The sequence below is a fragment of the Chitinibacter tainanensis DSM 15459 genome, assembly GCF_000429785.1.
Taxonomy (GTDB): domain Bacteria; phylum Pseudomonadota; class Gammaproteobacteria; order Burkholderiales; family Chitinibacteraceae; genus Chitinibacter; species Chitinibacter tainanensis.
Window position 1 is genome coordinate 173,015 of sequence record NZ_KE386953.1, and the last position, 56,790, is coordinate 229,804.

The following is a 56,790-nucleotide window of genomic DNA, read 5'->3' on the forward strand; positions in this document are numbered from 1 at the left end:
CGCGCAGCATGGTCCAATCCAGCCGCGAGCTGCGATCCACTTCCAGATAGCCGCCGCGCTCTTCTTCCAACAGGCGCAGTGAGTCTTGCGGCAAGATGCCACGATCCCACAGGCTGCCTTTGTAGCTGCCGTAAGTGCCGCGCTCTTGCGCCAGCTCGGTTGAGGCCCAGTAAGCGTGGTAGGCCACGGTTTCCATCGACAGGTCGGCAAATTCCACCGCCGCCTCTGAGGCATACGGTACGCGCAGGGCGTGCAGGCAATCCTGGAAGCCCATAATGCCCAGACCCACCGGACGGTGTTTCAGATTGGCATTGCGCGCTTTGCGCACCGGGTAGAAGTTAATGTCGATCACGTTGTCGAGCATGCGCATCGCGGTTTTCACCGTGCGCGACAGTTTCTCGGCATCGAGCTGACCATTTTTCAGGTGGTTGTACAGATTGATCGAGCCCAGATTACATACGGCGATTTCTTCATCGTTGGTGTTCAGGGTGATCTCGGTACATAGGTTCGACGAATGTACGACGCCAACGTGTTGCTGCGGGCTGCGGATATTGCATGGGTCTTTGAACGTGATCCATGGGTGGCCGGTTTCGAACAGCATGGTCAGCATTTTGCGCCACAGCGTCAGCGCCGGGATTTTCTTCGCCACGCGCATTTCCCCACGGGCCGCTTTGGCTTCGTAGTTCAGGTAGGCGGTTTCAAAGGCTTTGCCGACTTTATCGTGCAGATCGCTGGCTTCGGATGGGCTGAACAAGGTCCACTCGCCGCCTTCCATCACGCGCTTCATAAACAGATCAGGAATCCAGTTGGCTGAATTCATGTCGTGGGTACGGCGACGATCATCACCGGTGTTTTTACGCAGCTCGAGGAATTCTTCGATGTCGGCGTGCCAGGTTTCCAGGTAGGCACACACGGCGCCCTTGCGTTTACCACCCTGGTTTACGGCCACGGCCGTGTCGTTCACCACTTTCAGGAATGGCACCACGCCTTGTGATTTGCCATTGGTGCCCTTGATGTGGCTGCCCATCGCACGAACGTTGGTCCAGTCATTGCCCAAGCCACCGGCGAATTTCGACAGCAAGGCGTTTTCTTTCAGTGCTTCGAAAATGCCATCCAGATCATCCGGTACGGTGGTCAGGTAGCAGCTCGACATCTGGCTGTGACGGGTACCCGAGTTGAACAGCGTCGGGGTTGAGCTCATAAAGTCGAAGCTCGACAACACGTTGTAGAACTCGATGGCGCGCTCTTCACGATTGATTTCGTTCAGCGCCAGGCCCATGGCCACGCGCATAAAGAAGATTTGCGGCAATTCGATGCGGCGATCTTCAATATGCAGGAAATAGCGGTCGTACAGGGTTTGCAGGCCGAGGTAACCGAACTGGTAATCGCGGTTGTGATCCAGCGCAGCAGCGAGTTTTTCCAGATTGAACTGGGCCAGTTTTTCATCCAGCAACTCGGCATCGATGCCTTTTTTCACATAGCGCGGGAAATACTCGGCGTAGCGCGTGGCCATCTCTTCGTGGCTTACCTCTTCGCCCAGCACTTCACGGCGCAGGCTGTGCAGCACCAGACGGGCGGTAACTTGGGTGTAGGCTGGGTCGACTTCCAGGAAGGTACGCGCCGCCAATACGGTGGATTTGCGCAGCTCTTCGGCCGGTACACCGTCGTAGAGGTTTTTCAGGGTTTCGGCCAAGATTTGTTCTTGGTCGGTGTAGGCTTCCAGGCCCGTACACGCAGAGGCGATCAGCGCTTTGAGCTTGCTGATATCCAGCGGACGGCTAGAGCCATCTTCGTATTGCACATTGATCGCGTGTTGCTGCTCGGCCGGCTGATCCTGGCGGGCGGCCGCGCGCTCGCGCTGACGCTCATTGCGATACAGTACATAGGCACGCGCTACGTCGTGTTCGCCCGAGCGCATCAGCGCCAGCTCAACCTGATCTTGGATGTCTTCGATATGGATCGCGCCACCATCGGGCTTGCGACGCATCAGCGCGCTGACCGCAGCATCCGTCAGACGCGCCACCAGCTCACGCACCGCCGCGCTGGAAGCAGCATGGCTACCCTGTACGGCGATAAAGGCCTTGGTTAGCGCCACGGTGATCTTGGTGGGCTCAAAAGGCACCACCGCGCCATTGCGACGGATAATCTTGTAGTTGGCGTACTGCGCAGCATCGTGCGACAGCGCCGGTACTTCGGCATTCTCGTTGCGGCTGGCTGGGGTACTTTCAAGCGTAGCGTACATGCACGGATCCTTGTGTATAAGTCTGTGTATAGTTTGTGGGGAAACACAACATCTTGTGTTGAGCTCACCTTGTTGGCACAAATACTAGGGGAAAGTGGGGGACTAGTGCAACAGGCGCGCGATGTGCTAGCGGACCAGCGGTGGTGGCTAGGCCGGCAAACCAAGCAAAGCGGGACTTGGCTCAGCTGTGCTCACATTAAACTTACATGACAGGCGGTTGCAAGTTTGCAACAACTGCGAAAACGCCAGCTTGGCAAGGGATGAAAAACGGCGACCTAAGGAGATCGCCGTGAATATTACCGCGCGGAGATGACAGCCATGCTGCCATCGCTAGCACAGATTAATGGTGGTGGCCGTGTTCACCATGCACGTGGCCGTGCGCGATTTCTTCGGCACTGGCTTCACGCACATCAGTCACCTGAGCTTTGAACACGATGTTCATGCCGGCAAATGGGTGGTTACCATCCACAGTCACGCGGTTGCCTTCGATTTCAGTCACGCGGAACAGAATGATTTCGCCGGTTTCTGGATCATCTGCTTCAAACATCATGCCCACTGATACTTCAGGTGGGAACTGATCTTTCTCTTCGTCGCGTACGAGTTCTGGGTCGAATTCACCGAAAGCGTCGTCAGCCGACATGCTCACTTCCACCAGATCACCGGTGGTTTTGCCGTGCAGTGCTTCTTCAACCAGCGGCAGAATATTGTCATAACCGCCATGCAGATATGCAATCGGCTCTTCGGTTTTGTCCAGTTGGTTGCCCTCTGCGTCGAACATCTGATAGTGCAGTGTAACAACGGAATTTTTAGCGATTTGCATAGTTGGATTATCCTAGCTGTTTGACAAGATTTAGTATTTCGGCCGCATGGCCTTTGGGCGATACGTGATACAGAGCGTGGCGGATCACGCCAGCCTGATCGATCACAAAGGTAGAGCGCTCAATGCCGTATCTTACCATGCCCTGTGCTTCCCATTCGTGCACGGCATGATACAGACGGCTGACTTCCAGCTCGGTGTCGGCCAGCAGATCAAACGCCAAACCTTGCTCATCGATAAAGCTGTCGTGCGACAGACAGTCATCCGAGCTAACCCCGAGAATAATCGTCTGGTATTGCGCAAATGCGTCAACCCGATCGGAAAACTCCACCGCCTCGACAATGCCGCCCGGGGTGTGATCTTTGTTAAAAAAGTACAACACGACATTGCGCTGGCCACGAAACTGGCTCAATTGCACCATGTCCATGGCGGCATCCGGCAAGGCAAAGTCCGGTGCCAGGTCTCCGGCATTCAGCATGAATTCTCCAGTCGGTGCGATAATAGTCTTTGTTATGGTTTTCTTTATAGTCACTCGCGATGCGTAAAACAGCTTTCCATGCCCCGCTGCTCGGCGGAATCAGCCCTGAAACCTTTCTGGCCGAATATTGGCAGAAAAAACCGCTGCTGATTCGCCAGGCCTGGGATCGCTTTCCCGAGCTGATCGATTTTGCCCGCTTAAGCGAATTTGCCCAGCGCGACGACATCGAATCGCGGCTGATTACCCAGCAAAACGGCCGCTGGACGCTCGAGCGCGGCCCGTTTAGCCCCAGCCGCCTCAAGCGTTTGCCCGAAACCGACTGGACTATCTTGGTACAAGATGTGAACCATCAGGTGCCGCACATCGCCGAGTTTTTATACCAGTTTAATTTCCTGCCCTATGCCCGGCTGGATGACGTGATGATCTCCTACGCCCCACCCGGCGGCACAGTCGGCCCGCATTATGATTCTTATGATGTGTTTTTGTTGCAGGTGGGCGGCAAAAAACGTTGGCAAATTTCCAGCGACGACGCGATGGGCTTTATCGAAGACGCCCCAATCCGGGTCCTGAAAGAATTCAACCCTGAGCAGGAATGGATTTTGGAACATGGCGATATGCTGTATCTGCCGCCCAAATATGCGCACTATGGCGTTGCCCTTGAGCCGGGCATGACTTATTCGGTGGGGTTTCGCGCCCCGAAAACCCAGGAAATCGCCAGCAAGTTTCTGGAATACCTGCAGGATGAATTGTGCCTCGATGGCATGTACAGCGACCCTGACGCGCAAGTCACCACTACCCCGGCTCAGATTGATGCGCAATTTACCGCCCGCATTCAGCAGATGCTCACGCAAATCCGCTGGGATGAACAGATGGTGCAGGACTTTATTGGCCGCTATTTCTCCGAGCCCAAGCCGCATGTGTTTTTTGACCAGCACAGCGACCCGCTCGAGTACGACGATTTTGTCGCCGCCGTAGCCAGCCACGGGGTAGCGCTGAATCTGAAATCGCAAATGCTCTACAACGAACAAGGCATTTATCTGAATGGCGAAGCGCTGGAAGCCGATGAGTTAGCCAGCCTCACCGCCTCCGAGCTCGCGCAGCTGCGCGCGCTGGCCGATCAGCGCAGCTTACCTGCTGGTGAATATGACGAGGCTTTGCTCGAAGTCTTATATACCTATCACGAATACGGCTATCTGGCCCCCGCCAACCATGACTGATACGGCAGCGCAGCGCGAACGTTTTGATACCCGCGCAGGGTATCAAGCCGGGATCGATCAATTATTTGATCTGGCCAGCCATACCCTGCAAATCAGCGAAAACGATGCCAGCGAGATGGGGCTAGGCAGCGCGGCCAACCAGCAGCGCTTATGGCGCTTTTTTACCCAGCCCTCGCCGGGGCGGCTGCAACTGCTGCTGGCCCGCGAGGATTACCTGCGCACCGGCTGCCCGCGCTTTACACAACTGGCCGAACGATTTGCGCATTTAATTGAAGTGCGCTTAATTCCCGCTGAGTTACGCCATCAGCCAAAAGGCTGGCTGATTGCCGATCATTTACATTATCTGGAACGCCATCATTACGACTGGTTTCGGGGTGAATGGGGTAGTCAGCGCCAATATGCCACTCAATTGAGCCAACTTTTTGCCACACTCTGGGCGCAATCCTTACCGATTAACGCCTCGCAACGTCTTGATTTATAAGGATGTACACGGCGTTACACGGAGTAGCAGTTTACATTGCATTTTTAAGGCCAAAAGCCGCTTGCAGCACTAGCAATTTACCGACGAGCTGATTAGAATTCGCAGCGTTGGTTGTGAAACACCTCACGCCGAAGTGAATTTAGGCGATTGGCCAATTGGCCGGTTACCGAAACTTTTTAGTTAATCTTTTCGAAAAGGATTTCAAAATGAAACAATCTCTGCTCGTTGCTGCTCTGTTGGCTGTTGCTCTGTCTGCTTGTGGCAAAAAAGAAGAAGCTACTGAAGCTGCTTCTGCTGTAGTTGAAGCTTCTGCTCCTGCTGCTGAAGCTTCTGCTCCAGCTGCTGAAGCTTCTGCTGCTTCTGAAGCTGCTGCTGCTCCTGAAGCTTCTGCTGCTTCTGAAGCTGCTAAATAATTCGGAATTTTCCGAATTAGCGAAAAGCCGACCGATTGGTCGGCTTTTTGCATTTCAGGCCCTCTACTAGCCTGATAAAATAAGCCATCTGCTTTTTCGAGCTCATCATGGCGACCGATATCCTCTTTCCGCGCTGGCTAATTCCGGTAGTTCCCCGCCACACCGTACTGACCGAGCATGCGCTGGTCATCACCGATGACCGAATCAGCGCCATTTTGCCGCGCGAACAAGCAATAGCCGCCTATCCCGCGGCGCGCCACCACGAATTACCCCAACACGCACTGCTACCCGGGCTGATTAATCTGCACGCCCACTCGGCCATGACGCTATTGCGCGGTTATGCCGATGATTTGCCGCTAATGCGCTGGCTGCAAGAACACATCTGGCCGGCCGAAGGCGCGCATGTTAGCGATGATTTTGTGTTTGATGGCACGCAGCTGGCGATTGCCGAGATGATTGCCGGCGGCACCACCAGCTGTAATGACATGTATTTCCATCACAGCGCCGTGGCTCGCGCAGCGCTGGCCAGCGGTTTTCGCATGACCATTGGCTGCTCGATTCTCGAGTTCCCCACCCCCTATGCCAGCAATGCCGATGATTACATTGGCAAAGCATTAAAAAGCCAGGCCGAATTTGCCGGCGAGAAACTACTGCAATTCACCTTGGCGCCACATGCGCCCTACACGGTGAGCGATGCCACCTTCCAGCGAGTAATAACCCTCGCGGATGAACTTAATCTCGGCATTCACTGCCATATCCACGAAACACTGGATGAAATTAACACCAGCCAGAAAGAACACGGCGTGCGCCCGCTAGAGCGGCTAGCTGGGCTGGGCCTCTTGGATAGCCCGCTGGTGGCGGCACACATGGTGCACACCACCGATAGCGAGATCGCGCTCTTGGCCAAAAAAGGCGTGCATATTGCGCACAACCCGGCCAGCAATCTAAAGCTCGCCTCGGGGCTAGCGCGAATTCAGGCGCAGCTGGCGGCCGGCGTGAATGTGGGCATTGGCACCGATGGCGCAGCCAGCAACAATAAACTCGATATGCTGGCCGAGCTGCGGCTGGCGGCCTTGCTGGCCAAGGGCCAGAGCGGCGATCCGGAAGCGATTCCGGCTTGGCAAGCGCTGGAAATGGCTACGCTTAATGGCGCCCGCGCCTTGCAGCAGGAAGATCAGCTGGGCTCGCTGGAAGTTGGTAAACAAGCCGATTTGATCGCCGTGGATCTCTCCGCGGTGGGCACCCAGCCATGTTACGATCCGGTCTCGCATCTGGTGTACGCCGCCGATCGCCAGCAGGTGAGCGATGTCTGGATTGCTGGCCGCGCCGTATATCGCCACGGCCAGCACCAAAGTTTGAATCTGGCGCAAGTTCAGGCCAAAGCACGACAATGGCAAAGCAAGATTAGCGCGGGTATACGCGCGTAGACCTTATAAGGATTAGCATTGTGAGCAATACCCCAGAGCAAACCACCGAACACATCAATGTTGATGAAGCAGAAATCGCCAAGTTTTCTGCACTGGCCCACAAATGGTGGGACAAAACCAGCGAATTCAAACCGCTGCACGACATCAACCCGCTGCGGCTGGGCTTTATTGCTCAACACGCAGGGCAAAATGCCGAGCTGGCTGGGCTGAAGATTCTGGATGTGGGTTGCGGCGGCGGCATTTTGTCGGAAGGCATGGCCGAGCGTGGCGCCGACGTCACCGGCATTGATCTGGCCGATAAATCGCTGAAAGTCGCCAAGCTGCACCTGCTGGAGCGCGGCACAGACAGCGGCCTTGCCCTCAATTACCGCAAAGTGCCGGTGGAAGCGCTGGCCGAAGAATGCCCGGAAAGCTTTGATGTGGTCACCTGCATGGAAATGCTGGAGCACGTGCCCTCGCCAGCCAGCGTGGTTGCCGCCTGCGCCCGCCTGGTCAAGCCTGGCGGCTGGGTGTTTTTCTCTACCATCAATCGCAACCCGAAAGCGTATTTGCTGGCCGTCGTGGGCGCTGAATATGTACTGAATATGCTGCCGCGCGGTACGCATGAATACAGCAAATTCCTCAAACCATCAGAGCTGGCGCGCATGACGCGCACGGCCGGCCTGGATACCGTGGCCCTCACCGGCATGAGCTACAACCCGCTCACCGATGTGTACAAACTGGGCGACGATACCGATGTGAACTATCTGGTGGCCACAAGGAAAGCCCATGTCTAAACCGATTCGCGGCGTGTTGTTCGATCTGGATGGCACGCTGGCCGACACCGCACCCGATCTGGGCGCCGCACTAAACCGCCTACTGGCCGAAGAAGGCATTAGCGCCCAGCCCTACAGCGCCATTCGCCCACTGGCTAGCCACGGCGCCCGCGGCCTTTTGGAGCTGGGTTTTGGCGTAACGCCCGCCGATGCGCGCTTTGCCGAATTACGCGCGCGCTTTCTCGATCACTACGAGCAAGACCTTTGCGGGCAAACCACCCTCTTTGATGGCGTGCGCGAGCTGATCGAGGGTATCCATGCCCGCGGGCTGGCTTGGGGCATTATCACCAACAAGCCAATGCGCTTTACCGATCCGCTGGTGGAATTACTCCCCCTCCCTATCCCGCCGCAGACCTGTGTATCCGGGGATACCGTGGGTATACCCAAGCCTGATGCCAAACCCATGCTGCATGCTGCGGCGGAGTTAGGGCTAGATCCGGCCGAATGCCTGTATGTGGGCGATGCCGAGCGCGATATCGAGGCGGGCCGCAAAGTGGGCATGACCACTGTACTGGCGCGCTATGGCTATATCAGCGCTACCGACCAGCCCGAAGCCTGGGGCGCCGATCTGGCCATCGCGCATCCACTGGAATTGCTGGCTCATTTAGACTGATTCGGGTTACAATCCGTATTCTTCATGCCGCATGAAGGCCTCGAACCGGGGGTGCCATGGTTTCGACAGGGGTTGCAAAGCGGATGGGGGCATGCCGGGTTCTCAGACTACCCGTAAAACACTGAACCAAAATAGTCGCAAACGACGAAACTTACGCTCTAGCTGCTTAAGCTAGACTCTACACCGCAGGGCCCATCGGGCGGGCTGGGTCAAACCAGCAGTAGAGTCATTTAGATGGGATCGCCTCAGGTCGGGTTACTTGGCCGGGGGTTAAACTTAAGGTAACTCGCACTGTTCAAGCCTGTCGGTCGGCGTGACTCAGTGTTAAATCCAAATGGCTAGACTAAGCATGTAGAACTCACTGTAGAGTGCTTCTGGACGGGGGTTCAACTCCCCCCACCTCCACCAACACTTCGATTCACGATGTATCGTGATGACTCAGAAACCCGCATAAAGCCTAGCTTTAGCGGGTTTTTTCTTGCCCAGCGTGTAGCAAGACGCACCAGCAAAGCGCAAATAATTTCTACCCCCTTTCCTACCCCCGATATATGATTTCAGGGGGTAGATCGTAAATGGGGGTAGAACATGCCACGCGCCAAGACTGAACCAGCCAGCAAAAGCATCAATCGACTCACGCCGTTAGAGGTAAAAAACGCCACGCCCGACGAAGGCAAAAGCGAGAAAAACCTCAACGATGGCGGCCGCCTGTATTTGGTGGTCACCGCCACCCGTAAACGCTGGCAATTCCAGTTTGGCCTTCACGGCAAAATGTACAAGCAATGGCTGGGCGAGTACCCCAAAGTCACCTTGGCACAAGCGCGCAAGCTGCGCGATGAAGCCGCCAAGCTGGTAGATGAAGGCAAAGACCCGCGCATCGAAAAACAAATCGCCAAAGCGCACGCCAAGCTATCTAGCGAAAACACCTTTGAAGCCATAGCGCTGGAATGGTTTGAAAAAGCGATGGCCGATAAATCGCACAGCCACCGCGAGCGCACGCTCAATCGTCTGCAAACCGATATTTTCCCTTGGCTGGGCAAGCGGGATATTGCCACGATAGAAGCCCCTGAATTATTGGCTTGCCTGCGCCGTATCGAGGAAAGGGGCGCAATCGAAACCGCGCATCGTGTGCGCTGGTCATGCGGCAAAGTGTTTGCCTATGCAATGGCCACAGGCCGCGCCAAGGGCAACACTGCCGATGTATTGGCGCAAAGCGATGTACTGCAAAAGCCAATTAGCAAGCCCTTCCCCACCATTAGCGACCCTGCCGAAGTAGGCCACCTGCTGCGCGCCATTGATAGCCTGAATGCCACCTTGGTTGTTAAATGTGCCTGCCAGCTAGCCCCGCTGGTGTTTACCCGCATTGGCGAGCTACGCAAAGCCGAATGGCAAGAAATCGATTTCCCGCGCAAGCAATGGCGCATTCCAGCCGAAAAAATGAAAACCCGCGCCCCGCATATTGTGCCGCTATCGGCGCAAGCGCTGGCCATCTTGCAAACCATACAGCCACTCACTGGCCATAAACGCTATGTGTTTGAAGGTGGGCGCAGTAATGACCGCCCAATGAGCGAAGCCGCGATCAATAACGCCTTGCGCCGCCTAGGCTATGGCAAGGAAGAATTTACAGGGCATAGCTTTCGCAAAATTGCCTCAACACTGCTGAATGAATCACACCTCTGGCATCGTGACGCGATTGAGCGCCAACTTGCCCACGGCGAAAAAGACACGGTGCTGGCCACCTACAATCACGCGCAGCACTTGCCCGAACGTACCGAGATGATGCAATGGTGGGCTGATTATCTGGATAAATTGAAGGTTGGTGCGGATGTGATCCAGTTTCCCAGCAGACGTTTCGCTTAAAAATATATACGCCCCAAAATCTCATCAAATATATGCGGGAATGCCATGAACACAAAAATTCCAGAACGTCTGTACTACAACTTAACTCAAGCTGCGGCCAAACTTCAATGCTCAGAAGATGATTTATTGCATTTCTGTGCAATTGGCCATCTCGAGCTATCGGTGGCTCTTGACCTCCCTTATCTGTACATTCAAAGCTTTGAGAATTTTAATCCCAAAGCTTTAAAATCCCTTTGCTACTTCCCTGATTCGACTATTTTCTTTGCTCCAATTCATCCGCTCGATGCTCTAAATCTAGAATGTACGGGAGAGTCAAAAGCAGGGATCGATTTTGAATGTATCATCGAACCCATACATCTAAGTAAATCGCTAAAAACCACATATTCTTGGGAAGTGTTTGGCAAAAAAACGCCAACTGAAAAGATTCTTTTTCTCAAACAAGTATGTCCATTCGACTGGTGCTCAGATACGGCCGAAGGTGCAGTTGATGTAACAAATGGAGTAGAAGGCGATACTCGTTTCATTCAAGATGAAGCCGAGTGTAATATGCACCGCGAATATATAGAGGCCAATGAGATTCGCCTACACAAGGGAAATCTCTTTGTGATGGCAGATTCTTTGAACGAATTCATGAATAGCAGCCCGCCAAAAAAAAGACGGATTGAACATGGAAACACAAAGCGTTTTTCATCCGTTCGAGAGCAAATACTTGCAGTAGCGTTGGCATGCAAACATCACTTTCCTGATGAATGCAAAACCATAGCTGCGTGGCAAAGAACAATAGATCAAAAGTGGCCGCTTTATTGCGCGGATCAACTCGAGCCCCCACTTAAACCATCAGGCATCGAGAATTTACTATCTGAAGCATTAAAAATCACAGACTAAAATTACTATGCCGATAGTAAATATTTAGTCTCGAGACTACCTAAATCACTTAATTAAATAATGCCTCCCATGCATCGCCCTGATGCATGACGTTCAACCCTGACGTAACCGGAGGCACTATGCCCAATACACCTTTAATTTTTCGCATCAATGCGGCCGCCGCCTCGCTAGGCCTAAGCCGCGCCACGATCTACCGCCTTGCCCAACGGGGCGAGCTAGAGCTGGTAAAACTATCCCCCAACACCAGCGGCATTCCAGCCGAGAGCCTGCACGCCTACCTCGCCCGATGCACCCAAGCGACCAAGGAGGCCTAAGCGATGAGCAAAAAAAATCGCCGCCACCACGCGGGCAACGACGACAAACAGCATCGCCAGCTTAAGCGCACCGATAGAGTCGCGCAACAAGATCGGCTTGAACTTGCACTCAGCACAGGCACGAAGAACACCTTTGAGCTACGCGACTTGCATAACATCTTGCACCCCGCTGGGCGTATTAAGGAACTGAACGAGCAAGGCGCAGAAATCCACGTTGAACGCCGCCGCGCAGTCGACCGAGATGGGCGCGAGCATTACGGCATTGCGCATTACACCCTCATCAAACGTCGCCCAAAGAAGGAGCAATGATCATGGCTTACCTGATTCCAGTACCTGAACACGATTTTGATCTGATCGGCAGCACCAGCGAACCATTGCTTGATTCACGACTGCTGGCATGCAAATTGGGCGTAAAACATCGCCACCTGTTACGCCGAATTGAGCAACATTACTCGGATTATGCAGCGCTAGGGGTAATGCGCTTTGAAAGCGCAAAACCTCAAGTGCTGGGCGGCAGGCCTGAACGCTTTGCCTTTCTCAACGAAGATCAAGCCATGCTGGTGCTGACCTACACGCGCAATACGCCCGAAATTCGTGCCATGAAAGCCTGCTTGATTCAGGCCTTTGGCGAAGCACGCCGCGCATTAGCAGCCCGCAATCAGCAATACCTACCCTCGTATCGCCATGCACACCAAGCAGCAAGCCAGCTTGCAGAATATGCCCAGCAACACGGCAGCACCACGCCAGCCCAAATGCACCACATCAACCTTGAAAAGCTGGTGAATAAAACCATCGGTATCGACAAGGGGCAGCGGGCAAGCCTGAACACAGCGCAACTCACTACGCTGGGCTGCTGCTATGTATTGGCGGCCGAGAGTGTGCAACATGCGCTAGCCGCTGGTGCTGACCACAAGCAGGCCTATCAAGCTGTCAAAGCCAAGCTGGCCATGTTTAAGAGCTTGTTCATGCCTGCTAGTTTATTGGAGGGTTAGCGATGGCGGGCAGCAAAGCCAAAGCGGCCGCGCTGCGCGATCTGAAAGAGGGGCGTGAAAAAGGCCTATTCATGCCCCTGCCAATGGTCGTGATTACGTCCGAGGAATTTGCTGCACTTAGCCCTTATGCCGTGAAGTTGCTATTTGATTTAGCCAGCCAGTGGCACCCGAATCGCAATGGTTATTTATCGGCAGCATGGACACTGATGCAGCCTAGAGGATGGCGCAGCAAGGCGACCTTGGCCAAGGCGCTGAAAGAGCTAGAGGAAAAAGGCTGGCTCATTCGCACCCGCCATGGCGGCCGTAATCAATGCAGTTTGTTCGCGTTTAGCTTTTACAAGATCGACGATCACCAGAAAGGCAAGCCGCTGGATGTTCGCCCAACCAGAGTGCCGCTATCGTATTGGCGCAATGAAACGGGACTGATTAAAAACGCGAACGCTACCCCGCGAGCTGGGGCAATAGCGTGAAAACTACCCCGCCAGATGGGGCACGATTTAAGCCATTAGCCAAAGATTGCCCCACCACATGGGGCAGTCAGCCACTTTTAGCCGACTTTCGTGCCCCGCCTGCTGTACACCCTCTTAGATATTGCCATCTTATGGGAATGACAAACCTTAGTAGTGAGTACAGCGACCAAAGTAAACAATGTCATTAGTCAGGAACACAAACGGCTTGGTAGGCGATTCAGCATGCTCATTGATCTGCAAGGTGTATATCGCTGAACTGCGACCAATTCCCTGCTCTGCACGCATCGTGGTTACCGCTTTAAACCCATTTTCCTTTGAGCCTTGGTCAATAACAACTGGGCGGGTCTGATACGCATTTTTAAGTGCCCCTGCCATGATGCCGGTATTGCGATCCACAGTGAATTCCTTGCCAAGCGTGATTTTCCTAGCGAACGAAAGCACCGGATCGGCATCAGGGTCTGCACCATGAACACGCTCAATTACGCATCGATAGTCTGATAGAGCAAATGCGTGGGAATTGACGCCGACAAATATGGCCAGCAGAACAGACATAGAAGCCCGCATATTGGTTTTAAAACCCTTCGCAGAATGAATGAAGAATAACTGTACACTAATGCAAATTGCGCAGCCCATTAGGCATTGGAAATCTGCGTAGATTTTGCCAAATGATTTCGTGAAAAAGGTGAACCATGGGCGGCATTGGTAGTGGTCGGCATTTTTACTTTGGTGGCAAAGCTAAAACCAGCGATTACCGGCTTGTTGATATTCGCCGCTGGCAACGTGATGGTCTGTTAAATGGATCAGCATTCACTTGGTCTTGGTTTCGTGACGGTCAAAGTGTTGCCAGCATCTATGTCAAAGCCACCGAGCGTGCGATCAAACTACAGTACCGCATCAAACGTGATGGCGATTGGCAAGATGTAAATTCTGAGATTGGAATCAGCAAGACTGCCTGCCATTTAGGCGGGGCGCGCTCTTGGTTTATTTGCCCCTGCTGCGGCCGCCAAGCAGCTATTCTGTACATCGGCAAAGTGCCAGCCTGCCGCAAGTGTTACCAACTCTGTTATGACAGCCAAAGCGAAAGCACCCTAGATCGGCAAATTAGGCAACTCGATAAACTGAGGGCGCAACTGGGCTGGCCAGCGGGCTTTTTAAACGGCGAAGGTGGTAAACCCAAGGGCATGCACTGGAGCACCTACAATCGACTCTACAACCAACACACGCAACTAGCAGCACAAGCTGAACGACACTTTGATGAGGCGTTTAACATAGTTACCCAGCGCGCAGACAAAGCAATGGCCGCGTACAAAAAGCGCCGTGCGATGTGAGCATAGCGAGGTACATACCTACCCCCATATCTACCCCCTTTATTTTGTACTTAGCCAACAAAACCAGCAAAAATAAGCATTACAAAGGTGAATTTAACTCCCCCCACCCCAATACTCAATGAAAAAGCCCTGATTTATCAGGGCTTTTTCATTTTAACTGTAGCTCAGTGTACCATTCAATGTACCAGCACGAATTGGCTTTCATTGGACAGTTTCAGAGATATCTGGACGCTCTGCAATCGACCGGCAAATTAAAATAGCTAAAGTGAACAGAGAGGGTGTCCTAAATTTTGTGTAAACGGTCATTTGGCAGGAAACTGCCGTATTGTCCGGAGACACCATGACGCCCCCAAAGCACCCCATTCCTGATGAATTGATCACAGACCTGCTTGCTAACTACCAAAAACCCGAAGACCTCATCGGTGAGCAGGGTCTGCTCAAGTACCTGACCAAACTGATCGTCGAAAAAGCCCTCGATGTCGAAATGGCTGAGCATCTCGGTCATGGCAAAAACCAGCCAGTCAGCAACACCAGCGGCAATACCCGCAACGGTCGTAGTCGTAAAACGCTCAAAGGTGAATTCGGTGAGCTGCCAATTGAAGTGCCACGTGATCGGCATGGCACTTTCGAGCCACAGCTCGTTGCCAAGCACCAGACCCGCTGGACTGGCTTTGATGACAAAATCCTCTCGCTCTACGCACGTGGCATGACGGTGCGCGAGATTCAGGCTCATCTGGAAGAAATGTATGGCACCGAGGTGTCGCCCAGCCTGATTTCATCGGTTACCGATGCGGTCATCGACGAAGTCAAAGCTTGGCAATCGCGGCCGCTAGACGCGGTTTATCCGATTGCATATCTGGACTGCATTCACGTCAAAGTCCGCGAAGGTAGTGTGCGTGTCAAAGCGGTCTATTTGGCACTGGGCGTCACTATGGCGGGTGAGAAGGAGGTGCTAGGAATGTGGATTGCCCAGACTGAAGGCGCCAAATTCTGGCTGCAGGTCGTCACCGAGCTGCGCAATCGCGGCGTGCAGGATATCCTCATTGCCTGCGTCGATGGACTCAAAGGCTTCCCCGAAGCGATTGAAGCGGTCTTCCCCAAAACAGCGGTGCAGCTGTGCATCGTGCATATGGTGCGTCACAGCCTGAATTATGTTTCGTGGAAACGGCGCAAAGCGGTGGCGGAAGATCTGAAGCGGATTTACCAGTCGGCGACGGTCGAGGAAGCCGAACAGCGGCTAGCTGAATTTGAAGCGCGCTGGGATGAAGAGTATTTGCCGATCAGCCAGTCCTGGCAGCGCAATTGGCCACGGCTAATTCCCTTCTTTGACTTCCCACCGGAAATCCGCAAAGTGATTTACACGACCAATGCGATTGAGTCGATGAACATGAGCCTGCGCAAGCTGACCAAAAACCGGGGCTCATTCCCGAGCGATGAAGCGTTACTGAAATTGTTCTATTTGGCGTTGCGCAACATCAGCCAGAAATGGACGATGCCACTGCGGGATTGGAAAGCGGCGCTCACCCGGTTTACTATCCAGTTTGAGGAACGACTTCCTCAGTAATCAACGAAGCCGATTTACACAAAATTCTGCACACCCTCCTTCATCGCTTAAATCGTGAGCACTGATTTTCAGCGCCACCTTCCGCTCTGCCAGCCATTTATCATGCGCTAACCATACCGCCCCAAAACTACTATCATTACCAATTTGAGTGATTAATTCAAATCGTTTACCAACCTGAGGCAATACCTCCTCAATATCTTCCAACAACAAATCACTGGCTAAATTATTCATCTGATTTCCCCTAGACAAAATGGCCCCACGCAACACGGCAGTCGGCTCAGCTATTGGCTTTATAAAAATATAGGTTATTTAGCAAAATAAACACACCAACACACAAAATTAACTTTAGATGATTTTCATCAAATACCTTTCTAAAGCCCCAAACAATTTTATAGATATAAATAATCTATCGATCTTGCCTGCAAAGCACAATCCGCGAGCCATACGAACTCATTGGACTAACTAATCCCTCTTGACCTCCTCCCTACAAACCGAGCGGTCTGACTTAGAGATCTCGGGCTTCATTGATATACTTTATCTTCCACCTGGGAATTTCAAATTAACCACCTAGAATCAGCACAAGTTATGCCTAAAAAAACCACTCACTATTCTAGCCATCTGATCATACAAATCAACTCTCACTAAATAAATCTCATTAAAACACGAGAAGTTGCTAATACCGATATTGATGCCTAGCCACAATATCAACACTCACCGCACCAATGCGCAACAAATCAGCCAATGACACTGGTGGCATGCAATTAAATGAATTAGACCCTATCAACGCATCCAGCAATTTACCCCTTGCCATTGGCTCTACATTCGGGGATTCACTTCCGTCCTTGTCGACCCCATACATCTTGACTTGCATGCCACACCCATTTTTTAAATCGCGGGTTTTCATTATTGATTTATAACGACACAGTGTGTCATCCCTAGCTTCAACCCCTTGATAAGCACGGTCTTTTTCATTCAAATAAAAATCAATTTCCAACTCAACTTCGTAGTCATACATCGCGTCGCCTTGGTCTGCAGCCTTTCTTTGCAACGTCTGTCCGACTTCAGTTGCAATGCTTTCTACATCGGAAGTGATTTTCCGAAACTTCGCGTCTAATTCATGCAGCGCATGCTGTTGCAATACAGATAAATCACATGAACTAATCGCCATTTCTCGATCAATTCTTTTCTGTTTTCGGATTAAATAAATGGAGCGCTCCAGTGACTCCAATTCCTCGATGAGAGATTCGCTCAAACCTGCGTTTTTTCGTTGTTCCGGTGAATAAGCCTTCAACTCAGCAATTATTCTTGGCAAAGTTGCCTCACCCATCCAGTACAAAGCCTGACTTAAGCTTTCGCAAGTCGCTGCAATTTCAATATTATTATTTAACTGTTCGCCACTTAACATGAGCAACCTCGCCACACAAACACAACCAATTTACTACAAGACTTTAATTAATGCCCCTACCGCATCGTGGAATGTATCAGTGCAAAAACGCGGGCGATTACCAAGATCAATCGTTAAAAAATCGGAGTTCATTTACCCAAATCAATATTCTAATGCGCAACATGACCTTTAGTAGGTTTGTATCAAATAGTTTTTAAAAGCCCCACCAATACGATAAATTCACAATCTATCGATCTTGCCTGCAAAGCACAATCCGCGCGCCATCCGAACTCATCGGACTAACTAGTCCCTCTTGCTCCATCCTTTCCACCAACCTCAAAATACGCTTATAGCTAAAATTCTCGCCTAGTTGATGGCACATAAGCCTTTGCAGTCCTGATGCTGATGCCCGATTTGTCTCAAGAACCAAAGCAACTGCATACTGGTATAAAAAATCCGCAGGCATTGGACCGCCCCCTATCAATTCCTTGCAATTCATAATACAACGACGCTCCATTAATCACATTAAAGCGATAATTAATTATCAACCCTAGTTCAGAGGCACTTTCACCTAGGCAACGATTTTTGACCTATTGCAGAGATTTAAAGCCACCGACAAGATATCCGAACTCATCACAATCATATCTTGCCAATACGCTGGTATAGCATTAATCCCATAAAAGGCTCCTGCAATTTGTCCGCAGATAGCTGCTGTTGTATCAGCATCGCCACCCAAATTTGCGGCACGCAATACTGCACTGGCGAAATTGTTTGTAGACCAAAAACACCATAAAGCAGCCTCTAATGACTCCACAACATAGCCAGACCCATAAATCAAATTTTCGGGTTTATCACGCCAGGCACCTGATGCAATGTCCGCAATCTTGGGTGCCGTTGAGTGATAATTTGAGGAAAACAAAATGGTATCTTTATCAACTCCACTCAGCGCTAAGTACAACTGACGGGCAAATAGTTTCGCCGCTTCGATGGATTCTTCCGCCGCGTGCGTCGTACGGGAACTCTCTCCAGCATAATGAATTAACTGATCTGGATCGTTGAAGTAGTACATGGGAATCGGGATCAGTCGCATGATTGAGCCATTCCCAGCGGCTTTTGGACTTGTGTCCCCACTAAAAGGGTTACCAGAGCTCCGAAACTTTCTCAGGGCTCGCTTAACCGTGCCACCAATATCAAAACATTACCCATTGCTGCTCATATAGCCAGATGACTCCCACCGGCAATATCGATTCATCTGATCTAGAGGGTCAAAGCCTTGGCACTCGAGCAAACTATGCGCTAGACATAGAGCCATTGAGCAATCGTCAGTCCATTCACCTGGCCGAAGGTTGAAAGGACCACCACCCACCATGTCTGTTATTGGTTCAAATGAACCTCGATGTTTAAATTCAAGGGTTGTGCCCAAAGCATCACCACAAGCAAGCCCCAATAGGCCGCCCTGGAAGCGCTCTAACTGTGAAATCATTTGTATACCCTTATCTTCGATTCAGCCCGTATCCTTAAGCAACTTTTAAAGGTTTGGCAAACCTACTGATTCATCGAGCCACTTTCAAAGACCACCCGCACGTCATCAACAATACGACCACGAGTAAGATGCAAATTTCTCGTCACCTTAGAGGCACAGGGTGGCCAGAACACAATTGAGTCTGTGTAGAAGGTTAATTGCTGCGAGTGTCCAAGTATGAAATGCCGAAGCGCAACTTGATTGCCAGTCAATTGAAGCAATTGATGACGGACGGTTTCCCAAGCATGGGTCTTATATATCCTGAATATCCCTTTAGGATCGATAGTCCCCGTCAACTGATTGCAATTCCCAAGCCATTCTTTAGACAAAAAAAGCACATGGCCAGCAATGGCATATTCGCGATACTTTCCGCTGGAGAACATGAGAGAAACGAACTGTAATTCAGTAGCTTCATCCTCTTGTATTGCGACTTTACTTCGCCCGCCCTCTTTCAAAGTACCTTCGAGACGATCCGTTATTGAATTGATTGTGGCACGGTGTTTTTCTCGATCTGAAGTGACCCACCGCGTCATTACGGCCTCATTTTCTACCCCTAAGGCAGACCTGAGTTCCGCAAGAACTGGCTCGATATACGCATCACCTATAGTTGCTTTATGAAGATTTACGAGTTTGCCCGCTTTCTTCGCGCAAAGCCGAATATCCTCTAGTGTTATTGGAGTAAGGGCACTAGAAATCAATTGCTCCAAAGCATCGATTCTTGAAATAAACTGCAAGGCAGCTACTTGCACGGAAGCCTTCTCAGCCACAGCAACAGGGATCACTGCCATAAATGAGTCAAGTTGCAAAGGCTGATGCCCCTCCATCCCAAGGATAATTGCAAGGTGCATCGCATCGGCTTGAGTCATGCCCACTGCGATATGCTGAGCATGTTGTCTTGCTCCCTCTTGTCGCAAATCAACCAAAATTATATTCAGCGAAGAATCTGGCTCTCGGGCTGCCAAGAGGACATCTATGCTTGGTTGCCAAACCGTAAGTTTTTTCAATACAGCCCAAGCTTGGATTGATTGCACTAGATCGTCACCAAGAAGTACTTCGTTCATCACGAGTCGAATTTTCATGACCTGTCACCTCAAAAGCCTATTTTGTGCTTGTTAGGCCCTTTGTTTGCATGTATTCGCTCGAGACGCTCAAGCCAAACCAGAGGGTCAGTTGAAGTGCCAAGCAACCAGTCTTGTTGTTTGGCTGCATGAAAGTCACCAGCAGTTAAACTATCAAGTCGTCCTAGCCGCTGCATCAAAATCTCGTCAAGATATAGGTCATCGGACTTCAACGTGGTCTTCAGTAAATCGATTCGCTGCTCCGTACTCAGGGGCAAGAACTCAACCATCAAGGAGAAACGTCGTATAACCGCAGGGTCGAGGGCATTGACGAAATTGGTTGTGCAAATGAAAACTCCGTCGAATTGCTCCATTTGCTGCAGTAACTCGTTTACCTGAGTGACTTCCCAGCTATTATGCGCAAACTCGCGCTTCTGAAAAAAGCTATCGGCTTCATCAAGCAGCAGAACCGCTTTGGCTTCAGCGGCTGCGACAAACATTTTTTTTAGCGCTTTTTCTGACTCGCCAACATATTTCCCGAGGAGGTCTGCGGCGGTGTAACGCAGCAAAGGTCGATTAATTTCTTGGGCGATATACTCGGCTAAGCAAGTTTTACCAGTGCCAGGAGCACCAAAAAAGCACAGTTTGCCATGACCATTACGCTGAACCGCAGAGATGACCTGTGCTATCGGCACGGGTAGTTTTAGATTTAAAAACCGTAGTTGACATTCACTGGACTTGCCTTTGGCAAGGGTAACTTCTTCCCCATCGCGGGCTAAGCGTCCTTCTTTAAGTTGCCGCAGGATTGCCTCATCTAAATCATGTTGAGGATTGCCTTGGTGTGCTAACTTTGCAAACTCAGCGACAGCCGCTATTTCGCTATCAGAGATGACATCTTTATTGGCAAGGGCTTGCTTCAGCGAGTCACTCACGGGCAAATTAGCTAGTAATGTATTAACTAATCCGTTCCGTTGCGTGGGTTTGACTTGCGAAAGGAGTAGCTGAACTTGGAAAAAATCCATCACTTCCCATTCCAAAGGAAGTTCGTGATTAATCAACCAGATCGTTGGAATCGCATTATTAGCCAGTAAATCAAAAAGCTTATGGTTTTTGATTTTTCCCTCTGTAATTTGAAGGCCAAACTCACTCGGCTGACTTTTAGGAAAAAAATCATCAGCGCACTCTACAACCAATACTCCACGCCCCTTCTCTAGAAGATTTTGCAAAAGCGTGACATCTGCAAGTCGGTAGAAGGCAGAGCCTTTACGGCCGGTTGGCTTTTGTTGGCAATAGCCAGGAACACTAAGCTGCTGGAGCAAGGTCTTCGCAATGGCCATCTTGCCACTACCTGGCACTCCACGAATTAGTAAATTGATGCCACTTTGACGTGTTTTCAATGCACCATTTAAACAAGCCAGAAGATCTTCGAACTTACCATCAAGAAGCTCAACGGGTGCCCGCTCCTCCGTGATATCTATGGGGACTGGAAATAGACGCTCGCGCAACTGATTAATGTCGATCTTAAAATTTATACACGCATCGAAGTTGTCGCCTATTTTGACAAATTCACTGGAAGTTTCACCCCAATCTTCATCTTCAAAGTGAATAATGCCAGCCCCAAATAGACGAGAATCTTTCGAGATGACGCTTTTTAACTCAGTCAAAAGACACCCTAGCATTTGCGCTAGGAATTTGATCTTATCGTTATTGTTTGAACCTATTTTTCCTGTTTCACCTGGTAAATCTAAGCTATCCGATTTGCAAAGTATGAAGTCGATTAAGACGCGCTCCGTAGGCGTCAAGGAGATCAGAGCATCTAAGGCGGAGTAAGGTCTAACACCCTCAAATTCATTTAGCTGACGATCTAAGTACTGAATTGAGCGAGAAATTAAAGCTTGATAACCGTCTGGCTGGCGTTGGGCATAACGACTCAAAAGTTGAGGCACATTTAAGGCCGATTTGGCGCCTTTAGCTAGATATTGAACATGGAACACTTGATCTGAGACGTTCGTAATCAACGAGCGCTGCCGCAGAATCACGCATTCCCTGAGGCAGAAGAAGTCCGCTGCATCAAATTGCAGATAAGGCAGCAGCGTGCCCAGCATCCCTCCCACTTGAAACACGCGGCCATTTGCCTCTTGGATGTACAACTCATCCGCCAATAAGTATCTCGCACTTAAGAGCGCCAGATATTGATTCCACACGATTTCATCGGGGCTAATCTGACGAGCCCCAACACGACGTCGATGTCCTGACATGGTAGATCGCTCCAATTAAAGATTGATTGGAGCATAGCCGACAACCACGACAAAAAACGTCGTGGCCAAGAGTAACAATCCTACTTGTCCTCTGACTGTTTCAGCATTCCACTCACAAGCAAACTCTCATAAGCATTCACCGAATTAATGACACCACTGACTAAAGCCAACAAGATATCTGAATCTTTAATGTTATCTTTTTCTTGTAAATTTTCTAACGTTTTATTCAAGACCTGTTGAGCTCGTGCAGGAATACCATCTTTCGCCTCCAACAAATCTTGAAGTGTCGTCATTAAACTTTCATTATTTTTTCCGCCGCTTGCATATTTATTCGTTTGATAATCATCTAACTGTTTACGCAGACCTTCCACATCGCCAACAAGCTTGCCAATCTTAAAACGATCAACACCATCAGCAACACTTAGACGATGCTCCCTTGCCGCGTATTTTAAATGTTCCAATAGGCCTTTTGGTACATCATCAGATTTGATGTTTCTAACTAATGTATACGTCCATCCTCAAAGGGCATCACACGATAAAGAGTCACTCGAACATTTTGGTCTGCGAATAGATCTCGCTCTATACCGCACAACGTTTTTTCTTCAAGATCAGCTGGAAAGTTAGTTGGCCAATTCACCTCGCCATCCGCACTCGCAACCGAGGCAACAAGCCCAGTTCGTTCAAAAAATTTTAGCGTAAAATGCTGCTCATTAATTATTGATCCTTTAAAAACAATAACCACTTTCGAATTTTTATTCAGGCATTCATTCTCGATACATATCTATTGATTTAGCCAAGATAGATTCTATTTTTGCAGCCAAATCCACAGGGGCAATAACTCTTACTAAATCCCCAAACCCCAATATCCACCAAATTAAGCGCTGACTCTCTCTTACCGCTGCTTTTACTAGGACTTTTCCATCGCCAAGCGTAACCAACATTTGGTTCTCTGATAATGGCGTGGCGCTAAGGTGATATGCAGCAGCTACATCCATGATCAACTCCAGTTCGATCACCTGGCCAGTTGGATAGTTGAAGAATCCCTCATCAAGATAGTCCTGCAATTGGAAATCATCAGGCGGTATAAACTGCTCATCAAGCATCTGAGCACAATGAATCCTGTCGATTCGAAATTGTCGATTTTCAACACTATCCCCGTAACGGGCTATCAGGTAATAGATGCCATCTTTGCTAGCAATTGCTAGTGGCATCAACTTCCGTTCGCGTCGAAGATCTTGCTTGTTAGTGTAGTCAACCAATAACCACTTATTCTCGAGTAATGCTTCCGCCACAACTCCAAACACAGAAATTGGTATATTGGCTGGCTGCAAAAGTGGCGGCACTTCACCAATTTTCCCCATCCAATTACGTTCATTAGGATAATGAATGCGTAACGTATCGGAAGCCAATTGAAATTCTTCCTTTAGCGCATTCAATATTTGCTCGGGCACGAGATGCTGTAATTTATGTTGAATAAGCTGGAGAGCAAACGCGCGCTCGCGAGAAAAACCGATCAATTTGGTTCCTCGATGCACACGTATCCAGCGGTCCTCTTTGCCATGCCTTTCTCGGCTCACCCACCCTACCTGCTCAAGATCACACAGGTAGCGCTGAAGTTGTCTCAAACTCATCTCAAGTGCGCAAGAGGAAAGCCACGCACATAAACGCGCATTGTTAAATCCGGGCTGCTTTTCTGGCAAAGCCTCAAGCAACCGTGCAACCAATTCAACCTGAGCGACCACACTTGACATCAAGCTCTCGCATATTATCAGCATACAAATCTGACTAAAATACTACCTCACAATTACAGTGCCATCAATTTCAAACTTGAAAAATCAATTGGTTATTTATTTCCTACCCAACATCCGCTTTAATTCGACGCACCGACTGGCTATCCCGAAGATGGCACTCTACGACTAGCTTTGAGACAAGCGCATTAGCCTCCGCTAGCGATCTTATCCACTTTACCTTCTTGATTACGTGAGTACATTGAATTAAGGCCTGCGATGCAGGGTCATGCTTAACCATCCGCCGCTCCGACGCACAAGTGCAGCCTGACTAAGTCACTAAATCCTTCGGGATGTGGATTCAACTCCTGCAGCAAGGAGTTGAATTCATTAGCAGAGTCGTTGGGCGGTGACGCCAATACCGGGCATGCTGACCAATATTGCAAGAGAAGGTCTAGTTATCTACGATAAATTAACTATCTCGGCAAATTGGCTCGGCTTGAATGTAATTGCAGCGGATTACTCGGCATAACTGCCAATAGCAGGAGTGGCTTTAAAATTCGACCCTCTGATCCGCCACCAATACTCAATAAAAAAGCCCTTATTTTTCAGGGCTTTTTTATTTGCCATTACCATGAGCGCATGAATCAACCACTCATGCAGTCCATGTAAAGCTCTAGTACTCCGAAATCGCTGTCAGATTCAGATGATTCGCTCGACTAAACTTTAGCCTTGGTTGTGCAGTGAATAATGGGTGGGCGCCCCCGGTCGGCTACCCGCTTGGATTTCAGCCAAAAACTCGCCATACCGTACCGTGACCAAATCTGTCCAAATCTGAGCGCGAATACTGCGTGGGTGTACGCCGAGGTGTAATCGATTGCGACAATTGTAGACGCACTCGCTACTGTTTTAGCTGTGGTGGCCATTGTTGAGCTATCTTGGGCGATAGCGGCAGGCCCGCGGGGTTTGTTGCACAGCTTCGAAATTAAAACTAAGGGATCGATGATGAGTCAGCAGGCTTTGCTGTGGCTGGAAGAACACGGCGATATGCTGTATGCCTATGCACTACGCCGCTTGGGTGATGCGCATCAGGCCGAGGAAGCGGTACAAAACACGCTATTGGCCGCGCTGGAAAATGCCAGCGGCTACGCAGGGCGCGCCAGTGTCAGCACTTGGCTGGTTGGGATATTGAAATACAAGATTATTGACCAGATCCGAGAGCAACAGCGCTGGCATGCGCCGATCAGTCAGGATGAAATCGAGCAAAGTGTGGGGGAAGATGACCTGTTTAGCGCCGATGGCCACTGGGCGCATGAGCCCGTGGAATGGAGCGACCCCGCGCAGCTACTGGATCGCAAGCAATTGCAACAGCGACTAGAGCGCTGCTTGGCGCGCCTGCCGCGCCGAATGGCGCAGCTGATCTGGCTACGCCAATTGCAGGATGAGCCCGCCGAGCTGGTGTGCCAAAGCTTAGGCATTAGTCAGGCGAATTTGTATCAACTCTTGTTACGCGCCCGCCAAACTTTGCGGGTATGCCTGAGTGAAGGAGGTCAGCATGCTCACCTGTCGTGAAGTTAGCCGCAGCCTCACCCTGCAAACTGAAGCACCTCCTACTTTGTATCGGCAGCTACAAATCCGGCTGCATTTGCTGATTTGCCACAACTGCCGACGCAACCGCCGCCAGCTGCAAGCGCTTAACGCCTTACTCGCGAGCGAAACGCAAACTACAGATCACGCGCCTAGCTTACCCGAGCCAGCCAAAGCACGCCTGCGGGCCAAACTCGAAGCGGTAAATAAAGACTAAACCACGCTGGCTGCAGGGACTGCGCTATGGACAGTTAGCGGATTGGCTAAGCAACTCTGCTTATCTAGTCCGTTAGCAGCCGGCTCGAAACTGCCCGCTAATATGGTTTTCCCCCCAGCCTGTCCCCGCTAGGAATGAGTCATCCATCATCCCCATGCTGCTTCAAATCGCAAAAATGCAATCGACACTTCATCTTTGGTTAAGCTTCACACACTAAGCTCTCGTTTCTATCGCGATACGCCACCACCATGCATGATCAAACCGAATTAAGCCCAGTTTCTCCCGCAAAAAAAACCGCCGCCAAACGCAGCCTCTGGGTCAGCGTGGCAGTCAATCTGGTGCTAACCACCATACAAGGCATAGTTGGGCTGTGGGCAGGCTCGCAAGCCCTGGTGGCCGATGCACTGCATTCTTTATCCGATTTGCTCGCAGATTTTGTGGCCATGCTGGCCGGCCACCATAGCCAAAAGGCCGCGGACGATGATCACCACTACGGACATCATCGTTACGAAACCGCCGCAGCCCTTGTCTTGGGCCTACTGCTGATCGCCGCCGGAGTGGGCATGCTGTGGGGTGCGGCCACCAAGATTAGCGGCGCAAGCCCCTTGCAAACGGTGCATCCTGCCGCCCTCGTGGTGGCGCTCATTGCCTTGCTAAGCAAAGAGCTGCTGTTTCGCTATATGCTGGCCATTGCCGAGCGCGTGCGCTCAAGCATGTTGGTGGCCAATGCCTGGCATGCCCGGGCCGATGCCGCCTCTTCCTTGGTCGTGGCGCTGGGGATTGCCGGTAATCTGCTGGGCTATCCGTGGCTAGACCCCATTGCAGCGATATTGGTCGGCTTTATGATCGGTAAATCGGGGCTCGAATTTGCCTGGAATGCACTGAGTGATCTGATGGATCGCGCGGCCGATGAAGCCACCGTGCAGCAAATCGAACAGGCGCTACGCAACACGCCGGGGGTGCAAGGCTTGCATGATCTGCGCACCCGCAAAATGGGGGACATGGTGTTGGTGGATGTGCATCTGGAAATCGATGGGCAGCTCACCGTGCAGCAAGGCCACGCCATCGCCGTGGCGGCGCGAACCAATGCCATGGCCAAATTACCCGTGCTGGATGTAATGACGCATGTGGATCCGGTTTAGTGCACATCTACTTGGCAAAAAGCGTTAACGCAAGTCGCAAGTAAAGGTCACACCCGAAAATGACCAATCAAGCGCTGCAGCTGGCCGGCAGTTTGATGAATGCTTTTCGCCCCGCGGTGTGCTTCGTCCGAACTATGCACGTTGGCATTGCTTGCTTGGGCAATCTGCTCGGTCATTTGCACCAAATGATCCCCATGCTGGCGCTGATCTTGGACAATTCCCACCAGCTCCACCAAGGCCGCCAGTGCGGAATGCGAGCATTGGTTGAGTTCAGATAGCGGCTCTTTCAGCGCGCAAATATGCTCGACGCCGGTGCTCACTTGAGTGCTGGCCGACTGCATTTGCTGGCCGGCCTCACCACTTTGCAGCTGAATTTGCTCCAGCATTTTTTTGATTTCACTGGTGGCAGTCGATGTGTTTTCCGCCAGTTTGCGCACTTCATCCGCCACCACGGCAAAGCCCCGCCCAGCTTCACCGGCGCGGGCCGCCTCAATGGCGGCATTCAGCGCCAGTAGATTAGTTTGCGCGGCGATCTCGGCAATTACATTAGCAAAATTGCTAATCGCGTCCGAGCTAGCCTGTAAATGCTGCATGCCTGCACTACTAGACTGCACCAATGCGGCAATTTTCTGGATTTCATCTGCCGCCGCATTGACCAATTGCTGGCCGGTATCGGCAATCTCGGCCGTACGCTGCGCCACCTGCTGCGCAGCATCTGCATGCTCACCCGCCTGATGTAAATTACCGGCCATTTCCTCCAGATCAACCGCAGCGGTGCCAATAGATTCATTTTGCTGCCGCACCGCCTGAGTAATCGTGCCCGAGGCATGATCCAGTTCACTGGCTGATTTTTCTAGGTGTTCGGTATGCGTATGAATCTGGACCACCATTTCGCGCAGCTGCTGCTGCATCTGGGCCAAGGCCTTGAGTAGTTGCCCCAGCTCATCCTCGCCCTGCGGCTTGATCTCTTGGCGCAAATCCCCTTGCGCTACGGCATTGGCAATGCGGCTGGCGGAATAAATCTGGCTCGAAATCCGCCGCAGCACCGCAATACTGAGCAGCGCCGCCAACGCGGCGGCCACAAGCGTACCGATCATCATCAGCCACTGTATGCGCCGCAACTGCTGATCCACTTCATCTCGCGCGGTATGGCTTAACGTGGTTTCCAGCGCTTTCAATTCATGCACTTGAGCGCTCAGATCGGCAAATAGTTTGTCCGTCGACTGCATCATGGTGACACCCATATTGATGTCATCCGAGGCCATATCCAGCACTTCACTGACCGATTTCTGATATTGCGTTGCGGTTTTCAAGATAGCCGCAGCCTGCTCTTTTTCGGCGGTAGAGAGCTGAGCTTGTTCTTGCCATTGTTTGAATTTGGCTAGGGCATCGCCTAAGCCGGCTACCAGCCCCTTGGATTCACGCGCGAAATACTCCGCGCCCAAGGTACCTGTCCAGGTTAAGGTGCGATAGGTTTGCACCTGCGCCTGCTGCAAACCCAAGCCGAGTGAGTTAACCGCCGCCAGATTAGCAAAGCGGGTATTACTGATTTCATCCATGCCGGTGCGGACATACTTGCCGGCCAGCAGCATGAGGCCAGCAAAAGCCAGCAGCATCACCAAGGTCACCAAGGGAGGCAAGAGCAAACGATAGAGCAGACGCATGATCATGATCCACTAAGCTGCACGAAGAATCGCGGCGGGTCGTAACCCCGCCGCAGTGCGACCCAAAACGCGCAACTTAGCGCTTATAAATACCGGCGCACACCACCATCGCATCCAGTTTTTCGCAATACATTTGCTTGGGCAGAATTTTCTTGGTAACCGGATCGGTGAATTTATAGTCTTGCCAGAACTTACCTTTGCTATTGGCCAGCTCAACCCGCTCTTTCACAAAAAGCTTGCCATCGGGGTCTTTCAGTTCCAGGAGGTCTTTCCCCACCTGCTTGGCATTTTGGCCATGTGCCAACACTTTGCCCTGCAAGTCATACACCACCGGATACAAATCGCCCACGACCCATTTGCTGTCTTTATTGGTGATTTCTTCCAATGTTTTGGCCTTATTGGCTTTGATGGCGGCGACTGCTTTAATCACCATCGCCTCAGCCTCTTTGGCGGTCGCGAAATCTTCAGCCACCGCAGTCACAGCCACTGACCAAACCAAGGCTCCCAACAGCACCAGCACACGCTTCAATGTCATGATCCTTCCCCAATGCAAACAAGAGTTTCAATTATTGCTTACTAAAATCGAAATACAAGTTCAAACAATGGGACAGCCATCGACACACGAAGTGTTTCATCTACCCACCGCACCGCGGCCTGTCATCATTTCGACATTTGTTTCCCCCTAGTCTGTCGGCAGGAGGAACCCGGCCATGCTCTTAGTTCAGCGCCCAACAAAAATCTGCCCACCGCAGCCCCCTCGCCGCCCAAGCTCCAACATCTGGCACAGCTTAAGCTTTGTGGTGCTGAGCCTGATGCTCACGGGCTATAGCTGGGGCACGGAGCTGGGCAGTGTCAAAGTGGAAGTCAGCCGGCAAGAGCAAACCCTGCAAATCCGTGGCCGCTACCAAGTGGCCGCCAACCCAGACCAGGTGTTTGCGGTGCTGACGGATTACGAGCGGATGCAGCAGTTTGTTCCCGGGCTACTCAGCAGCAAGGTGCTGGCGCGAGAAGGCAAAGTGCTGCGCTTGCAACAACAATCGCGCCATCAACTGGGGCCGTTTAGTGTGGTGGCCGATTCGATTTCCCGCATTGAGTTACGCGCCCCCGAGGAAATCCTCTGCCAGTCGCTGCAAAATTCGCAGGGTGAATTCAATAGCAGTACCCGCATTCAGGGGCTGGGCGAGCGCAGCGAAGTGATTTTTGAAGCCAGCTGGCGCCCGACGAATAGCGTGTTGCTAAATCTGGGCAGTAGCGCCGTGCGCGCGCGGGTGCAGGAGCAATTGGCCAGCATGCAGCAGGAAATCCAGCGCCGCTACCCACCGCTGAGCCAACTACAGGCTAAAGCACCCTAATGGGTATCTGGCTAGAATCAAATCAATACTTAGCCTACGGGGTGTTACCCTAACCAGGTATCTGCAAACGACTCATTAGCCCACTCGCCCAAGCACACCAGCCCAAAACGAGCCCGCTACAAACAACAAAGCAGCGCTCTGCGCTGCTTTGTTGGCCCTACCCGTACTTCAACACGGGCATTTGTTGACGTTACCGGCGCCGGGAAAGCGCGCATCCAGGCAATATCGATAAAACGCCTCACGGCTTAAGGGCGTGGCCTCGGGGTGCTGGCTGCGCATATGGTCGAGGTAGTATTCATAATCATGAATCCCGACCATCAGCCGGCAGGTTTGCACCACTTTTTGCGCCGTGTCTTTTAGCCCGGTGAGCCAGCCCGAGCCCAGGCTGTAGCGCTCGAAATCGGCCGCGCTCATCGCCTGCCCTTGCGGGCTGGCGGCTTTTTGCTCGGCCAAATAGCGGGCGTAGGCGGCGCTGAGCCCTTCTTCACGCGCCGCGGCGCTGGTGGGCGGCGCGGCGGGTGGCTTGGGTAGCAAAAAGCTCAGATCAAGCATGGCTGGCCTCATTCAGCGCGGGCGTGGCTTCATGCACGCTCGGCTGCGGGTTGGCCAGGGCTTTGCGCACATGCACGATGGTGGCAATCAGCATGGTCAGCGCCACCAGCATAAAGAAGCCGCACAACACGGCATTGATCTGGTTATTGAACACAATGCGCTCCATATCTGCCAATGATTTGGCCGGCGCCAGCACCGTGCCCTCGGCCAGCGCGTTTTGAATGCGCTGCGCTTGAGCGAGGAAACCGATCTTCGGATTTTCATGGAAGATTTTCTGCCAGCCAGCGGTCATCGAGGTGACAAACAACCAAGCGGTAGGCACCAGCGTTACCCAGGCATAGCGCTCTTTTTTCATCTTGAACAGAATCACCGTGCCCAGTAGCAAGGCCATCGAGGCCAGCATCTGGTTACCGATCCCGAACAGCGGCCACAGCGTATTAATGCCGCCCAATGGGTCGGTCACGCCCTGGTACACAAAAAAGCCCCAGCCCGATACCGCCACCGCGGTGCCCAGCATATTGCCGGCCCATGATTGGCTTTTGGCCATTCCAGGGATAAACACCCCGGCGGTATCCTGCACCATAAAGCGGCAAGCCCGCGTACCAGCATCCACCGCAGTCAGGATAAACAGCGCTTCGAACAGAATGGCAAAGTGATACCAGAACGCCATCATGGCCGTGCTATTGAAAATCTCGCTGATGATATGCGCCATGCCCACTGCAAACGTCGGCGCCCCACCGGCCCGCGACAGAATCGAGTGCTCGCCCACATCTTTGGCGATCTGGGTGAGGATTTCCGGGCTAATCACAAAGCCCCAGCCATTGATCACCGTGGAAGCGCTCTCTACGGTTTTGCCAATCACCGCCGCGGGCGAATTCATGGCGAAATACACGCCCGGATCGAGCACCGAAGCACAAATCAGCGCCATGATGGCCACAAAAGACTCGCACAGCATCGAGCCATAGCCAATCATGCGCATATGGCTTTCTTTTTCCACCAGTTTGGGCGTCGTACCCGATGACACCAGCGCGTGGAAACCAGAAATCGCGCCGCAGGCAATAGTGATAAACAGGAACGGGAACAGCGAGCCCGAGAACACTGGGCCAGAGCCATCAATAAAGCGCGTTACCGCTGGCATTTTCAGCTCCGGCGCGGCAAACACAATCCCCACCGCCAAGCCAGCAATCACACCGATTTTCAGGAAAGTAGACAGATAATCGCGCGGCGCCAGCAGCAGCCACACCGGCAGTGCAGAGGCCACAAAGCCGTAAATCACCAGCGCTACCGTCAGCTGCGGGCCGGTCAGGGTAAACAGCGGGCCCCAGTATGGGTCGGCCGCAATATCACCCCCAAAGATAATCGCCGCCATCATCAGCACAAAGCCAATGATGGAGATTTCCATAATCCGGCCCGGGCGCAGATAGCGCATATACACGCCCATAAACAGCGCAATCGGGATCGTCATCGCGATCGAGAATACGCCCCATGGGCTTTCGGCCAAGGCTTTGATTACCACCAGCGCCAAGGCTGACAAGATGATAATCATCACGCCCAAGGCGCCCACCATGACAATAAAGCCGGGGATGGCGCCTAATTCCTGCTTGGCCATTTCACCCAGGCTGCGGCCATCGCGGCGGGTAGAAATAAACAGCACCAAGAAGTCTTGCACCGCGCCCGCCAGCATTACGCCGACCAAAATCCAGATCGTGCCCGGCAAGAAGCCCATTTGCGCCGCCAGAATCGGCCCTACCAGCGGGCCCGCACCGGCAATCGCGGCAAAATGGTGGCCAAACAGCACCCATTTATTGGTCGGTACATAATCCAGACCATCATTGCGCCGCACCGCCGGGGTAAGACGGCGATCGTCCAGCTCGAACACCTTTTCGGCGATAAATTTGGAATAAAAACGATAGGCGATGCTGTAGCAGCTCACCGCAGCCAGCACCAGCCAGACCGCATTCACATGCTCGCCGCGCGACAGGGCCAGCATGGCGAACGAAAACGCGCCCACCAGCGCCACCACCAGCCAGCTTAACCACTGCTTGGGATTGGGCATGACACACCTCAAACGGATTTTTGACGGGCTAAGACTAAATCGCCGGGCGGGCGTTGCGGCGGCTCACTTCAGTGAGCGGTGATCGGCAGGATTAAGCGGTTGATGTAGCGACTGAGCGGCGACTACATGACGAGACAATAGGTGAGGAAATGACCGCCGAAGTTTGGCTGTGCACTGCGCCCTCATTCTCAGGCACAGCAACGCTAGTCCGTAGCTGGCACGCGGCACAGAGTCACTACAACATACCCAGCCATGTATAGCCACCAGAATCAAACAGCAATTTGATTACCGAGCTATACCCCTAGCATGTCTTTCAGGCTTTTCAGATAGCGCCGGCTCACCGGCACCTGCTGGCCACCCCGGGTGGTGATTTCGCCCGCGCCGTTATCCAGTAGGATAATCTCGGCAATGCGCTCGGGGTGAATCAGATGCTGGCGATGGCAGCGTAGCAGCGGGGTGCGGGCTTCCAGTGTTTTGAGGGTCAGCTCGGTAAAATGGGCCTGCCCTGCCTGATCCAGCAAATACACCCCCGACAGCTTGGCCGTCACCGCTTCCACCTCCGCCAGCGGCAGCAAGACAATCCGGTCGTGGCGATGGCAGGGTAACTGTTTGAGCTGCTGGCAGGCGGTAAGGAGCTGGTAATCGGGTGGCTGCAATTGCTTATGCAAACGGCGCAGCGTCTTGGCCAGCCGCTCGGGCTCGACGGGCTTGAGCAGATAATCAAAGGCATGCTCTTCAAATGCTTGCACCGCGTGTTCATCAAAGGCAGTCACAAACACAATCAGCGGCATGCGCTCGACATCCAGCATGGCCACCAGCTCCAGCCCCGACAGCCGCGGCATCTGGATATCCAGAAACACCACCTCAGGGCGCAGTGCATTGATTTGCTGCATGGCTTCGATGGCATTGCCCGCTTCGCCAATGATCTCGTGCTCGCCGGCCTCGGCCAGCAAGCTGCGTAATTCGGCCCGCGCCAGCGGCTCGTCATCCACCAACAGTATGCGCATTACATCCCCTCCAGCGCCGGCTGATGCGGTACGGCCAGGGTAACGCGGGTAAAGCGATCAGGAATGCGGCTCACCCGCAGCCCGTATTCCGGCCCAAAGCTGACTTTCAAGCGGCGATCCACCAAGCCCATGCCCATGCCATCGCTGCTTTTGCGCGCCGGCTCATACAGGCCAGCATTGTCTTCCACATGCACCAATAGCTGGCCATTATCTACCTCAGCAAACAGCCGGACCCGCCCAATGCCCAAAAGCTGGGCGGTGCCATGCTTGATCGCGTTTTCTACCAAGGGCTGCAGCGAAAACGCCGGCAATCGTTGGCGGGTATCAATGCCGTCCAGTTGCACATCTACCTGCAAGCGCTCGCCAAAGCGCGCCAGCTCGATTTGCAGATAGGCATTCACATGCTCGATTTCATCGGCCAGCGTGGCCATTTCATCCGGGCGTTTCAGATTTTTGCGGAAAAAAGTCGATAAATGCTGCACCAGTGCGCGAGCGCGTTCCGGGTCGAGCCGGATCACCGCATTAAGGGTATTGAGCGCATTAAACAGAAAATGCGGATTGACCTGCGCATGCAAGAGCTTGATTTCCGCTTGCGCGAGCAAAGCTCGCTGCGCCTCAATGCGGCCGGTAAGAATCTGCCGCGACAACAGCTTGGCAATGCCCTCGCCCAACGTGCGATTCAGCTTGGCAAACAGCCGCCCTTTGGGCTCATACAGCTTGATGGTGCCGATCACCTGATCGTCGGCATCTTGCAACGGGATCACCAAGGTCGAGCCCAATTTGCAATCGGCGTGAATCGAGCAGGTATAAGCGACTTCATTCCCATCGGCATACACCACGCGATTATCGCGCAGCGCTTCCTGCGTATGCTGAGAGGTAATCGGCGTGCCGGGCAGATGGTGATCGGCGCCCGTGCCGATAAAGGCCAGCAGCTTTTCGCGGTCGGTAATGGCCACCGCGCCCACGCCGGTTTCTTCAAAAATAATCTGCGCCACTTTCATCGAATTGGCTTCGTTAAACCCTGCGCGCAAGACCCCTTCGGTGCGAGCCGCAATCCGCAGCGCATGCGCTGAAAACGCGGTGGAATATTGCTCGGCCAGCGCGCGCCGATCGAGCAGCAGGCGCATAAACATCGCCGCGCCGATGCTATTAGCAATCAGCATCGGCAGCGCCACATGATCCACCACGCTAAACGCCACATGATACGGCCGGGTAAGCAGCAAAATAATCAGCATTTGCAGCATTTCGGCTACCAGCGCCACCCCGGCGGCCAGCATGGGCTGAAATAACAAATCCACTCGCCCACGCGCCAGCAGCGCCCGATGAATCAGACCGCCCAGCAAGCCTTCGCACACGGTGGAAATCATGCAGGCCACATCGGTGGGCCCACCCAAGGAATAGCGATGCAGCCCGCCGGTAAACCCTACGGCCAGCCCCACCGACGGCCCGCCGAGCAAACCACCGAGCACCGCCCCGATGGCGCGGATATTGGCAATCGAATCATCGACCTTGAGGCCCAGATAGGTGCCCAGAATACAAAAGCCGGAAAACACCAGATAGCAGGTGAGCTTATGCGGTAGGCGAATGGTGACCTGCATCAGCGGGCGAAACAGCGGCGTGCGCGCCAGTAGCCAGGCGATAACCAGAAAAATGCAGGTTTGCTGCAAAAGCTGCAGGACTAGCTGCAGCTGCTGTCCGAACATCATTGCGTCTCTCCTGAAGATGCGCAGGTTTTACCGCACCCACCGAGCGACGGCTATTGATACTTTCCCGCGGCTGACCGCGAAGTTGGCGTATTCTATCCTGCAAAGCCTCATCCACAGGAGATTTACGCCAATGCCACTGTATGTTTATCGCTGCAGCGCTTGCCAGCACCAGGGCGAACATCTGCAAAAACTGGCCGATGCCCCGCTCACCACTTGCCCGGTGTGCCAAGCCGCGCAATACCAGAAGCAGCTCAGCGCCGCCGTGCTCAAGCCCAGCCAGAAAACCAGCAGCACGGGGCCGGCTACGCCACATCAATGCGGACCGGGCTGCCAGCATTAAATCGGCCTGCACGGTATTTGCCTGAGCGGCGCGAGAAACAGCATCGGGTGAGATGTCAGTCTGCCGTTCGGCAACATCGGCGTCGCGAACAGCCACCAGCAACGCCCACGCTGTCGCAAGCAATATGGTCGCCTGCACACTAGATGCGGTCAGGCTGACGCAATAGGGCATCAAGACGTAACAGCTGCTAGTATTGGCGCACCACACGCGGCAGCTGTCTACCTGCAGCACTGACTCAGCTGCTAGCCGCTCATTCAAACCGCTACTCAGTCAGAAACGCCATCGCATGCATCGCCTGCTCACTCACCTTACCCTCGCCGCCCTGTGTCTATTGCACGCGCCGGCGCACGCCGCCGAAGTACTGGTGGCCGTCGCCAGCAATATGGCCGAACCTGCCAAAGAACTCGCCCGCCAGTTTAGTGCCCAAAGTGGCCATCGCATTACGTTCAGCAGCGCGGCCACAGGTAAGCTCTATGCCCAGATTAGCCAAGGTGCACCGTTTGCGGTCTTGCTGGCGGCTGATACGGCCACGCCGACTCGTTTGGGGCAAGAAGGTTTGGCGCTTGCAGATACCCAGTTTACGTATGCGACTGGCCGCCTTGTATTGTGGAGCGTAGCAGGCAATACCCCCAATGAGAAAACTCTAAGTGCCGGCCAATTTGCGCATCTGGCCATTGCCAACCCCGCTGTTGCGCCCTACGGGCAAGCGGCCATGGCCGTCTTGCAACGGCTGGGCCTCGCCGCACAAGTGCGGCCCAAACTGGTGTATGGCGAGAACATTAGCCAGACCCAGCAATTTGTGGCCACGGGCCACGCTGAATATGGGCTGTTGGCCGCCTCGCTGGTCTGGCGTGATGGGCGCTGGCTCAGTGGCCACGGCTGGTGGGTGCCCAGCGACTGGCATGCGCCACTCCAACAAGATGCGGTGCTGCTGCGCGCAGGGGCCAACCAAGCCGCCGCGCGCGAATGGCTGGCCTTTTTACGCAGCCCAGCGGCCCGCGCCACGCTGCAACGCTACGGTTATCAATAATGCACTGGGGTAGCGAAGACTGGAGCGCACTGATGCTGAGCCTGCAATTAGCCAGCATCACCACGGCCCTTTTGCTCCTGCTGGGCACGCCGCTGGCGTGGTGGCTGGCGCGCAGCCAAAGCCGCTGGGCAAGCCTGCTGGGGGCCATCGTGACGCTGCCCTTGGTGTTGCCGCCGACGGTGATTGGCTTTTATCTCTTGCTGGCGCTGGGGCCCAATAGCCCACTCGGGCAATTCACACAATGGCTGGGCTGGGGGCTGCTGTCGTTCAGCTTTAGTGGCCTGGTGGTGGCATCGCTGATTTATTCGCTGCCCTTTGCTGTCCAGCCCTTGCAGCAGGCCTTTATCAGCATAGGCCCACGCCCACTGGAAGTGGCTGCCACCCTCGGTGCCGGCCCGCTGGAGACTTTTTGGCGGGTGGTCTTACCGCTGGCCAAGCCGGGCCTATACACCGCAGGGATCATGAGTTTTGCCCATACGCTGGGCGAATTTGGGGTGGTGTTGATGATCGGCGGCAATATCCCGGGGCAAACGCGAGTGGTGGCGATCCAGCTTTACGATCATGTGGAAGCACTCAATTACCCGCAAGCCCATGCGCTGGCGCTCACGTTGCTAGTGCTGAGTTTTAGCCTGCTGCTGGTGCTGCGCCTCTGGCAGCGGGCCTGGATACGCTAAGCAACGATGCCCGCCATTAGCTGATGCGATAGTGTGCGATGGTTTGCTGCACCGCATCGGCCAGCTGGCGTAATTCCGCCGCCGATTCTGCCGCTTTGCGGGCCGCGGAGCTGGTTTCCTCGGCCATTTGCGCAATATGCTCAACCTGCTGGGCAATTGCCGTACTGGCCATGCTTTGCTCGGCAATCGATTCGGAAATATCGCTCACATACTGCACCACGTTTTCGGAAGCATGGCGGATCAGGCCAATTTCTTCCCCGGCATCGCGGGCATAGCCTACCCCTTGCTCAACCGATTCCACCACCTGATTCATCCGCGTCACCGCCCGATTGGCCCCATCCTGAATTTGCTGCACGGTATGGGTGATTTCAAAAGTGGAATTACTGGTGCGCTCGGCCAGTTTGCGCACTTCGTCGGCCACCACCGCAAAGCCGCGCCCTTGCTCGCCCGCGCGCGCGGCTTCGATCGCGGCATTGAGCGCCAGTAGGTTGGTTTGATCGGCGATGTCTTTAATTACCCCCAGCACCGTATGAATCTGCTGGCTTTGCTCACGCAGCGCATTGATTTCATCGGCCGCCTGATTCACCGAGCCGGAAATACTATTAATCTCGCTCACCGAGGCCTGAATCACCTGCTCCCCTTCCGCCGCCTGATGGCCAGAAGATTGCGCGTGTTGCTCGGCATCGCGCGCCCGCTCGGCCACATGACTGATACTGACGGTCACCTCCTCCACGGTGGCGGCCATATGCGCTGAAGCTTCACTGGCATTATTTGCCACCCCCGAGAGCCCATGCGAGGTTTCGGCCATGGTGTGCGCGGCATGGGTCATCTGCACGATGTGTTCGTTAATGGTGCGAAAGCTTTTTTGCACGGTATCGAGCAGCCGATTAAACGCACCCACCAGCTCGCCAATTTCATCTTTCCCTGCCGCCGGAATCCGACGGGTGAAATCCAGCTCGCTCTCGATATGCGACAAGGCCTGCAAAGAGCGCTGCAGCGGCCCGCGGATGGCACGCAAAATCCACACCCCTAAAGCCGCCACCACCACCATGGCGGCCAAAGCCACACCAATAAACAGCATGACCGCCCGATTGGCGCTGGCAACCGACTCTTCGACCGAGGCATTGGAATGCTGGCGGTTAAAGTCAATCTCTTTGCCCAGTGCCACGCCCAGCTTGCGATACAAGGAAGAAGACATGCCATCAGCCAACGCATAGGCACCGGTCTGGTCGCGATTAGTTGAGCGTTGAATCACCTGCTGCGCCACTGCTTGATAGGCGGCGTGGCTTTCTTTCAGGCCCGCAAATAGGGTGCGTTCTTCTTCGCTGAGCACCAATTGCTCATATTGGGCAAACAGTTGCTCAATGCTCTTGTTCCGCTCGGCGATTTGCTGGGTGATTTCGCTTTTTTGTTGATCATTGGGCGCCAAAATATGCGCGTACAGCGCAATCCGGTTTTCATTGATGGCGTGATCAAGCGAATTGATCACCACCAGACTGGGAATAATATTGGCATCCAGCTCGGTGAAGCTACGGGCATCCACCCGCAACTTATAAGTACCAAACCCGGCCAGCACCAGCAAGGCCGCCAGGGCAATGGCCAGCATGGCCAGCAAACGCTGCGAGATATTCATGATGAACCCTTGTTATGCTCAGACGCGCAGATGGTTCATCATAGCCAATCAACCGCGCGCTACCAGTCCGGTTATCGCGCGGTGGCGCAGCTTACCACCAACGGTGGAAATGATGCACAGGGCCGATGCCCTGCCCCACTTGCAGGCGTTCGGCTTGAGCAATGGCTTCCAGCAACCAGGCTTTGGCATCCTGCACGGTGCTGGCCCAATCTGGCCGCTGCGGGCGCAAGGCCGTCAGCGCGGCCGACAAAGTGCAGCCGGTGCCATGGGTGTGGCGAGTGGCGATCCGCTTGGCCGGAAAATTCACCTCGCCTGCGGAGGTAATCAGCCAATCTGGACATTCTGCGCTTTGCGCCTGCCCCAAATGCCCGCCTTTCATCAGCACCGCCTGCGCGCCCGCCGCCAGCAGCGCCCGCCCCTGCGCCAGCATGTCTGCCTCTGTGCGCGCTTCTTCGCACCCGAGTAGCGCCGCAGCTTCGGGCAGATTGGGCGTAATCAGGCTGGCCAAGGGCAATAGCTCATCGCGCAAGGCACTCACCCCCGCCGGATCGAGCAAGGCATGGCCGCCCTTGGCGATCATCACCGTATCCAGCACCACAAACTGGGGCTGATATTCGCGCAGCGCGGCGGCCACGGCATGGATAATCCCGGCATTGGCCAGCATGCCCATTTTCACCGCATCAACGCGAATATCGCGAAACACCGCATCACACTGCGCACGTACAAATTCGGGCGACACCAGCTCCACCGCGCTGACACCGCAGGTGTTTTGCGCAGTGAGCGCAGTGACCACACTCATGCCGTAAACGCCCAGCGCGCTAAAGGTTTTCAAATCGGCCTGAATCCCCGCGCCGCCGCCCGAATCCGAGCCGGCAATGGTTAAGGCATGAGGGCATCGCATTGCAGTCATAGTGCTTCCTTCGATTTTGTTCGATTAATTGCCTGAGCGCTCAGCGCGGGCTGCGTTCATTTCGGCCAGCAAAGTGTGGGTAGCCTGTGTAACATCAGGCTGGCCACAAATCGCCGAAATCACCGCCACACCATCCGCCCCGGCAGCCAGCAACGGCGCCACGCGGCCGGCTTTAATCCCACCGATGGCCACGGCCGGCATCGGGCAGGCAGCAAACATCGCCTGCATTTCGGCCGGCGCAATCACCGGCGAGGCATCCAGCTTGGTGGTAGTTGGGTACACCGGCCCCACGCCAATGTAATCAATACACGCGGCAACTTCTGGGGTGAGCAGCGCGGCAACGTTGTCCAGATTATTGGTCGATAAACCGACGATTTTATGCGGCCCCAGCAGCGCACGCACCGCCGCCACCGGCAAATCACTTTGCCCCACATGCACACCGGCGGCATCCACGGCCAGCGCCACATCAGCATGATCATTAATGATCAGCGGTACGCCCAGCGGCTGTAACACCGCCTGCAAAGCCTGCGCACAACGCAGCCACTGGCCTTTTTTCCACTGCGGCGCGCGCAATTGCACCACGGTGGCGCCAGCCGCAGCGGCGGCTTGGGCGGTGGCGACCATACCAGCTTCCCCGCCACACAGCTCAGGGTCGAGCACCAGATATAGGCTCACATCAATCGGATTGCGCGCGCGCAGCATGGTGGTTTCTGCGCCTGTCATGCCGCCACCTGCCGTAGTTGATTGGGGTGAATGATGTGCAAAGCATCGAGAAATGGCGCCACAAACGTGCCCGGGCCATCCGAGCACTCCACTGCCCGCTCACCCGCCAGCGCCATCAGGGCGCACGCCGCCGCCACCGCTTGCAAGCGATCCGGCGCATCAGCCAGAAAGGCCGCCACCACGGCCGACAGCGCACAACCGGTGCCCACAACCTTGGTCATCAGTGGGTGGCCCAGCTCGACCGAGTACACCGTTTCACCGTCAGTAATGTAATCAATCGCGCCGGTCACCGCCACAATCGCCCCAGTGCTGCGCGCCAAGGCCAGTGCAGCGTCCACCGCCGAAGCGGAGCTCGCCGTACTGTCGACGCCTTTGCCGCCGCCCAGCCCACCGGCCAGCGCGATAATTTCCGAGCCATTGCCACGAATCGCAGCCGGCCGGCTGGCCAGCATGGCTTTGGCCGCTTCGGTGCGATAGCGCAAAGCGCCCACCGCCACCGGATCCAGCACCCACGGCGTGCCTGCCGCATTGGCACTGGCGATCGCCGCTTGCATTGCCGCCAGCCGCTCCGGGTAGAGCGTGCCGATATTGATCAGCACGGCATCAGCTAGCGCGGCGAACTCAGCGACTTCTTCCTGCGCCACCACCATAGCGGGCGAAGCACCAACGGCCAATAGGGTATTGGCGGTAAAGCACTGCACTACTTCATTGGTCAGCACATGCACCAGGGGGGTATTGGTGCGAACACGTTCTAGTTCGGTGGCAAGCTGGGTAAAAGAAAACTCGATGGCAGTGCTGGTCATGGGCATCTCGCACGAAGGGTTGAGGGCTTAGTCTGTGGCAGGGGCCGACACGCCGCCCCTACTTTTGGGAATATTCACACTATGGACTGATCCAGCGCAAAGTCTGGCCAGCCCAAGACAGTATCATGCCGACTATTCTACCGTTGATCGGGTCTGACTTCTTGATCTAAGACCATTTCCTGTTCACCCAGCGGCGGCGCTCGCGGCTGTGCCACCGGGTATGCAGTACCCGTACCGGGCGCGTTTTGGGCCGGCGCGCATCTGCGTAATGTTTGACGCTGCTCACATTACCGCCTGGCGGCAATCCCTACAATGGTTGTCAATGATGAATACAGGAGGGCCCGCCATGGCCAAGCTGAGCACGCATTTTCTTGATCTGCCCGTTGCCAACCCCTTGATGAATGCCTCCGGTGTTTGGTGCAGTGTGGCCTCGCAGCTTGAGGCGCTGGCCGAATCGACTTCGGGTGCAATGGTGACCAAAAGCTGCACGCTTCAACCGCGCGATGGCAACCCGGAGCCCCGCTATCGGGTGCTAGCCGATGCTGGCCAGCTGTTTGGCAGTATCAATTCAATGGGCCTGCCCAATGAGGGCTTTGCCTATTATCTGCATTATGCCCAGCGCCACGATCATGAAGCCAAGCCGCTGTTTATGTCGCTCTCGGGTCTGACGCTGGACGATAATCTCACCATGATCGACAGCCTGAAAGATGCGGTCACCCCCACCATTCTGGAAGTGAATCTATCCTGCCCGAATGTGCCCGGCAAATCGCAAATCGGCTACGACTTTGAAGCGATGGATACGCTGCTGGCCGAGGTGTCGTCAGGCTATCAACGCCCATTTGGCGTCAAACTGCCGCCGTATTTCGATATGGCGCATTTTGATGAAGCGGCCGAGATTCTTAATCGCTATCCGCTGGTGGCGTTTATTACCTGCATCAATTCGGTTGGCAATGCGCTGATGATCGATCTGGAGAGTGAAACCACGCTGATCAAGCCCAAAGACGGCTTTGGCGGGCTGGGCGGCGATTATGTCTTGCCAACGGCGCTGGCGAATGTGAACGCGTTTTACCGCCGCTGCCCGGACAAAGCCATTATCGGCTGTGGCGGGGTGAAATCAGGCCGCGAAGCCTTCCTGCATATCCTCTCCGGCGCCACGCTGGTGCAGCTGGGTACTGCGCTGTATGAAGAAGGCCCCGGTATTTTCCCGCGTGTGCTGGCCGAGCTGGCAGAGCTCATGGATGAAAAAGGCTACACCAGCCCCGATGATTTCCGTGGCAAACTGAAAACGCTGTAAAGAAAAAACAAGGGTATTACCCGGCAGGCTATATATTGATTAGCCTAGCAGGCAATACCCTTTATTTTTCATGGATATTTGAGCTGTAACTTTGCGCGGCAAAGCCGAACCAGCGCAAGGCTGACCTTAGTATTCCACCGGCACCGGATCCAGACTGCGCCACAGATACCACGTCGCCACCGAACGCCAAGGCTGCCAGCGCTCGGCCAAGGTAATCAGCTCGGCGCGCGGGCGGCGCTCATCGCCGTGATAAAACTGGGCAATCGCCCGAATCAGGCCTATATCATCCAGCGGCAAGACATTCGGCCGGGCCAGATAAAAAATCAGGAACATCTCGGCCGTCCAGCGGCCAATGCCACGGATCGAGACCAACTCTTTGATCACCGCTTCGTCGTCCCAGCTATGCCAGTCGCTCGGCTCCAACCGACCAGCTTGCTGATGGTGGGCCAGATCGAGCAGGTATTCGGTTTTGCGCTGGGTCAGGCCGCAGGCGCGTAAAGCCTCTACGCTGCTGGCCAGCACCGCTGGCGCGGTCACATCGCCTAGCGCCTGCAGCAGCCGGGCCCAGATCGAATCCGCCGCCTTGACCGAAATTTGCTGGCCAACGATCGAGCGCGCCAATGTGTGAAAAGCATCGCCACGGGTCAGCAGACTAACGGCCGGATAGCGCTCAACCAGCTCGGCCATCACCGGATCGGCGGCGGCCAGCTCGGCCACGGCCTGATCCCAATACGGCGGGCGATGAATGGCCGGGGCCGGCATTAGTCCCCCGCGACCGTCATGCGCTCCAGCAGTATCGAGCCAACCTTGCGGCTGCTGGATGCCAGCGCATCATCACCAATGGCCACAATCTGGCGATACATCTCGCGCAGATTGCCGGCGATGGTGATTTCCTCGACCGGATACTGAATCACGCCGTTTTCCACCCAGAAACCGGCCGCGCCGCGCGAATAATCGCCGGTTACCAGATTAATGCCATGACCCAACAGCTCGGTCACCAGCAAGCCAGTGCCCAGTTCAGCCAGCATCTGGCTGGCGGGCAGCGTTGGCGCCACAAATAGATTGTGTGGGCCGCCCGCATTACCCGTGGTTTGCATCCCCAGCTTGCGCGCCGAATAGCTGGAAAGGAAATACCCCTGCTGCACGCCAGCATCGACCAGCGTGCGCGCCTTGGTGGCCACCCCTTCGCCATCAAAAGCGCCGCTGGCAAAGCCCCGCAAGGTGAAAGGATCTTCGGTAATGGTCACGCAGGGCGCAAACACGCTTTGCCCCAGGCTATCAAGCAAGAAGCTGGATTTGCGATACAGGCTACTGCCCGACACCGCGCTCACCCAGTGGCCAATCAGCGAGCTTGCCACCGCCGGCTCGAATAGCACCGGATATTCGCCAGTTTTCAGGCGACGAGCGCCCAGACGGCGCACAGTGCGCTCGCCGGCTTTACGGCCTACAGCGGCGGGGGCTTCCAGATCAGCGGGCGCGCGCGCGGCGGTGTACCAATAATCGCGCTGCATGCCGACGTCGTCTTCGGCGATCAGCGCAGCGGAGACGCTATAGCGGGTGCTGGTACCAGCGCCCAGAAAGCCTTGGGAATTGCCATAGACCCAGCGCGCGCTGCTGGTGGACACCGTGGCGCCATCCGAATTATTAATCCGCGCATCCACTTGCCGGCCGGCTTGCTCGCATTCCTGCGCCAGCGCAATGGCTTGCTCTACAGGCAAATCCCAGGGGTGATAGAGATCTAAATCGGGAAACTCGGTGCACAACAGCGCCGGATCGGCCGGGCCGGCAAATTCATCGGCCGCAGTGTAGCGGGCAATCGCCAGCGCGGCTTGCACGGTATCGGCCAGCGCCGTGGGCGAAAAATCACTGGTGCTGGCATGGCCTTTGCGCTGGCCCAGATACACCGATACGCTCACGCCTTTATCGCGGTTGTATTCGATGGTTTCCACTTCATCCAGCCGCACCGAGATATTTTGCCCGGCGCCTTCCGAGACTTCGACATCGCAAGCCGTGGCGCCCTGCGCCTTGGCCAGAGCCAGTACTTGGGAGGCCAGATCGCGCAATGCCGCTTCGCTGTAGGTAAATTCCGACACGTAGTGAGCTTCCGTAGCTAAGGTGAAAACGAGGCCCGCCGCCTTGGGCGGACCAAATTTGCTATCATACTGCTTTTGCACTGACGTGAGATACCATGGCGAAGCATGATCATGATGACGAAATCGAAATCGTCAGTAAATCGCAACTCAAACGCGAAGCCGAAGCCCTTAAAGACCTCGGCGCCAGTCTGCTGGCCTACTCCCCCAAGCAGCTCGAACCGCTGAACCTGCCCGAAAAGCTGATCGATGCGATCCGTGAAGCGAAAAAAATCACCGCGAATGGCGCCATCGCGCGGCATAAGCAATACATCGGCAAGCTGATGCGCGATGTCGATCCCGCCCCGATTCAGGCCTTTTTGGATGCCATGAATGGCGATTCGGATCAGCATACCGCCTGGCTGCACCAGATCGAGCGCCTGCGCGAAAAAATGCTGCTCGACCCGAAAGCTACCGAGCAGTTTATTGCGGACTTTCCAGCGGTGGATATTCAGCAGCTGCGCCAGCTGATTCGCAACGCCAATAAAGAAAAGCAGCAACAGCAGGAAGGCAAGCAAGTGGCGCCCAAAGCGTATCGCGAGCTGTTTCAGCTGATTAAGCAATACATTCCTGAGCCGAAACTGCCTAGCCTGAATGACGCCGCAGACGACGCGGCCGATGCCAGCGACGAGGAATAAACCATGCCTTTCGCGCGCGGCCTGCTGTTTGATATGGATGGCACCTTGGTGGATTCCCGCCCCTGCATTGAAAAGCTCTGGCAGGATTGGGCGGCCGAGCGCGGGGTTGATTACCAGCAGATTGTGCAGGTGATGCACGGCCGGCGCGGCATTGAAACCATTAGCATTGTGGCGCCCCATCTGGATGCCAACGCCGAAGTAGCCGCCCTGATCGCCAAGGAAATGCGCCAGCTCGAGGGCACAGTGGCCATTGCAGGCGCGGCGGCATTATTGCAGCAGCTGGCCCCCGAGCAGTGGGCAGTGGTCACCTCGGCCCCGCGCGAGCTGGCACTGGCCAAGCTGGCCTATGCTGGCTTGCCCTTGCCCAAATACCTGATTGGTGCAGACGATGTCCGCGAGGGCAAGCCGCATCCGGCGCCTTATCAGCACGGCGCGACCCTCTTGGGACTGTCGGCCAGCGACTGCATTGCCTTTGAGGACGCCGGCGCGGGTATTGCCAGCGCGCATCATGCGGGGGCAGCCGTCTGCTTAGTTACTGCGGCTGGAGGGTATTGCGATCAAAGCCTTCATCAATGGACGATTGAAGACTATACCCAGCTGGGTATTACTCAAGAGCATGCTCAGCTACGACTGACATTTGCTGGCGCTTGATTAATCAAAGCCCTGATAGAAATGAATGATCTAGCACTTCACCCCAGCGACACTCCAGACCTCTGCACCATTGGCCTCGTGTCGATCTCCGATCGCGCCAGTGGCGGGGTGTACCCCGACCAAGGCTTGCCAGCCCTGCGCGATTGGCTCGCGCGCGCCATCACGAGCCCGGTGAATTTTATCGAGCGCCTGATCCCTGACGAGCAAGCGCTGATCGAAGCCACGCTGATTGACTTGGTTGATCAGCAGGGTTGCCAATTGGTACTGACCACCGGCGGGACTGGGCCAGCCAAACGCGACGTGACGCCAGAAGCTACCCGCGCAGTCATTGAGCGCGAGATGCCGGGCTTTGGCGAGCAAATGCGGCAAATCAGTCTGCAGTTTGTGCCCACTGCGATTTTATCGCGCCAGCTGGCCGGCATTCGCGGCCAGAGCCTGATTTTAAATTTACCGGGCCAGCCCAAAGCGATTAGCGAAACACTGGCCGGCTTGCAAGATGCCAGCGGTAAAGTGCTAGTACCCGGCATTTTTGCCGCCGTGCCCTACTGTATTCAATTACTGGATGGCCCGTATATTGAAACCGACCCTGCGGTGGTTGAAGCTTTTCGCCCCAAAGCTGCCCGCCGCCCGCCTAAGGAAAGCTAATGAGTACCCTACCCTGCGTAACCCTTGAAACGGGCCCGAACCCCACCGCCGCCGTAATCTGGCTACATGGGCTCGGCGCCGATGGCAATGATTTTGCCCCGGTGGTACCCGAATTAGGCCTTCCCGAAGGGCTGGCCATCCGCTTTATTTTTCCGCATGCCCCCACCATGCCCATCACCTGCAATAACGGTTATGTGATGCGCGCCTGGTATGACATCGTGCATTTTGACCAGATTAGTCGCCAGGCTGACCGCGCCGGTGTGGAGGCCAGTGTGGGTCATATCCGCGCGCTGATTGCGGAACAAAATGCACAAGGCATAGCGTGCGAGCGCATCGTGCTCGCGGGCTTTTCGCAAGGCGGGGCGATTGCCTACACCGCAGGTTTAACCCACCCTGAGGCGCTGGCTGGCATTGTGGCCCTGTCCACCTATCTGCCAACGCCGGAATTACTCACGCCGCAAAGCATCGCCGCCAATCTGGCCACGCCGGTGCTGGCCGCACATGGCAGTCATGACCCGGTAGTTGCCCTCACGCTGGGTGAACAAGCACGCGCAGCGGTCACACAATTGGGCGTAGACGTCGAATGGCACACCTACCCGATTCAGCATTCGGTATGCCTACCGGAAATTCAGCGGATTGGTGCATTTTTAACCGCTCGGCTGGCCTGATGGTGGAGTGACATTCGGCAATAAAAAACGGCGCTCATTGCGCCGTTTTTTATTGCTAACTAGTTCAAGAACCTAAGCTTAATTATCCTGCCGCAACACATTCACCGCCACCCAGATCCAGTCGACGCCTTTCTCTAGCACCAGGCCCAAACTCACCGAAAATTTCTTATCCCGCGCGCGGATTTGGTAGATTTTATCCAAACCATAATCTGCCGAATGCATGATCAGCGTATTAACGCTCTTGCCATCAATCTGATGCGGCACATACAGGGCTGTTTTCACATTTGGCAATTCCAGCCCGCCCGTGAAACCCAGTTCGGTGACGGTCATGTTTTCAATGCGGTCATTTTGCTCGGAATGCATCCCTACCATCACCGGGGTGGTAGTAATAATCTGAATCCCGGCGGAAATTTCATCATCGCTTAAGCGCGCAATCCGGCGCAGCACGCCGATTTGCCAGTTTTCGCCTGTATTGAGCCGCAAACCGAGTAATAGATTGGGGCGAATCCATTCGTTTTCGGAGAAGCGCAGCACGGCACCAAAGCCGCCGTTACTCTCATTATCAATCGCCCAAGTATGCCAATCGTTTTGTTTTTTATTCACCGCATACGGATTGCCACCCATAGTTTTTTGCTTGGTGCGGGATGACACAAAACCATACAGGCGCATATCCATGATTTCGTCGTAATCGATCTGCTCTTTGGCATCCCGGCTTTGGCGCATGAATTTGTCGTTGTCTTCCTTGATAAAGCCACAAATACGATCCAGACCGTAGATCACATCCGCCGCCTTGGTGACTTTGGTGCGCTCGCTGCGCTTCACCTGGCTATTGCGCATGCACATGGTCCAGAACACATCCAGGTGCTTCAAGAGTTCGGTCACTGCTGGGCCACGCGCGTCTGGTCCCAAATCAAGCGAAGCATGACTGGCGCCAGTCATCAGGCGCCCCAAAATCTCTTGCACTTGATTCACCAGCTCATTCAAGCCCCAATAGCGATAGGGTTCACCCATTAATTCGGGGTTGAGTTTCTGCGCGCCATGCGGCTCTTGCAAATTGACACAGAAATGATGCCGCTCGATCACATATTTACGTGAAATCTGGATTAGTTTGGACCATTTCTCCAGCCACTGATCAACGAGATCGAGTTGGCGAACAGAGAGATTATTATTCGCCAAGGTATTGAGCATCAGCATCTGGATATATTCATCGGCACAGGATGAGACTTCATTGCCATCCGATGGGTACACCGCAAATGGATTGCTATCAAACCCGCCAATTTCCGACAGACGATAAAGCTGATGGGCACTGGTCCAGAGCTTGGGCGGCACTTTTTCAAAGCGGAAGTAGTGCCATTTGGCCTGAATGGCCAGATAACGCAGACTGCGAGCCAAAACCAGCGGCATCAGTGGCGCGAACTGTGCCTGCAAGGCTTCATTCGATTCGGCTTGGACAAAACGCTGGTAGGCCGCCACCATGTCCTGCGCATAAGAAACGATGTCTTTCCAGAGTTTTTGCTCAATCTCTTTGGACATGCGTGGATTCGCAATGTACTGGTAGCGCACGGCATCGTAAGCTTCCTGCACATGCTCATCGATCAGCATCAAGGCTTGCAGACTATCGAGCGAGGGCGGCTGATTGCCCGCAATAAAATCACTGACAATCCCGTGCACGCGCGAGCTGCGGGTGGCCGGATCGACCAGATCCAGATTCTTGCACCACTGTGAGGCCATTTTGACATTGGCCAGCGGTGATTTATCTTTGGCAAATAGTGCAGTAATCCGATCAAGCATGCTTCATCCAGCCTGTTGTTATTGTAGTCATCCAACCATTTCTGCCGTGGGCTCGGTCAGCCAAGCAATCGCCCCGTCAAGGGTATCAAATACCATCACATTCGCATCGCTCAGGGCGCGATTGATCCAGACTGACCAGACAATCCACTGATCATGTGTGACGATACCGACTTTTTCGAAATCTTGCTTGTGCTTGATGCTGAAATCAAGTTCTTCAAGCGCCATATCCAACGTATAGCCAGTCATTTCGCTTAAATCGAACAATAAACGGCTGGGACCATGAAAACGAATGTCATACAAGACATTCTCTTCAAACTCTCGATAATCCTGCAGGGTGAAATCACCAAAAATCACCACATGAATATACTGGCTTTCGTGTGAAATACTGATCATAAGGCCTCCCCGCGCGCACTGACGCGCCTGCTTTCTGTCAACATAGTGTGAAACCCGCCTTTTTGCTGATTTCTCCACCGGCTGTTAGACCGAAACACCTCACCATTCGTTGCAGCTTCGTGAAGAAGTCCCCCACGCAACATACCCATTGCGGGTATATATACCAGAGCGTTTATTGATCTAATAATGCGGGATATACCCTAGATACGCTGCAAATCGATCAACAGTTGCCGAGTATGCAAGGGCCGCTCGCCTAGCACATGCGCCAATGATTGCCGCATCCACAGCTTGGCCCAAGGCTTGAGCGCTTCATCTTGCCAATCATCGCGCGCAAAGGCATGGATCAAGTGGCTCGGACAGCCCTCTGTCGCAGTACTGGCTACAAAGCCCTGCTGCGGCACGAAGTGGTAATAGCCCTCCGCAGCAAAAGCCTCACCACTGTCAGCCTGCACATGCCAAGCGGGACTTAAGCCTAATTCTTGCAGTAATTGCCGCTCAAACCGGCGCAAAATCGGCTCCACATCGGGGGCACTTTGCTGTTGTAAGCGCGCCAATGCCTTGATGGCATCAAAATAAGCCACAAACAGCGCCGGATGCGGCTCGTCCCGCACCAGGAGCTGTTGCAGTAATTCATTGAGGTAAAAGCCGCACAGCAATGGCAAGCCGCTCAGCTGCGGCAAGCCCGGCTGCCAATCCGCAGCGTGCAGGGTTTTGACTTCCCCGGCGCCAAACCAGGACAACAGCAGCGGCTGAAAACCCAGTAACACACTGCGCACTTGCGACCCGGGGCGTTGCACTCCACGAGCATAAATAGTCAGCCGGCCATGATCGCGGGTGAACACATCCAGTAAGCGGCTGGTTTCCCGATAGGGATGCTGGTGCAGCACAAAGGCCGGCTGCGCATTGATTTTCTGTTTGGGCGTACTGCGCGCCATGCCTTATTCGTAGCCGAGTTGCCGTACCAAGCGGGTGTCATCCGCCCAACCGCTCTTCACTTTCACAAACACCTGCAGGAAGACCTTGGCATCAAACAGCTGCTCCATATCCACCCGTGCTTCGGTGGCGATGCGCTTGAGTTTTTCGCCATTTTTCCCGATCAGGATGGCCTTCTGGTTTTCACGCTCGACCATTATGGCGGCATAAATCCGGCGCAGCTCGCTACCGTCTTTGCGAATTTCATCGTCAAACTTTTCAATTTCTACCGCCATCACATAGGGCAATTCTTCGCCCATCAAGCGGAAGATCTTTTCACGAATCAATTCGGCGGCCAGAAAACGCTCATTCCGATCAGTGAGGTGCTCAGCCGAGAACATCGGCACCGACTCCGGCAACAGCGGCAAAATCGCATCCAGCAGCACATCAAGCTTTTGATTTTTCTTCGCAGCCACCGGCACGATGGCGCTAAATTCAAACTGGGCCGCCACTTGCTCCATGAAGGGCAGCAAACGTGCAGGATCGGCCAATAAATCGACTTTATTGATGACCAGAATCACCGGGCGATCTTTGGGCAAGAGTTTCAGTACCGCTTCGTCGGCCGGGCCATAACGGCCCGCTTCAACCACAAACAAAATCGCATCCACATCAGCAAGCGTGGTGGTCACACTGCGATTCATGGCTTGATTCAGTGCATTGCGATACTTAGTTTGAAAGCCTGGGGTATCCACAAAAACAAACTGAGCGTCTTCGCGGGTTAGAACGCCATTAATCCGATGGCGGGTTGTCTGGGCTTTACGCGAGGTGATACTGAGCTTCTGCCCAATCAAATGGTTCATCAACGTGGATTTTCCGACGTTGGGCTGGCCCACAATCGCCACAAACCCACAGCGATAATCGTCGGCTACAGTCGGGGTCAGCAGGTCATTAAGTTCAAGTTCTTTCATTTGCGGACCACCTTTTTGCCCGGGTGCTGCTCGCGCAGCAGATGTAATAATTTGCCAGCGGCTTCTTGTTCGGCCGCACGCCGGCTTGCGCCCTCTGCCCGTGTGGCAGTTTTTAACTCGACACAAGTGCAGGCTACTTCAAAAATCTGGTCGGGTGATTCACCCACTTGGCGAATCACTTCATATTGCGGCAAGGCCAACTTGCGCGCTTGCAGCCATTCTTGCAATGCGGTTTTGGCATCTTTCATGGCACTAGTCGGATCAACCGCCGCGATCCGCGCTGCAAATAACTGCGTGACCACGCGCTCAACTTCAGTAAAACCACCATCCAGCCAGATGGCGCCCAGCACCGCTTCAAGTGCATCGGCCAGAATACTAGGGCGGCGATGGCCACCACTTTTGAGTTCGCCCTCTCCCAGCCACAGATAATCGCCAAGCTGCAGCTCATTGGCGATCACCGCCAATGAATCTTGCCGCACAAAATGCGCGCGCACCCGTGACAAATCGCCTTCACTGAATTGTGGAAAAGCAAAAAACAGCTGCCGGGCCACCAGCGAATTGAGAATACCATCACCCACAAACTCCAGACGTTCGTTGTGCGTGCTGGAGAAGGAACGATGGGTCAGTGCCTGCTTTAATAACTTAGGCTCAGAAAAAACATAACCGAGCGCCTGTTGCAGGCGCTCGGCAGGAAGTACAACCGCCAAAATATATCCTTACTATCTAGGATTAGGGTGCAGCAGCACCAGAACTTTGCTCCACTTGAAACTGGAACAGAAAACTCACATTTGCCACCAGCGGCACTACTTTCTCATAGTCGGCACGGATAATGGTGCTACCACCCACCTGCGTAATCGCCAGATCGTCCCCACTAACAGCCTTTATCTCACTAATTTGAGCGTGGCGAGAAAACGCTTCGCGCAATGCTGCGGGGGTAGAGCCCGCATTTTGTTTCACGATCGCTGTTATCGCCTGCTTGATATTGAAATATTCAATATATGCGGGTGCCACCCTAAACGCCGTAATCATCGCCATCGCCACGACCATGGCCACAATAATAAATCCAAAAAAAGACAATCCACGCTGCTTATGCATCCTGATCTCCCTCTTATTTAATCAGCGAACCAATCCGATTCAGATGCCCGAAGTTCATCCAGATCAGGAAAGCCTTACCGACGATGTATTTGTCATCCACAAAGCCCCAATAACGGCTATCTGCACTGTGATCCCGATTATCACCCATAGCGAAATACTGCCCCGCGGGTACTTTGCAGGTAAATCCGCTCTCATCATAGCGGCAATTTTCGCGCCCAGGGAAATCAGCCACTTCGCTCAGGCTCAGCACCGGTGCTTCAGGCATATTTAAAGTAGCGTACACGTGTTCACCTAATTTTTCAGTGAACTGCGCGTTTTTGATCTGATAAACGCCCTGCTCAACATAGGTGTGTTCACCCACACTGTCGGTCGGCACGGCCACGCCATTTACAGTCAATTTTTTATTGCGATATTCGATGGTGTCACCCGGCAAACCAATGACCCGTTTAATATAGTTCACGCTAGGGTTGACTGGATAATTAAACACCATCACATCGCCATGCTGCGGAGTGCCCACAGGCACAACGACGGAATTAGTAACCGGCAGGCGCAGGCCATAAGCGTATTTATTCACCAGGATAAAGTCGCCGACAATCAGACCAGGGCGCATCGATGAAGATGGAATCTGGAATGGCTCGATTAAGAACGAGCGCAGCAAAAACACCACCAAGATCACCGGAAAAAACCCACGGCCATACTCAACCCAGTCTTCCACCTGAGCATCGCCGCGTTTCTTTTGCAGCACAAATTTATCCAGCGCCCACACAACGCCGGTAATCAGCACAAACAACAGCATCGCCGTGGAAATCGACAAAAACTGCACCATCAGCACAAACAAGCCCACCACCAAGGCGAGGTAACCATACTGCACCAATTGTGGCGGCTCCTTGCCTTTGCGCTCATGCTTGGCGCCAGCCCCGATCAGTACCGGGCCCAAAATCAACAGCGCTACCCCTAGCAACAGCCAGTTCATGCTTTACCCCAACCGATGATGTTATTTGTCTGACACTTGCAAAATGGCCAGGAAGGCTTCTTGTGGAATCTCCACATTGCCCACCTGCTTCATGCGTTTTTTACCTGCTTTTTGTTTTTCCAGCAGTTTGCGTTTCCGGGTGATATCGCCACCATAACACTTGGCCAAGACGTCTTTACGCATGGCCTTCACCGTTTCGCGGGCAATAATCTGGCTACCGATTGCGGCTTGTACCGCAATATCAAACATTTGCCGCGGGATCAGCTCACGCATTTTGGCGATCAGCTCGCGACCACGGTAAACGCTATTAGCCCGGTGTACGATCAAGCTCAAGGCATCCACTCGCTCGCCATTCACCAGCACATCCAGCTTCACCAAGTCACCGGTACGGAATTCTTTAAACTCGTAATCCAGTGAGGCATAGCCACGCGATACCGACTTGAGCTTATCGAAGAAATCCATCACCACTTCGGCCATCGGCAAATCGTAGGTCAACATCACCTGCCGACCCAGATACTGCATATTCACTTGCGCACCACGCTTTTGATTACACAGCGTCATCACAGGGCCCACGTAATCTTGCGGTACCAGAATGGTGGCGGTGATGATCGGCTCACGTACTTCGTCGTATTTTGATGGATCAGGCAGTTTGGAAGGGTTTTCGATCTGCACCACTTCGCCGTTGCGCAGCACCAGCTCATAGACCACCGTCGGTGCGGTGGTGATGAGATCCATATCAAACTCGCGCTCTAGGCGCTCCTGCACGATTTCCAGGTGCAATAAGCCCAAGAAACCACAACGGAAACCAAAACCCAGCGCGGAAGACACTTCCGGCTCGAAATGCAGCGATGCATCATTGAGCTGCAGTTTTTCCAAACTATCGCGCAGCTTTTCATAATCATGGCTTTCTACCGGATACAAGCCGGCAAATACCTGCGATTTCACATCTTTAAAGCCAGGCAGCGGCTCGGCGGCAGGCTCTTTGGCACTGGTGATGGTATCGCCCACCTTGGCACTGGCCAGCTCTTTTATCCCGGCGATCACAAAGCCCACTTCACCCGCGCGCAAGACTTCACGCTGCACCGATTTAGGGGTAAACACCCCAACCTGTTCGCACAGATGCTGGGCTTTTGACGACATAAACAGAATCTTGTCTTTCGGGCGCAGCTCGCCATCCACCACCCGCACCAGCATGATGACGCCCACATAGTTATCAAACCATGAGTCGATAATCAACGCTTTCAGCGGGCCGTCTGGATTACCTTTCGGGGGGGGTATCTTGGTGACCACCTCTTCCAGAATGTCTTCGATGCCAATACCCGACTTCGCCGAAGCATGCACGGCACCGGTGGACTCAATCCCGATAATGTCTTCGATTTCTTGCGCCACCCGCTCCGGCTCAGCCGCAGGCAGATCGATTTTATTAAGTACCGGGCGCACTTCTACGCCTTGCTCGATGGCCGTGTAGCAATTGGCGACGGTTTGGGCTTCCACCCCTTGCGAAGCATCCACCACCAGCAGTGCGCCCTCGCAGGCAGCGAGCGAGCGACTCACTTCATAGCTGAAATCCACATGCCCCGGGGTATCGATCAGATTCAGGTTGTAGACTTTGCCATCACGCGCCTTGTAATTGAGCGCAGCGGTTTGCGCCTTGATGGTAATTCCGCGCTCTTTCTCGATATCCATCGAGTCGAGCACTTGCTCACTCATCTCGCGCATCTCTAGGCCACCGCAAAATTGAATAAAGCGGTCAGCCAAGGTGCTCTTGCCGTGGTCAATGTGGGCAATGATAGAAAAATTACGAATATGATCCATGTGTCCAGCCAATTGTGTTTCAGGGCAATTCTATAAAAAATCGGGCACGTTACGCGTGCCCGAGAATTGCGTTGGTGCGCGATTTTAGCCTAAATTGGCCAGCCTAGCATCCAGCGCAGCTTGGTCGAGATGATAATGGCAGATTTCCTGCCCGGCTTCGTCGGTCAATACCGGCACCAACTCGCCATAGCGCGCTTCCAACTCATCAATATCTTCAATATCAATCCATTGCACGGTGAAGCGCCCGGCCGCTTGGGCCAAGAGCGCATCCCGCATCACATGGCAAAGGCCGCAATATTCGCGGCCATACAGCGTTAACTGCCTCATTGCGCCGGCGCTTTCAGCACGATAAAGGCCGAGTTACCATTGCGAATGATCCGCAGCGCGATACTTTGCCCCGCTTTCACCTCGTTGAGTGCTTTGCGTAGCTGCGCCGCTGAAGTCAGCTCCTGCCCGCCCACGCCGGCAATCACGTCGCCCGGTTGCAGACCAGCCTTGGCCGCCTCGCCTTGCACATCACGCACCAAGAGCCCAGCGGTAATGCCCAGCTGCTTGAGCTCACGTGGATTCAGTTCGCGCACCACCAGCCCAAATTTGCCGCTGTCATCCGCTTTGCCTTTGTACTCGCGAGCTTCGCTAGCTTTATCGCTTGATTCAAGCTCACCCACCGTAATCATCAGCTCGCGGCTAGCCTTGTCGCGCCAAACTTGCACCGGCACTTTGCTCCCCGGCTTCACCGCACTCACCACCCGCGGTAACTCGCCCGAATTAGCAATGGTCTGGCCATTAAATTTCAACAGAATATCGCCCGCACGCAGACCTGCTTTGCCAGCAGGGCCATCTTTTTCCACCGAGCTCAGGAGCGCACCGGTCGGCTTGCTCAGGCCAAAGCTCTTGGCCAATTCTTCATTTACATCCTGAATAGCCACCCCAATCCGGCCGCGAGTCACTTTACCCGTGGCCTTGAGCTCATCGGCTACTTTCATGGCCACATCAATCGGGATCGAGAATGACAGGCCCATATAGCCACCGGAGCGGCTATAGATCTGGGAGTTAATCCCCACCACTTCGCCGTTCAGATTAAATAGTGGCCCACCCGAGTTGCCAGGGTTGATCGCCACATCGGTCTGAATAAACGGTACAAAGTTTTCATCCGGCAGATTGCGCCCTTTGGCTGAAACAATCCCCGCGGTCACGGTGTTATCCAGACCAAATGGTTGCCCAATCGCCAGCACCCACTCGCCTTGCTTGAGTTTATTTACATCTCCAAGCGCCACTTTGGGTAGATTACTGGCCTCGACTTTCAACAGCGCCACATCGGTGCGAGCATCTGCACCCACGACTTTGGCTTTAAAGGTGCGCTTATCGACCATCTTGACGGTAATTTCATCCGCCTTGGCCACCACGTGGGCATTGGTCAGAATATAACCATTGCTATCGATGATGAAACCCGAGCCCAGCGATTGCGCCTGATGCTGGCGTGGCTGCATGCCGCGTCCACCACCCGGTGGCACCGGAAAGCCGAAGCGGCGCAAAAACTCGAGCGTATCAGGGTCAAAA

The 56,790-nt window shown here is 54.0% G+C and carries 59 protein-coding genes, 1 other RNA gene and 1 pseudogene (2 of these 61 only partly in view); 27 read left to right on the forward strand and 34 right to left on the reverse strand.

All coding sequences use genetic code 11. From position 1 onward, the window contains the following. From G482_RS0115555 to G482_RS0115565, 3 genes are all read right to left on the reverse strand, one after another. A protein-coding gene (locus tag G482_RS0115555) for a ribonucleoside-diphosphate reductase subunit alpha (RefSeq protein ID WP_028450804.1) crosses the window boundary here: on the reverse strand, positions 1–2,242 show its 5' portion. Its footprint begins 656 nt before the window's first position; the window shows 2,242 of its 2,898 coding nt (coding positions 1–2,242); its start codon is at positions 2,240–2,242; the stop codon falls past the left edge of the window. 340 nt (positions 2,243–2,582) lie between these two features. After that, positions 2,583–3,062, reverse strand: a complete 480-nt coding sequence (locus tag G482_RS0115560) for an FKBP-type peptidyl-prolyl cis-trans isomerase (RefSeq protein ID WP_028450805.1) — start codon at positions 3,060–3,062, stop codon at positions 2,583–2,585. Between the two features lie 7 nt (positions 3,063–3,069). Continuing rightward, positions 3,070–3,537: a peroxiredoxin gene (locus G482_RS0115565; protein WP_028450806.1), complete on the reverse strand. Its 468-nt coding sequence runs from the start codon at positions 3,535–3,537 to the stop codon at positions 3,070–3,072. Positions 3,538–3,596: 59 nt separating this feature from the next. Here G482_RS0115565 and G482_RS0115570 point away from each other — a divergent pair, with 59 nt between their 5' ends. The 13 genes from G482_RS0115570 to G482_RS19095 all read left to right on the forward strand — a co-directional run bounded on the left by G482_RS0115570 (position 3,597) and on the right by G482_RS19095 (position 13,021). Continuing rightward, positions 3,597–4,754 carry a cupin domain-containing protein gene (locus G482_RS0115570; RefSeq protein ID WP_028450807.1) on the forward strand — a complete coding sequence of 386 codons (1,158 nt, stop codon included), beginning with the start codon at positions 3,597–3,599 and terminating at the stop codon, positions 4,752–4,754. Then, positions 4,747–5,235, forward strand: coding sequence for a DUF7931 domain-containing protein (locus tag G482_RS19860; RefSeq protein WP_051259100.1), 489 nt, complete (start codon positions 4,747–4,749; stop codon positions 5,233–5,235). The genes G482_RS0115570 and G482_RS19860 overlap by 8 nt, the downstream gene beginning before the upstream one ends. Before the next feature lie 206 nt (positions 5,236–5,441). Next, a complete protein-coding gene (locus G482_RS20185; protein ID WP_034619865.1) occupies positions 5,442–5,648 on the forward strand; it encodes a hypothetical protein in 207 nt (68 codons plus the stop codon). A 107-nt stretch (positions 5,649–5,755) separates the two neighbouring features. Continuing rightward, entirely contained in the window at positions 5,756–7,075 is a 1,320-nt protein-coding gene (locus G482_RS0115585) for a TRZ/ATZ family hydrolase (protein WP_034619867.1), read from the forward strand. Positions 7,076–7,095: 20 nt separating this feature from the next. Beyond that, positions 7,096–7,851, forward strand: a complete 756-nt coding sequence (gene ubiG / locus G482_RS0115590; RefSeq protein WP_211227658.1) for a bifunctional 2-polyprenyl-6-hydroxyphenol methylase/3-demethylubiquinol 3-O-methyltransferase UbiG — start codon at positions 7,096–7,098, stop codon at positions 7,849–7,851. Continuing rightward, positions 7,844–8,503 (forward strand): HAD family hydrolase, encoded by a 660-nt coding sequence (locus tag G482_RS0115595; protein ID WP_034619869.1) that lies wholly within the window; start codon positions 7,844–7,846, stop codon positions 8,501–8,503. The genes ubiG and G482_RS0115595 overlap by 8 nt, the downstream gene beginning before the upstream one ends. 47 nt (positions 8,504–8,550) lie before the next feature. Further along, positions 8,551–8,911: a transfer-messenger RNA gene (gene ssrA, locus G482_RS20190) on the forward strand. 177 nt (positions 8,912–9,088) lie between these two features. Next, positions 9,089–10,360, forward strand: a complete 1,272-nt coding sequence (locus tag G482_RS0115600) for a tyrosine-type recombinase/integrase (protein ID WP_051259101.1) — start codon at positions 9,089–9,091, stop codon at positions 10,358–10,360. Between the two features lie 45 nt (positions 10,361–10,405). Continuing rightward, complete coding sequence (locus G482_RS0115605) at positions 10,406–11,245, forward strand: hypothetical protein (protein ID WP_028450813.1); 840 nt, start codon at positions 10,406–10,408, stop codon at positions 11,243–11,245. Between the two features lie 119 nt (positions 11,246–11,364). Continuing rightward, positions 11,365–11,559, forward strand: a complete 195-nt coding sequence (locus G482_RS0115610) for a helix-turn-helix transcriptional regulator (RefSeq protein WP_028450814.1) — start codon at positions 11,365–11,367, stop codon at positions 11,557–11,559. 3 nt (positions 11,560–11,562) lie between these two features. Continuing rightward, the gene (locus G482_RS19085; RefSeq protein ID WP_034619870.1) at positions 11,563–11,868 is read left to right on the forward strand and encodes a helix-turn-helix domain-containing protein; all 306 of its coding nucleotides are present in this window, start codon (positions 11,563–11,565) and stop codon (positions 11,866–11,868) included. Between the two features lie 2 nt (positions 11,869–11,870). Further along, positions 11,871–12,551, forward strand: a complete 681-nt coding sequence (locus G482_RS19090; protein WP_051259102.1) for a Rha family transcriptional regulator — start codon at positions 11,871–11,873, stop codon at positions 12,549–12,551. A 2-nt stretch (positions 12,552–12,553) separates the two neighbouring features. Beyond that, positions 12,554–13,021 carry a hypothetical protein gene (locus G482_RS19095; RefSeq protein WP_051259103.1) on the forward strand — a complete coding sequence of 156 codons (468 nt, stop codon included), beginning with the start codon at positions 12,554–12,556 and terminating at the stop codon, positions 13,019–13,021. Between the two features lie 147 nt (positions 13,022–13,168). Here G482_RS19095 and G482_RS0115630 read toward each other — a convergent pair whose 3' ends face one another. After that, complete coding sequence (locus G482_RS0115630; RefSeq protein ID WP_156905426.1) at positions 13,169–13,573, reverse strand: hypothetical protein; 405 nt, start codon at positions 13,571–13,573, stop codon at positions 13,169–13,171. A 137-nt stretch (positions 13,574–13,710) separates the two neighbouring features. On the opposite strand from G482_RS0115630, the gene G482_RS19100 reads away from it, so the two are divergent. Beyond that, positions 13,711–14,349, forward strand: a complete 639-nt coding sequence (locus G482_RS19100; protein ID WP_211227660.1) for a hypothetical protein — start codon at positions 13,711–13,713, stop codon at positions 14,347–14,349. 340 nt (positions 14,350–14,689) lie between these two features. Then, complete coding sequence (locus G482_RS0115640) at positions 14,690–15,913, forward strand: IS256 family transposase (protein ID WP_028450816.1); 1,224 nt, start codon at positions 14,690–14,692, stop codon at positions 15,911–15,913. On the opposite strand, the gene G482_RS0115645 is transcribed toward G482_RS0115640, so the two are convergent. The 8 genes and pseudogenes from G482_RS0115645 to G482_RS0115675 form a co-directional block, all read right to left on the reverse strand. Further along, positions 15,914–16,144 carry a hypothetical protein gene (locus G482_RS0115645; protein WP_028450817.1) on the reverse strand — a complete coding sequence of 77 codons (231 nt, stop codon included), beginning with the start codon at positions 16,142–16,144 and terminating at the stop codon, positions 15,914–15,916. Positions 16,145–16,586: 442 nt separating this feature from the next. Then, positions 16,587–17,318: a hypothetical protein gene (locus G482_RS0115650; RefSeq protein ID WP_028450818.1), complete on the reverse strand. Its 732-nt coding sequence runs from the start codon at positions 17,316–17,318 to the stop codon at positions 16,587–16,589. Positions 17,319–17,544: 226 nt separating this feature from the next. Beyond that, positions 17,545–17,814 carry a DNA translocase FtsK gene (locus G482_RS20955; RefSeq protein ID WP_084414762.1) on the reverse strand — a complete coding sequence of 90 codons (270 nt, stop codon included), beginning with the start codon at positions 17,812–17,814 and terminating at the stop codon, positions 17,545–17,547. 54 nt (positions 17,815–17,868) lie between these two features. After that, positions 17,869–18,780, reverse strand: a pseudogene (locus G482_RS19105) (ADP-ribosylglycohydrolase family protein). A 62-nt stretch (positions 18,781–18,842) separates the two neighbouring features. Further along, the gene (locus tag G482_RS0115660; RefSeq protein ID WP_028450819.1) at positions 18,843–19,898 is read right to left on the reverse strand and encodes a hypothetical protein; all 1,056 of its coding nucleotides are present in this window, start codon (positions 19,896–19,898) and stop codon (positions 18,843–18,845) included. Between the two features lie 11 nt (positions 19,899–19,909). After that, positions 19,910–22,135 carry an ATP-binding protein gene (locus tag G482_RS0115665; protein WP_028450820.1) on the reverse strand — a complete coding sequence of 742 codons (2,226 nt, stop codon included), beginning with the start codon at positions 22,133–22,135 and terminating at the stop codon, positions 19,910–19,912. 80 nt (positions 22,136–22,215) lie between these two features. After that, positions 22,216–22,596 carry a hypothetical protein gene (locus tag G482_RS20400; RefSeq protein WP_028450821.1) on the reverse strand — a complete coding sequence of 127 codons (381 nt, stop codon included), beginning with the start codon at positions 22,594–22,596 and terminating at the stop codon, positions 22,216–22,218. Positions 22,597–22,899: 303 nt separating this feature from the next. Then, positions 22,900–23,886, reverse strand: a complete 987-nt coding sequence (locus tag G482_RS0115675) for a helix-turn-helix transcriptional regulator (RefSeq protein ID WP_169721092.1) — start codon at positions 23,884–23,886, stop codon at positions 22,900–22,902. Between the two features lie 981 nt (positions 23,887–24,867). On the opposite strand from G482_RS0115675, the gene G482_RS0115685 reads away from it, so the two are divergent. From G482_RS0115685 to G482_RS19120, 3 genes are all read left to right on the forward strand, one after another. After that, the gene (locus tag G482_RS0115685) at positions 24,868–25,434 is read left to right on the forward strand and encodes a sigma-70 family RNA polymerase sigma factor (RefSeq protein WP_028450823.1); all 567 of its coding nucleotides are present in this window, start codon (positions 24,868–24,870) and stop codon (positions 25,432–25,434) included. Next, positions 25,418–25,666 (forward strand): hypothetical protein, encoded by a 249-nt coding sequence (locus G482_RS19115; protein ID WP_034619872.1) that lies wholly within the window; start codon positions 25,418–25,420, stop codon positions 25,664–25,666. The genes G482_RS0115685 and G482_RS19115 overlap by 17 nt, the downstream gene beginning before the upstream one ends. Positions 25,667–25,914: 248 nt before the next feature. Further along, complete coding sequence (locus G482_RS19120) at positions 25,915–26,808, forward strand: cation diffusion facilitator family transporter (RefSeq protein ID WP_051259105.1); 894 nt, start codon at positions 25,915–25,917, stop codon at positions 26,806–26,808. Between the two features lie 47 nt (positions 26,809–26,855). On the opposite strand, the gene G482_RS0115700 is transcribed toward G482_RS19120, so the two are convergent. Both G482_RS0115700 and G482_RS0115705 read right to left on the reverse strand, forming a co-directional pair. Next, positions 26,856–28,472 carry a methyl-accepting chemotaxis protein gene (locus G482_RS0115700; RefSeq protein WP_169721093.1) on the reverse strand — a complete coding sequence of 539 codons (1,617 nt, stop codon included), beginning with the start codon at positions 28,470–28,472 and terminating at the stop codon, positions 26,856–26,858. A gap of 76 nt (positions 28,473–28,548) precedes the next feature. After that, complete coding sequence (locus G482_RS0115705) at positions 28,549–29,007, reverse strand: cache domain-containing protein (protein ID WP_028450825.1); 459 nt, start codon at positions 29,005–29,007, stop codon at positions 28,549–28,551. A 175-nt stretch (positions 29,008–29,182) separates the two neighbouring features. Here G482_RS0115705 and G482_RS19125 point away from each other — a divergent pair, with 175 nt between their 5' ends. Beyond that, positions 29,183–29,824 (forward strand): SRPBCC family protein, encoded by a 642-nt coding sequence (locus G482_RS19125; RefSeq protein WP_034619874.1) that lies wholly within the window; start codon positions 29,183–29,185, stop codon positions 29,822–29,824. A 168-nt stretch (positions 29,825–29,992) separates the two neighbouring features. On the opposite strand, the gene G482_RS20875 is transcribed toward G482_RS19125, so the two are convergent. From G482_RS20875 to G482_RS0115730, 4 genes are all read right to left on the reverse strand, one after another. Continuing rightward, positions 29,993–30,376, reverse strand: a complete 384-nt coding sequence (locus G482_RS20875; RefSeq protein ID WP_028450826.1) for a YbdD/YjiX family protein — start codon at positions 30,374–30,376, stop codon at positions 29,993–29,995. Beyond that, positions 30,369–32,432 (reverse strand): carbon starvation CstA family protein, encoded by a 2,064-nt coding sequence (locus tag G482_RS0115720; protein ID WP_028450827.1) that lies wholly within the window; start codon positions 32,430–32,432, stop codon positions 30,369–30,371. Before G482_RS0115720 ends, G482_RS20875 begins: the two co-directional genes overlap by 8 nt. Positions 32,433–32,725: 293 nt before the next feature. Beyond that, on the reverse strand, positions 32,726–33,439 hold the full coding sequence (btsR, locus tag G482_RS0115725) for a two-component system response regulator BtsR (protein WP_028450828.1): 714 nt from the start codon (positions 33,437–33,439) through the stop codon (positions 32,726–32,728). Next, positions 33,439–35,145 (reverse strand): sensor histidine kinase, encoded by a 1,707-nt coding sequence (locus G482_RS0115730; RefSeq protein ID WP_276324786.1) that lies wholly within the window; start codon positions 35,143–35,145, stop codon positions 33,439–33,441. Before G482_RS0115730 ends, btsR begins: the two co-directional genes overlap by 1 nt. Positions 35,146–35,275: 130 nt before the next feature. Here G482_RS0115730 and G482_RS0115735 point away from each other — a divergent pair, with 130 nt between their 5' ends. The 3 genes from G482_RS0115735 (at position 35,276) to modB (ending at position 37,189) form a co-directional block, all read left to right on the forward strand. After that, the gene (locus G482_RS0115735) at positions 35,276–35,485 is read left to right on the forward strand and encodes an FmdB family zinc ribbon protein (protein ID WP_028450830.1); all 210 of its coding nucleotides are present in this window, start codon (positions 35,276–35,278) and stop codon (positions 35,483–35,485) included. 286 nt (positions 35,486–35,771) lie between these two features. Next, a complete protein-coding gene (modA, locus tag G482_RS0115740; RefSeq protein WP_028450831.1) occupies positions 35,772–36,515 on the forward strand; it encodes a molybdate ABC transporter substrate-binding protein in 744 nt (247 codons plus the stop codon). Next, positions 36,515–37,189, forward strand: a complete 675-nt coding sequence (modB, locus tag G482_RS0115745) for a molybdate ABC transporter permease subunit (protein WP_028450832.1) — start codon at positions 36,515–36,517, stop codon at positions 37,187–37,189. The genes modA and modB overlap by 1 nt, the downstream gene beginning before the upstream one ends. A gap of 16 nt (positions 37,190–37,205) precedes the next feature. Here modB and G482_RS19130 read toward each other — a convergent pair whose 3' ends face one another. From G482_RS19130 to thiM, 4 genes are all read right to left on the reverse strand, one after another. Further along, the gene (locus tag G482_RS19130) at positions 37,206–38,822 is read right to left on the reverse strand and encodes a methyl-accepting chemotaxis protein (RefSeq protein ID WP_028450833.1); all 1,617 of its coding nucleotides are present in this window, start codon (positions 38,820–38,822) and stop codon (positions 37,206–37,208) included. Positions 38,823–38,913: 91 nt separating this feature from the next. Beyond that, positions 38,914–39,732, reverse strand: a complete 819-nt coding sequence (thiD, locus tag G482_RS0115755; protein ID WP_276324787.1) for a bifunctional hydroxymethylpyrimidine kinase/phosphomethylpyrimidine kinase — start codon at positions 39,730–39,732, stop codon at positions 38,914–38,916. Between the two features lie 24 nt (positions 39,733–39,756). Continuing rightward, positions 39,757–40,455, reverse strand: coding sequence for a thiamine phosphate synthase (gene thiE / locus G482_RS0115760; RefSeq protein WP_245575301.1), 699 nt, complete (start codon positions 40,453–40,455; stop codon positions 39,757–39,759). Next, entirely contained in the window at positions 40,452–41,258 is an 807-nt protein-coding gene (thiM, locus tag G482_RS0115765) for a hydroxyethylthiazole kinase (protein ID WP_028450836.1), read from the reverse strand. The genes thiE and thiM overlap by 4 nt, the downstream gene beginning before the upstream one ends. 346 nt (positions 41,259–41,604) lie before the next feature. Between thiM and G482_RS0115770 the strand changes: the two genes are divergently transcribed. Then, complete coding sequence (locus G482_RS0115770; protein WP_034619876.1) at positions 41,605–42,552, forward strand: dihydroorotate oxidase; 948 nt, start codon at positions 41,605–41,607, stop codon at positions 42,550–42,552. Between the two features lie 126 nt (positions 42,553–42,678). Here G482_RS0115770 and G482_RS0115775 read toward each other — a convergent pair whose 3' ends face one another. Together G482_RS0115775 and pmbA are read right to left on the reverse strand one after the other, a co-directional pair. Beyond that, positions 42,679–43,314 carry a DNA-3-methyladenine glycosylase family protein gene (locus tag G482_RS0115775; RefSeq protein ID WP_028450838.1) on the reverse strand — a complete coding sequence of 212 codons (636 nt, stop codon included), beginning with the start codon at positions 43,312–43,314 and terminating at the stop codon, positions 42,679–42,681. Further along, a complete protein-coding gene (gene pmbA, locus G482_RS0115780; RefSeq protein ID WP_028450839.1) occupies positions 43,314–44,645 on the reverse strand; it encodes a metalloprotease PmbA in 1,332 nt (443 codons plus the stop codon). Before pmbA ends, G482_RS0115775 begins: the two co-directional genes overlap by 1 nt. 95 nt (positions 44,646–44,740) lie before the next feature. Here pmbA and yjgA point away from each other — a divergent pair, with 95 nt between their 5' ends. From yjgA to G482_RS0115800, 4 genes are read left to right on the forward strand one after another with little or no spacing between them, the layout of a single operon-like run. After that, positions 44,741–45,319: a ribosome biogenesis factor YjgA gene (gene yjgA / locus G482_RS0115785; protein ID WP_028450840.1), complete on the forward strand. Its 579-nt coding sequence runs from the start codon at positions 44,741–44,743 to the stop codon at positions 45,317–45,319. A gap of 3 nt (positions 45,320–45,322) precedes the next feature. Then, positions 45,323–45,970, forward strand: a complete 648-nt coding sequence (locus tag G482_RS0115790) for an HAD-IA family hydrolase (protein ID WP_028450841.1) — start codon at positions 45,323–45,325, stop codon at positions 45,968–45,970. Between the two features lie 21 nt (positions 45,971–45,991). Beyond that, positions 45,992–46,615 carry a molybdopterin adenylyltransferase gene (gene mog, locus G482_RS0115795; protein WP_051259106.1) on the forward strand — a complete coding sequence of 208 codons (624 nt, stop codon included), beginning with the start codon at positions 45,992–45,994 and terminating at the stop codon, positions 46,613–46,615. Further along, positions 46,615–47,283 (forward strand): alpha/beta hydrolase, encoded by a 669-nt coding sequence (locus G482_RS0115800; protein ID WP_028450843.1) that lies wholly within the window; start codon positions 46,615–46,617, stop codon positions 47,281–47,283. The genes mog and G482_RS0115800 overlap by 1 nt, the downstream gene beginning before the upstream one ends. A gap of 78 nt (positions 47,284–47,361) precedes the next feature. On the opposite strand, the gene G482_RS0115805 is transcribed toward G482_RS0115800, so the two are convergent. From G482_RS0115805 to G482_RS0115850, 10 genes are all read right to left on the reverse strand, one after another. Further along, a complete protein-coding gene (locus G482_RS0115805) occupies positions 47,362–49,074 on the reverse strand; it encodes a cyclic-di-GMP receptor FimW-related protein (protein WP_028450844.1) in 1,713 nt (570 codons plus the stop codon). A gap of 27 nt (positions 49,075–49,101) precedes the next feature. Then, complete coding sequence (locus G482_RS0115810; protein ID WP_028450845.1) at positions 49,102–49,467, reverse strand: SpoIIAA family protein; 366 nt, start codon at positions 49,465–49,467, stop codon at positions 49,102–49,104. Between the two features lie 200 nt (positions 49,468–49,667). Then, a complete protein-coding gene (recO, locus tag G482_RS0115815) occupies positions 49,668–50,402 on the reverse strand; it encodes a DNA repair protein RecO (protein ID WP_028450846.1) in 735 nt (244 codons plus the stop codon). 3 nt (positions 50,403–50,405) lie between these two features. After that, entirely contained in the window at positions 50,406–51,347 is a 942-nt protein-coding gene (era, locus tag G482_RS0115820) for a GTPase Era (protein ID WP_034619878.1), read from the reverse strand. Next, entirely contained in the window at positions 51,344–52,054 is a 711-nt protein-coding gene (gene rnc, locus G482_RS0115825) for a ribonuclease III (protein ID WP_028450848.1), read from the reverse strand. Before rnc ends, era begins: the two co-directional genes overlap by 4 nt. Positions 52,055–52,076: 22 nt before the next feature. After that, positions 52,077–52,442 (reverse strand): DUF4845 domain-containing protein, encoded by a 366-nt coding sequence (locus G482_RS19135; protein WP_051259107.1) that lies wholly within the window; start codon positions 52,440–52,442, stop codon positions 52,077–52,079. 13 nt (positions 52,443–52,455) lie between these two features. Beyond that, on the reverse strand, positions 52,456–53,415 hold the full coding sequence (lepB, locus tag G482_RS0115835; protein ID WP_028450849.1) for a signal peptidase I: 960 nt from the start codon (positions 53,413–53,415) through the stop codon (positions 52,456–52,458). A 21-nt stretch (positions 53,416–53,436) separates the two neighbouring features. After that, positions 53,437–55,230 (reverse strand): translation elongation factor 4, encoded by a 1,794-nt coding sequence (gene lepA / locus G482_RS0115840; protein WP_028450850.1) that lies wholly within the window; start codon positions 55,228–55,230, stop codon positions 53,437–53,439. 84 nt (positions 55,231–55,314) lie between these two features. Then, positions 55,315–55,557, reverse strand: a complete 243-nt coding sequence (locus G482_RS0115845) for a glutaredoxin family protein (RefSeq protein WP_028450851.1) — start codon at positions 55,555–55,557, stop codon at positions 55,315–55,317. Next, a protein-coding gene (locus tag G482_RS0115850; RefSeq protein ID WP_028450852.1) for a DegQ family serine endoprotease crosses the window boundary here: on the reverse strand, positions 55,554–56,790 show its 3' portion. 185 nt of this gene lie beyond the right edge of the window; only the last 1,237 of its 1,422 coding nucleotides appear in the window; its start codon lies beyond the right edge, outside the window — the gene reads right to left on this strand; its stop codon occupies positions 55,554–55,556. Before G482_RS0115850 ends, G482_RS0115845 begins: the two co-directional genes overlap by 4 nt.

Coding starts and splice junctions, on each gene's coding strand:
- G482_RS0115560 (WP_028450805.1), bottom strand. CDS start 3,062: ATGCAAATCGCTAAAAATTCCGTTGTTACACTGCACTATCAGATGTTC.
- G482_RS0115565 (WP_028450806.1), bottom strand. CDS start 3,537: ATGCTGAATGCCGGAGACCTGGCACCGGACTTTGCCTTGCCGGATGCC.
- G482_RS0115570 (WP_028450807.1), top strand. CDS start 3,597: ATGCGTAAAACAGCTTTCCATGCCCCGCTGCTCGGCGGAATCAGCCCT.
- G482_RS19860 (WP_051259100.1), top strand. CDS start 4,747: ATGACTGATACGGCAGCGCAGCGCGAACGTTTTGATACCCGCGCAGGG.
- G482_RS20185 (WP_034619865.1), top strand. CDS start 5,442: ATGAAACAATCTCTGCTCGTTGCTGCTCTGTTGGCTGTTGCTCTGTCT.
- G482_RS0115585 (WP_034619867.1), top strand. CDS start 5,756: ATGGCGACCGATATCCTCTTTCCGCGCTGGCTAATTCCGGTAGTTCCC.
- G482_RS0115595 (WP_034619869.1), top strand. CDS start 7,844: ATGTCTAAACCGATTCGCGGCGTGTTGTTCGATCTGGATGGCACGCTG.
- G482_RS0115600 (WP_051259101.1), top strand. CDS start 9,089: ATGCCACGCGCCAAGACTGAACCAGCCAGCAAAAGCATCAATCGACTC.
- G482_RS0115605 (WP_028450813.1), top strand. CDS start 10,406: ATGAACACAAAAATTCCAGAACGTCTGTACTACAACTTAACTCAAGCT.
- G482_RS0115610 (WP_028450814.1), top strand. CDS start 11,365: ATGCCCAATACACCTTTAATTTTTCGCATCAATGCGGCCGCCGCCTCG.
- G482_RS19085 (WP_034619870.1), top strand. CDS start 11,563: ATGAGCAAAAAAAATCGCCGCCACCACGCGGGCAACGACGACAAACAG.
- G482_RS19090 (WP_051259102.1), top strand. CDS start 11,871: ATGGCTTACCTGATTCCAGTACCTGAACACGATTTTGATCTGATCGGC.
- G482_RS19095 (WP_051259103.1), top strand. CDS start 12,554: ATGGCGGGCAGCAAAGCCAAAGCGGCCGCGCTGCGCGATCTGAAAGAG.
- G482_RS0115630 (WP_156905426.1), bottom strand. CDS start 13,573: ATGTCTGTTCTGCTGGCCATATTTGTCGGCGTCAATTCCCACGCATTT.
- G482_RS19100 (WP_211227660.1), top strand. CDS start 13,711: ATGGGCGGCATTGGTAGTGGTCGGCATTTTTACTTTGGTGGCAAAGCT.
- G482_RS0115640 (WP_028450816.1), top strand. CDS start 14,690: ATGACGCCCCCAAAGCACCCCATTCCTGATGAATTGATCACAGACCTG.
- G482_RS0115645 (WP_028450817.1), bottom strand. CDS start 16,144: ATGAATAATTTAGCCAGTGATTTGTTGTTGGAAGATATTGAGGAGGTA.
- G482_RS0115650 (WP_028450818.1), bottom strand. CDS start 17,318: ATGTTAAGTGGCGAACAGTTAAATAATAATATTGAAATTGCAGCGACT.
- G482_RS20955 (WP_084414762.1), bottom strand. CDS start 17,814: ATGGAGCGTCGTTGTATTATGAATTGCAAGGAATTGATAGGGGGCGGT.
- G482_RS0115660 (WP_028450819.1), bottom strand. CDS start 19,898: ATGAAAATTCGACTCGTGATGAACGAAGTACTTCTTGGTGACGATCTA.
- G482_RS0115665 (WP_028450820.1), bottom strand. CDS start 22,135: ATGTCAGGACATCGACGTCGTGTTGGGGCTCGTCAGATTAGCCCCGAT.
- G482_RS0115675 (WP_169721092.1), bottom strand. CDS start 23,886: ATGTCAAGTGTGGTCGCTCAGGTTGAATTGGTTGCACGGTTGCTTGAG.
- G482_RS0115685 (WP_028450823.1), top strand. CDS start 24,868: ATGAGTCAGCAGGCTTTGCTGTGGCTGGAAGAACACGGCGATATGCTG.
- G482_RS19115 (WP_034619872.1), top strand. CDS start 25,418: ATGCTCACCTGTCGTGAAGTTAGCCGCAGCCTCACCCTGCAAACTGAA.
- G482_RS19120 (WP_051259105.1), top strand. CDS start 25,915: ATGCATGATCAAACCGAATTAAGCCCAGTTTCTCCCGCAAAAAAAACC.
- G482_RS0115700 (WP_169721093.1), bottom strand. CDS start 28,472: ATGCGTCTGCTCTATCGTTTGCTCTTGCCTCCCTTGGTGACCTTGGTG.
- G482_RS0115705 (WP_028450825.1), bottom strand. CDS start 29,007: ATGACATTGAAGCGTGTGCTGGTGCTGTTGGGAGCCTTGGTTTGGTCA.
- G482_RS19125 (WP_034619874.1), top strand. CDS start 29,183: ATGCTCTTAGTTCAGCGCCCAACAAAAATCTGCCCACCGCAGCCCCCT.
- G482_RS20875 (WP_028450826.1), bottom strand. CDS start 30,376: ATGCTTGATCTGAGCTTTTTGCTACCCAAGCCACCCGCCGCGCCGCCC.
- G482_RS0115720 (WP_028450827.1), bottom strand. CDS start 32,432: ATGCCCAATCCCAAGCAGTGGTTAAGCTGGCTGGTGGTGGCGCTGGTG.
- btsR (WP_028450828.1), bottom strand. CDS start 33,439: ATGCGCATACTGTTGGTGGATGACGAGCCGCTGGCGCGGGCCGAATTA.
- G482_RS0115730 (WP_276324786.1), bottom strand. CDS start 35,145: ATGATGTTCGGACAGCAGCTGCAGCTAGTCCTGCAGCTTTTGCAGCAA.
- G482_RS0115735 (WP_028450830.1), top strand. CDS start 35,276: ATGCCACTGTATGTTTATCGCTGCAGCGCTTGCCAGCACCAGGGCGAA.
- modA (WP_028450831.1), top strand. CDS start 35,772: ATGCATCGCCTGCTCACTCACCTTACCCTCGCCGCCCTGTGTCTATTG.
- modB (WP_028450832.1), top strand. CDS start 36,515: ATGCACTGGGGTAGCGAAGACTGGAGCGCACTGATGCTGAGCCTGCAA.
- G482_RS19130 (WP_028450833.1), bottom strand. CDS start 38,822: ATGAATATCTCGCAGCGTTTGCTGGCCATGCTGGCCATTGCCCTGGCG.
- thiD (WP_276324787.1), bottom strand. CDS start 39,732: ATGACTGCAATGCGATGCCCTCATGCCTTAACCATTGCCGGCTCGGAT.
- thiE (WP_245575301.1), bottom strand. CDS start 40,455: ATGACAGGCGCAGAAACCACCATGCTGCGCGCGCGCAATCCGATTGAT.
- thiM (WP_028450836.1), bottom strand. CDS start 41,258: ATGACCAGCACTGCCATCGAGTTTTCTTTTACCCAGCTTGCCACCGAA.
- G482_RS0115770 (WP_034619876.1), top strand. CDS start 41,605: ATGGCCAAGCTGAGCACGCATTTTCTTGATCTGCCCGTTGCCAACCCC.
- G482_RS0115775 (WP_028450838.1), bottom strand. CDS start 43,314: ATGCCGGCCCCGGCCATTCATCGCCCGCCGTATTGGGATCAGGCCGTG.
- yjgA (WP_028450840.1), top strand. CDS start 44,741: ATGGCGAAGCATGATCATGATGACGAAATCGAAATCGTCAGTAAATCG.
- G482_RS0115790 (WP_028450841.1), top strand. CDS start 45,323: ATGCCTTTCGCGCGCGGCCTGCTGTTTGATATGGATGGCACCTTGGTG.
- mog (WP_051259106.1), top strand. CDS start 45,992: ATGAATGATCTAGCACTTCACCCCAGCGACACTCCAGACCTCTGCACC.
- G482_RS0115800 (WP_028450843.1), top strand. CDS start 46,615: ATGAGTACCCTACCCTGCGTAACCCTTGAAACGGGCCCGAACCCCACC.
- G482_RS0115805 (WP_028450844.1), bottom strand. CDS start 49,074: ATGCTTGATCGGATTACTGCACTATTTGCCAAAGATAAATCACCGCTG.
- G482_RS0115810 (WP_028450845.1), bottom strand. CDS start 49,467: ATGATCAGTATTTCACACGAAAGCCAGTATATTCATGTGGTGATTTTT.
- recO (WP_028450846.1), bottom strand. CDS start 50,402: ATGGCGCGCAGTACGCCCAAACAGAAAATCAATGCGCAGCCGGCCTTT.
- era (WP_034619878.1), bottom strand. CDS start 51,347: ATGAAAGAACTTGAACTTAATGACCTGCTGACCCCGACTGTAGCCGAC.
- G482_RS19135 (WP_051259107.1), bottom strand. CDS start 52,442: ATGCATAAGCAGCGTGGATTGTCTTTTTTTGGATTTATTATTGTGGCC.
- lepB (WP_028450849.1), bottom strand. CDS start 53,415: ATGAACTGGCTGTTGCTAGGGGTAGCGCTGTTGATTTTGGGCCCGGTA.
- lepA (WP_028450850.1), bottom strand. CDS start 55,230: ATGGATCATATTCGTAATTTTTCTATCATTGCCCACATTGACCACGGC.
- G482_RS0115845 (WP_028450851.1), bottom strand. CDS start 55,557: ATGAGGCAGTTAACGCTGTATGGCCGCGAATATTGCGGCCTTTGCCAT.